Below are 57,671 nucleotides of genomic sequence, written 5' to 3' on the forward strand. Positions count from 1 at the left end.
CACCCGGCCGACATCTCGCTGTACGAATTGCACATCCGCGACTTCAGCATCAGCGACAGCAGCGTGCCGGCCGCGCATCGCGGCAAATACCTGGCCTTCACCGACGCCCACTCGAACGGCATGCGCCACCTCGGCGACATGCAGAAGGCCGGCCTGAGCCACATCCACCTGCTGCCGGCCTTTGACATCGCCAGCGTCAACGAAACCGGCTGCGGCACGCCGTCAATTCCGAACGCGGCCGCCAACAGCACTGACCAGCAGGCGGCGGTGGAAGCCGCGCGCGGCAGCGACTGCTTCAACTGGGGCTACGACCCGGTCCACTACACGGCGCCGGAAGGCAGCTATTCGTCCAACGCCAACGACGGCGCGGCGCGCGTGCGCGAGTTCCGCGCGATGGTGCAGGGCTTGCACCAGCAAGGCTTGCGGGTGGTGATGGACGTGGTCTACAACCACACCAGCGCCTCGCAGCAAGGCGCGCTGTCGGTGCTCGATAAAATCGTGCCGACCTACTACTACCGCCTGAACGCGGGCGGCGGCATCACCAACGACAGCTGCTGCGCCGACACCGCCTCGGAAAACGCCATGATGGCCAAGCTGATGATCGACTCCACCAGCACCTGGGCGCGCGACTACAAGATCGACGGCTTCCGCTTCGACATCATGGGCTTCACGCCGCTGGCGGTGATGAAGCAGCTGCAGAGCGCCGTCAACCAGGCGGCCGGCCGCGACATCTACCTGTACGGCGAAGCCTGGAACTTCGGCACCGTCGCCAACGACAGCCGCTTCGTGCAGGCGCGCCAGGCCAACATGTACGGCAGCGGCATCGGCTCGTTCAACGACCGCATCCGCGACACCGTGCGCGGCGGCGGCTGCTGCGACGGCGGCGAAGCGCTGCTCAGCCAGCAAGGCCTGATCAACGGCGTCTGGTACGACAACAACGGCCATTCCTCGCAGACCAAGGACGACCTGCTGCGCCTGGGCGACCTGGCCAAGGTGGCGCTGTCCGGCACCCTGCGCGACTACCGCTTCACCGACCGCTCCGGCACCCTGCGCAAGAACTCGGAGATCGACTACTTCGGCCAGCAGGCCGGCTTCGCGGCGCAGCCGTCGGAAACCATCAACTACGTGGAAGCGCACGACAACCAGACCCTGTTCGACCTCAACGCCTACAAGCTGCCGCAGAACACGCCGCTGGCCGAACGGGTGCGGGTGCAGAACCTGGGCGCGGCCTTCACCGTGCTGTCGCAGGGCGTGCCCTTCCTGCACGCGGGCCAGGAAATCCTGCGCTCGAAATCGATGGACCGCGACAGCTACGACGCCGGCGACTGGTTCAACCTGCTCGACTACAGCTACCAGTCGAACAACTTCGGCGTCGGCCTGCCGCTGGCGGCGGTCAACTCCGGCAACTGGCCGCTGATGTCGCCGATCCTGGCCAATCCGCTGATCAAGCCCGACACCGCCGCCATCGTCGCCGCGCGCAACGTGATGAACGACTATCTGGCGATCCGCGCCGACAGCACCCTGTTCCGCCTGCGCACGGCGGCCGACGTGGCGGCGCGCCTGCGCTTCCACAACACCGGCCCGTCGCAAGTGGCGGGCGTGATCGTGATGAGCATCGACGGCCAGCGCTATGAAGGCGCGAAATACAAATCGGTGGTCACGCTGTTCAACGTCACCAGGACCGCGCAGAGCGTGAGCGCGGCCGAACTGGCGGGCCGCCACCTGAAGGTGCACAAGGTGCAGCGCCATTCCAGCAGCGACACGCTGGCCCGCACTGCCACCTACAACAGCGCCGACGGCAGCTTCACCATCCCGCCGCGCACCACCGTGGTGTTTGTGGAAGGCGGCGACTGACACAGGAGAACTAGGCGTGGCGGGACAACTCCGTTATAGTCAGACTGCGGCAAGCATCCCGCCACGCCCACCACCGTGTTTAATCCTGCGAGGAAGTCACATGAAAAAACTGTTCGTAGCCAGCCTGATCCTGTCCCTGAGCGGCGCCGTGTTCGCGGCCGAGCCGACCGCACAGCAGAACAAGATGAAAACTTGTAATGCCGATGCCGCCGGTAAAAAAGGCGATGAGCGCAAGGCCTTCATGAAGGAATGCCTGAGCGCCAAGCCGGCCGCCGAAGCGCCGAAAATGACCCAGCAGGACAAGATGAAGAAATGTAATGCCGACGCCACCGGCAAAAAAGGCGATGAACGCAAGACCTTCATGAAGGAATGCCTGAGCAATAAATAAGCCGTATCCGGCAACACCACCAGCCGCCCCCACGGGCGGCTTTTTTATGGAATAAAGTATTTCCATAGGCACATTAATTGCTTTAAAACTATTCCTTCGTGACTAGCGCAATGTAATGACCATTTACTCCCAAGCTAATGCGGACATATTCCTACCCCATATGCCCGACGTCGCCCGCTGCGAACTCTCCCTGCGGGAACTCAACCAAATGTGGCGTCTCATCGAGTCGTCCGCCAAGATGAATTGCCCGGCCGAGGCGCGCCTGCTGCTGCCGGCGATGGTGGCCACGCGCACCGGTTTCGCGCACCTGGAACAGGCACTGGTGGCCAATCTGGTGCAGGAAAAGGTGCGCCACGTGCTGGCCGAGCTCGGCACCCAGGCGCGCTACGCCATCGACATCCTGGTGCGCAACCTGTACGAGCGCACCGCCGATGTCGGCTTCCTGGCCACCGATGCCGACCTGTGCCGCTTCGTCGCCGGCCTCGACGACGACCGCGAGCAGGCCCGCCAGCGCCTGGCCGACTACCGCGACAAATACACCGTCTACGATGAAATCCTGCTGCTCGACACCGAGGGCCGGGTGCTGGTGCAGGCCGACCCGGCCACGCCGGTGACGTATAGCCGCGACCCGCTGCTGCAGCCCACGCTGGACCAGCACGGCTACCGCGAAACCTTCCGCGCCACCGACCTGCGGCCAGGCAAGGCGCGCGCGCTGGTGTACTCGCACCGCATGCTGCATCCCGACACCGGCGCCCCGGTCGGCGTGCTGTGCCTGTGCTTCAACTTCGAACAGGAGATGGACGCCATCTTCGCCGCCTACCGCGACCCGTCGCAGCGCGCCAACATGCTGCTGCTCGACGCCCACGACCATGTGATCAGCAGCGCCGACCCGCTGTGGATCCCGGCCGGCGTGCGCGTGCCGACCAATGCCGGCGGCCAGCCGCAGCTGCTGATGTTCGGCGGCCGCGAATACCTGGTGCGCACCTACAGCTCGGCCGGCTACCAGGGCTATCCCGGCCCGGCCGGCTGGAAGGCGCAGCTGATGATCCCGGTCGACCTGGCCTTCCGCAGCCACGACGGGCAAGCGCTGGCCGGGGTCGAGCCGGCGCTGATGCACGGCCTGCTGTCGCACGCGGAAGCGTTCAGCCCGTCGCTGCATGAGCTGATGAGTTCGGTCACCCGCACCACCCGCACCATCGAGCGCATCGTCTGGAACGGCAAGATCACCAGCGCCGCCAACGACAGCCCGGCCGGCAACGGCGGCGGCGGTGTCAACAAGCTGAACACCGTGCTCGACCAGATCACCGAAACCGGCGAGCGCAGCGACGCGCTGTTCTCGCATTCGATCCAGGACTTGTACCAGACCGTGCTGGCCTCCAGCCTCAGCGAGGCCGGGCTGACCTCGCAGCTGCTGGTCGACATGCTGGACCGCAACCTGTACGAGCGCGCCAACGATTGCCGCTGGTGGGCGCAGTCGGCCCAGCTGCGGCGCGGGCTGGCGCAGCCGTCGGCCGACCAGGCGGCCGCAATGACCGAGGTGCTGCGCCACATCAACCGCCTGTACACCGTGTACGCGCGCCTGTTCGTGTATGACCGCAGCGGCCGCATCCTGGCCAGCACCGGCGACCAGCAGGCGGTCGGCCAGTGCATCGACGGCGACACGCTGGGCCGGGTGTGCGCGCTGCGCAGCGCGCTCGATCACTACGCCGAACCGTTCGCGCCGTCGCCGCTGTACGGCGGCGCGGCCACCTACACCTACCACGCGGCAATCCGCCATCCCGCGCAAAGCGCCAGCGTGATCGGCGGCATCGGCATCGTGTTCGACGCCCAACCGGAACTGCTCAACATGCTGGTCAGCGGCGTGGCCGGGCGCGAAAATATGCGCGCCTGCTTCGTCACGCCGGACGGCCGCGTGCTGTCCAGCACCGACGCCGCCTGCGCGCCGGGCGACCTGCTGCCACTGGACCCCGGCCTGCTGCAGCAAGCCTGCAGCAACCCGCACGGCGCCAGCGTGGCGCGCATCGTGCAGCACGACGGCCAGTACGTGATCGCCGCCTGTACCCGCGCCGGCGGCTACCGCGAATTCCGCGCCGCCGACGGCGTCGAGCAGCCGGTGCTGGCGGTGCTGCTGCAAGCGTTCGGCGCGGTGCGCCACGAACTGCCGGCGCGCGCCAGCGTGCATATCGACCGGATAGATCGCCTGCACGACAGCGGCTCCGACTTCGCCATCTTCTACGCCGGCCGCACCCTGATGGCGCTGCGCGCGGCGCAGATCCAGGAGGCGGTGCCGTTCGCCAAGGTGCAGCGCACCGCCAGCGCCGGCGCCGGCGCCGGAACGGCCAGCGCGGCCCGCATCGGCATGCTGGACGTGCCGCTGGCCGGCGGCCAGCAGCACGTCGTCTGGGTGTTCGACCTGGCGCTGCTGGCCACCGGCCGGCCGGGCGTGGTCAGCGACAACAGCCAGGTGATGCTGGTGCGCCACGGCGGCAGCATCATCGGCCTGCTGGTCGACGACCTGCACTCGGTGCAGCAGTTCGACGGCGCCGACATGACCGAGTCGCCGCTGGGCGGCGGCGACGCCGCGCTGGCGCCGCGCCTGATCAAGGCCAACCAGGGCAATCTGCTGATCCAGGAAATCGACCTCGACCGGCTGTTCGCGCGGCTGCGGGCGTAGTCTCGGCGCAACACAAGCCCGGATTTTTGCAGTTCGTCGCAAACCTCACGGCGCAGGGTAAAAATTCAGTAAAATTAACATGTTGAATTTGTTAACTTTACCGAGGAATTATCATGCGCCGTACCGCTGTCGCCGTCCTGATCCCCGCCTTGTTGGCCCTGGGCGCCACCGCCCAGGCCGCCGAGTCCACGCGCTCGCTGCCGGGCTTTATCGCCATCAATGCCAAGGGCGCCTTCTCGATGAAGGTGGAAGTGGGCAAGACGCAGTCGGTAGTGGTCAGCGGCGAAGAGAAATTCGTCAACCTGCTGAAAACCGAGGTGGTCGACAATGAACTGCAGGTGTTCCTGCCGGAAAAGCAGTTCAGCTCGGCAAAGGGCGCGCCCACCGTCACCATCACCCTGCCCTCGCTGAGCCGCGTCAAGCTGGAAGGCGCTGGCGAGACCCTGCTGCACAACATCAACACCGACCGCATCGACATCAGCTACCTCGGCGCCGGCCAGTTGCTGGCCGACGGCAAGGTCAAGTACCTGCGCCTGAGCGCCAAGGGCGTGGGCCAGGTCGACACCCGCAAGCTGCAGGCCGAACGCGTCGACGTGCAGTTCGAGGGCGTCGGCAATATCAGCGTCTACGCCTCCGACCTGCTGAACGCGGTGGCCAAGGGCATCGGCGGCCTGACCTATTACGGCCATCCGAAGAAGGTCAACAAGGACGTGTCCGGCATCGGCAGCGTCAAGGCGGGCGACTAAGGCTTAAAAATTGCCCCGGTGACACGAGATGCGAATGCGGGTACTATCAGATTCATAACTACCGTAACGCATCCTGGAGGTTTCCCCCGTGGCAGTGGCCAATGACATAGCGCACTGGCGCGCGCAGATCTTTGCCCGGCTGCTGCTGGTGGTGTTCCTGCTTGGCCTGTTCACGGCCGTGCCCAGCGTGCTGCTGGCCATCAGCGAGGGCATGTGGTCGATCGCCGTCGTCGACAGCGTGGCGCTGGTCTGGATCGGCGTCATCTGGCGCTGGCGCGGCCTGGCCTATACCGCGCGCGTGATCAACTTCCTGGCCGTGGCCTTCGTGGTCGGCCTCGCCCTGCTGCTCAAGGTGGGACCGGTCAGCCAGATTTACCTGATGGCGGTGCCGGTGCTGGCGGCGCTGCTGCTGGGCCTGCGGCCGGCGATGATCACCCTGGCGCTGGCCGGGCTGGCGGTGATGGTGCTCGGCTTCGAAGACAACGCCAACCTGCACCTGCAAGGCCTGCCCGACTACGGCTTCCTCAAGGCCGCCATCATTTCCATCAACTTCATGTTCATGACGGCGGTGCTGACGCTGTCGTGCGCGGTGCTGCTGCAGCACCTCGAGCGCTCGTTTGAAACGATGTCGCTGCTGAACGCCGAACTGCGCCTGACCTCGGCCGCCGTGGCGCGCCTGAACGACATGGTGCTGATCGCCGAAGTCGACAAGAACGCCGCCTCGCCGGACACCGCGCAGCACATCATCTTCGTCAACGAGGCGTTCGAGCGCCGCACCGGCTACCGGCGCGACGAAGTGATCGGCCAGAACCTGCGCATGCTGCGCGGCCCCGCCACCGAGCAGTCGGTGGTGGACGAAATCGAACGCCACATGGCGCGCAGCCAGCCGGTGCGCGCCGAACTGCTCAACTACACCAAGACCGGCGAACCCTACTGGGTCGAAACCGAGCTGGTGCCGTTTGCCGACGAAGGCGGCGTCAACACGCACTGGGTGGCGGTCGAGCGCGACATCACCGAACGCAAGAAATCGCAGGACGACATCCATCGCCTGGCTTTCTTTGACGTGCTGACCGGCCTGCCCAACCGGCGCCTGCTGATGGACCGCATCGACAAGCTGCTGGCCAGCTCCGAGCGCGGCGCCACCTACAGCGCCGTCATGTTCATCGACCTCGACCGCTTCAAGACCATCAACGACGCGCGCGGCCACGCCATCGGCGACGCCCTGCTGTGCAACGCCGCCGACCGCTTGAGCAAGCTGATGCGCAAGGCCGACACCGTGGCGCGCATCGGCGGCGACGAATTCGTGGTGCTGCTGGGCCACCTGTCGCACGAGCTGCCCGGCGCCACCCACGCCGCGCTGACGGTGGCGGAAAAAATCCGCGCCGCCATCGGCCGCGATTTCGAGATCGAGGGCCAGAGCTACAACTCCACCGCCAGCATCGGCGTGACCATGCTGCCCAAGACCGGACAGACCGCGCAGGACTTGCTGCGCGAAGCCGACACCGCCATGTACCGCGCCAAGTCCGAGGGCCGCAACGGCATCGCCTTCTTCGAATCGGCCATGCAGGCCGAGGTCGAGCAGCGCCTGACGCTGGAACGCGACCTGGCCGCCGCGCTGGCCGCCGGCGAATTGCAGATGCACGTGCAAGCCCAGGTCGACCGCAACGGCCGCGCCATCGGCGGCGAACTGCTGATGCGCTGGCCGCAGGCCGACGGCGGCATGATCCCGCCCAACGTCTTCATCCCGGTGGCGGAAGAGTGCGGCCTGATCGTCGAGCTGGGCAACTGGGCGCTGCGCCAGGCCTGCGCGGCGGTGCTGCAATTGCAGGCCGCCGGCCTGGCCATGCCGCTGTCGGTCAACGTCAGCCCGACCCAGTTCCGCCAGGCCGACTTTGTCGAACAGGTGCAGCAGGCGCTGGCCGAGAGCGGCGCGCCGGCGCGGCTGCTGGTGCTGGAAGTGACCGAAGGCCTGCTGATCGACAAAATGGACGACACCATCGCCCGCATGCACCAGCTGACCGCGCTGGGCCTGCGCTTCTCGATCGACGACTTCGGCACCGGCTATTCCAGCATGGCCTACCTGAAGAAGATGCCGCTGTACGAGCTGAAGATCGACCGCAGCTTCATCATGGATACGCCGGAAGACGCCAGCAGCAAGGCGCTGGTGCAATCGATCCTGGCGATGGCCGGCCACCTCGGCCTGCGGGTGGTGGCCGAGGGCGTGGAGACCCAGGCCCAGGCCGACTTCCTGATCGCCAACGACTGCGACAGCATGCAAGGTTATTTGTACGCGCGGCCGATGCCGTTGGCGGCGCTGATCGACAGATTAAGGAGCAGTACGGCAGTGGCTGCCGCATAAGCCATCTACAAAATGGAGGAGACTGCAATGAAACTCAGCGTTGCGCAAAAACTGTCGCTGCTGGCCGGCGCCGCCCTGACCGGCATCGCGCTGCTGGCGGGACTGGGCCAGTACCAGATGGACGAGGTCTACGATGCCGCCAACTTCTCCACCGTCAACACGGTGCCCAGCCTGGTGACGCTGGACCGCCTGCGCGACAGCTACCTGCGCATGCGCCTGCGCCTCGCCACCCACGTGCTGAACAAAGATGAAAAGCGCTTCCCCGAGCTCGACAAGCAAGTCGAGGACATGCGCAAGCTGGTCGATGAAAGCCTGAAGAAGTACGAGGCCTTGCTGGCCGACGACAAGGACAAGGGCCTGTACAACCGCGAGAAAGAGGCCTGGGCCAAGGCGCAGCCGCTGGTCGAGTCCGTCCTGCAGGAATCGCGCCTCAACCACAACGACAAGGCGGCGGCCATGCTGGACCAGATACGCCCGTCCATGCAAACCATGCAGACCGCCATCGAGGAACACTTCGACTACAACGTCGTACTGGGCCAGCAAGGCGCCGAGCGCGCGGTGGCGGCCAAGAAAGCGGCGATGCGCAGCGCCATCATCATTGCCGTGGTCACGCTGGCGGTGGTGGCCCTGATCAGCGTGTTCATCGCGCGCGCCCTGCTCAAGCAGCTCGGCGGCGAACCGGACTACGCGGCCGACATCGTCAACCGGGTGGCCAACGGCGACCTGACCGTCCAGGTGCGGCTCAAGCCGGGCGACACCACCAGCCTGCTGGCGGCCATGAACGGCATGGTCGGCAACCTGTCGCGCGTAGTGACCGAGGTCAACGACGGCGCCGAGGCGCTGGCCTCGGCCTCGGAGGAAGTCAGCGCCACCGCGCAATCGCTGTCGCAGGGCGCCAGCGAACAGGCGGCGGCAGCCGAGGAGTCGAGCGCGGCGATCGAACAGATGTCGGCTTCGATCGCGCAAAATACGGAAAACGCCAAGGTTACCGACGGCATGGCCGGCAAGGCCGCGCAGGAAGCCGGCGAAGGCGGCGAGGCGGTGCGCTCGACCGTGTCGGCGATGCGCGAGATCGCCAAGAAGATCGGCATCATCGACGACATCGCCTACCAGACCAACCTGCTGGCGTTGAACGCGGCGATCGAAGCGGCGCGCGCCGGCGAGCATGGCAAGGGCTTTGCGGTGGTGGCGGCCGAGGTGCGCAAGCTGGCCGAACGCAGCCAGGTGGCGGCGCAGGAAATTGAACAGGTGGCCTCGGGCAGCGTGTCGCTGGCTGAGAAAGCCGGCTCGCTGCTCGACACCATGCTGCCCAACATCAAGCGCACCTCGGACCTGGTACAGGAGATTACGGCAGCGTCGGAAGAACAATCGGCCGGCGCCGGCCAGATCAATTCGGCCATGAGCCAGCTGAGCCAGACCACCCAGATGAACGCCTCCAGCTCGGAACAACTGGCCGCCACCGCCGAAGAGATGAGCGGCCAGGCCGAACAGTTGCAAACCTCGATGGCGTTCTTCCGCGTCCGCTAGTTTTTACTGCACGAAGCTCACGCGCTTGCCGCTGACGTTGCGCTGCGACGGATTGCCGTACACCGTCACGCTGCCGGAACCGTTGGCGGCCGCCACCACCGACTGCGTGACGGCGGCAGAAATGCTGCCCGAACCGTTGGTGTTCAGTTCCGCAGTCTGGCTGGTGAGGCTGGCCAGGTCGGCACTGCCGGAGCCGTTGGTGCGCACGGTCATATTGCGCACACTGCCACTGGCGTTGGCGCCGCCCGAACCGTTCAGTTCGAGGTTCAGCTGATCGCCGTTGACGCGCCCCAGCGTCAGCCGGCCCGAACCGCTCACGCGCGCCGCGATGGCGCTGCTATCGAGGCCGGACGCATTCAGGCCGCCGGAGCCATTCATGCGCACATCGAGATTCGACACGTAGCCGTTGACACGCACCGCGCGCGAACCGTTCAGCGCCAGGCTGAGCGGACCGCCGCTCAAGCCGCTGATATTCATCGCCCCCGAACCGTTGGCATCCACCTGGTGCAAGGTCGGCGTGGTGTACGTGACGCGCAGCGGATGGCTGGTGCGGACATTGCCATCCACCCAAACACGCAAGGTGCCGGTGCTGGCGTCGGTGCGCAGCAGCGGCAGGATATTGCTGTCGCCCTCCACCTGCAGCGAGGTGCCCTGGCCGACGCGGATCTCGACCTGCATCGGGCCGTTGACGTCGATGGCGTCCAGCGTGGCGACCTGACGGGTTTCGGTGGCGTTCTGGCCGTTGCCCTGCACCGCATCGCTGCTGAAGGCCGACTTGTAATGCACGCCGCCGTCGCCATCGGGCACCACGATAACGGCGCAGCCGGCGAGGATGGACAGGGTGGCGAGGGCGATGAGGGTGCGGCGCATGATGGCGATTCCTTGAAGTTATAATGCCGCCACTATAGCCAGCGCCCCGGCGCCGCGTCCGCGCCGTGCGACAAACGGTAGAAAACAAGGAATGAAACGCGCAATGACGACCTCCGACCAGCCAAACCAGTCAGACCTGATAGACCTGCGTGACCGCACCCGCCAATTCGCGCTCGCCCGCAACTGGGCGCAATACCATACGCCCAAGAACCTGGCGATGGCCATGTCGGTGGAAGTGGCCGAAGTGGCCGAGCATTTCCAGTGGATGCAAACCGGCGCCCTGCCCGAGCTGGACGACGCCACCCGCGCCGCCGTGCGCCACGAACTGGCCGACGTGCTGCTCTACCTGGTGCAGCTGGCCGACAAGCTCGACGTCGACCTGCACGCCGCCGCCGTCGAGAAGATGGCGCTGAACGCCATCAAATACCCGGAAGGACTTACTTCACTGCGCACATGATGGCGTCGACAATATCCTGACGGGTAAAGCGGTTGGTGCGGCGGTCGAAGATGCCCATGATGTCGTTGGAGGTGGCCGACCAGTTCAGGTTGCCGTTGTCCCACCAGATCGTCGGTATGCCGGCCAGGCGCGCACCCCGCGCAAAGTATTGCGCATGCTTGACCCGCTCGGCTGGGTTGTTCTTGTCGGTGGAGGCCCATTCGCCCATGATCACCGGCGTGCCCTTCTGGACGTAGCGCGTACTCAAGCGGTTGAACAAAGCGTCCAGCTCCGCCTGGCCGTTGAACACCGGGGAACCCTTCTGGTTGAGCGCAAAGTCATACGGCGAGTAGGCGTGCGTCGACAGCGCAATCATCTTATCGTTTGGCAGCACGAAATCGTTAAGCTGCTGTTCGCCCGGCGCCGCCGCGTAGGTCGGCAGCATCACCAGGCGGCGCGCGTTGTTGCCGCCGCTGGCGCGGATGGTGGCCAGTGCGGTGGCGTTGAGCCGATTGAGGACGGCGTAATATTCCGCCTTGCCGCCCCAGTCGTCGACGCCGCCTATCGTCACGCGCGGCTCATTCATGACCTCAAAAATCACGCGGTACTCATAAGGCTTGAAGCGCGCGGCGATCTGCGTCCACAGCTTGACGAGCACGTCTTTCGCCACCGCCTCATTGGCCAGCGTCGGCATTTCCCAGCCGTTGTTGTGGTGGATGTTGACGATGACCAGCATGTCATTCGCCAGCGCATAATTGGCGATTTCCTCGACCCGGTTCAGCCAGACAGGATCGATGACCTTGCCCTCACCGGACACGTGGTCATCCCAGCTGACCGGCAGCCGCAAGCTGCTGAAGCCCGCCTTTTTCAGCGCATCGATATTGGCCTTGGTGGTGACGGGATTGCCCCAGAAGGTTTCGTCGGCCAGCGAGCTCGAGGTGTTGCCGCTCGCGTCCATCGTATTGCCGAGATTCCAGCCAGCGCCCATCTCCGCGACGATATCGAAGCTACTGCGCTGCCGGCACGCATCGCCGGTTGCGGCGGTGGAGAGGCTGGCACAGAACGGCAGGTTGGTCGCGGCAGAGGCGGGAGCACCAAAACCGCCGAAGGCACTCAACAACACAATCAGCGCACCAGCCGTCATGGCAGGGCGCAGGGATGGATAGTTCATCTTGTCTCTCTCGTTATTGTTGGAGCAAGAATAGTCGCATGAAAACGATTGCAAGCCTGCACATAAATTGAGACTCAGCCCGAAATTCGCGTATGACTATTCAGTCGCGTGGCGCCGCCGCCCGGCACTGCCAATTTCAAAAAACTTCATGTAATCAATGACTTGCTTCTATGGCCTGGCTTGCCATTCCTGTGGCACGGATAGTGCTGATTCCTTTTTACTATCAATAAAAAAGGAGACAAAGAAAGATGAACCAAGTTAAAGCCTCGCTGGCAGCAGGTCTCTTGCTCACCGCCGCAGCCGGCGCCGCCTCGGCGCAATCCGGCATCACCGTCTACGGCATCCTGGACGCGGGCATCACCCGCGAAACCGGTGGCGCCGACGGCGCGGTCACCAAGCTGGCCTCCGGCGTGCAGTCCGGCAGCCGGCTGGGCTTCAAGGGGCAGGAAGATCTGGGCAACGGCATAAGCGCCCACTTCGTGCTGGTGAACGGGCTGGACCTCGACACCGGCAAGGCGCGCCAGAACGGCGCTTTGTTCGGCCGCGATGCCTATGTCGGCCTCACTTCCGGCGCCGGTACCGTCAACCTGGGCCGTCAGTGCAACCCGATCTTCATCGCGCTGGACGGCATCGATCCATTCGAAACCGGTTTTACCGGCGCCGCCACCAATCTGATGAGCATTGGCACGGCACGTACCGATAACACCGTCAGCTATGCAACGCCCAAGTTGAATGGTCTGTCGGCCACCGTGATGGTTGGTCTGGGCGAAAAGGCCGGCGATAGCAGCTTGGGCCGCACCTTGGCTTTTTCAATCGACTACGCCGCCGGCCCGTGGGTAGCGGCCTTGGCATATGACAGCCTGAAGACCACTGCTTTCAATACGATGAAAGAAGTCCTGCTGGGCGCCAGCTACAACTTCGGCCCCGTGACGGTACACGCCGCGTTTGAAACCGAAAAGGACGATGTCGGCAGCGATTTCCGCGACTTCCTGCTGGGCGCCTCCGTGCCGCTCGGACAGGGCAAGCTGCTGGCCTCGTATGTGAAAAAGCAGGATCGTGCCTCGACCCAGCGCGGCGGACGACAGTTTGCGGTGGGCTATACCTACGCGCTGTCCAAACGCACCAACCTCTACAGCTCACTCGGCGCCATCAGCAACGAGCTGGCCGCCACCAATATGGTGGGCGATGCCTCCAGCGGCGGCAGCGCGCCGGCCGCGGGCAATGACTCGCGCGCTCTGGCGCTCGGCGTCCGCCATAAGTTCTGATCCTATTCCCTTATATTTTTGGAGACTCTATGTACCTTTCTATTTCCTCGCGTCTGATGTACGCGCTGTGCACCGTCACTCTGCTGGCCGGCACCGTTTCAGCGGTCCACGCAGCTGACGCCACGCCCTCGGCTCATGTGACCATCCTGGCTACCGGCGGCACCATCGCCGGCAGCGGCGCCACCAGCACCACCACGGTCGGCTACACCGCCGCCACTGTGGGCGTCGACCGCCTGATCGCGGCCGTGCCGGAACTGGCCAAGGTGGCGCAAGTCAAAGGCGAGCAAGTATTCCAGATCGCCAGCGAGAACATGACCAACGAACACTGGCTCAAGCTGGCCAAGCGCGTCAACGCGCTGCTGGCGCAGCCGGACGTAGATGGCATCGTCATCACCCACGGCACCGACACGCTGGAAGAAACCGCCTACTTCCTCGACCTGACCGTAAAGAGCAAGAAACCGGTGGTGCTGGTGGGCGCCATGCGTCCGGGCACCGCGCTGTCGGCCGACGGCCCGATCAACCTGTACAACGCCGTGCTGCTGGCGGCCAGCCAGGAAGCCGTCGGCAAGGGCGTGCTGGTGGCCATGAACGATCAGATCCACGCCGCCCGCGATGTCACCAAGACCAACACCTCGACCCCGGACAGCTTCAAGACCCCGGAGCTGGGCATGCTGGGCTACATCCAGGGCAACAAGCCGTACTTCTATCATGTGTCGAACCGCAAGCACACCGCCGATACCGAGTTCGACATCAGCAAGCTGGACGCGCTGCCGCAAGTGGACATCGTCTACGGCTACGCCAACGTGGGGCCGGTGGCGCTGAACGCGCTGGTGGGCGCTGGCGCCAAGGGCATCATCCACGCCGGCGTGGGCGACGGCAGCCTGGCGTCCAAGGTGGCGCCTGCGCTGACCGCAGCCCGTAAGCAAGGCGTGCTGATCGTGCGCTCGGCCCGCGTCGGCCAAGGCATCGTGGCGCGCAACGGCGAGGCTAACGACGACGCGCTGGACTTCGTGGTATCCGATACGCTCAACCCGCAAAAAGCGCGCATCCTGCTGATGCTGGCCCTGACCAAGACCAGCGACAGCAAGGAAATCCAGCGTATGTTCTACACGTATTGAAGTCAGCGCTTCCCAATAAAAAAAGCCGAGTGGCCCGTCGGCCGCCTCGGCTTAACCACGTGGAGGGTGCACCCTGCACGGCAGACTGTTACCGACACCAATTTGCGCCACTGGACAGAACACAAATGTTATCGATAACTGATCACATATTAGCACAACGATATTCCATAGCAAAGCAAAAAACTTGCAAGCCTATTCGCTAGCAGAAGTGGACTCGCGGATTTCCAGCCGGTACGGCATCAACTGGTGCTTGGGGGGCACGTCGTGACCGGCGCGGCGCTCTTTGACATGATCAATCACCAGTTTTACCGCCTCCCTGCCCATTTCGGCAATCGGCTGGTGGATGGTGGTCAGTTCCGGCCAGACCGTGACCGCCACCGGCGTATCATCGAAGCCGGCGATTGCCACATCGTCCGGCACCTGCAAATGCAGGCCATGAGCGACGGCGATAGCGGCGGCCGCCATGTCGTCGTTGCTGGCGAAGATGGCGGTCGGCCGCGTCTTCTGGGACAGCAGCTCGCGCGACGCCTGCAAACCGGAGCGATAGGTGAACATGCCCTGCGCAATGCGCTCGGCCGGGACTTGCAAGCCCGCTTCGTGCATGGTGTCGATAAAGGCCTGGTAACGCAGCTGCGCCGGCGTGTGCTCCGGGTCGCCCTTGATGAAGGCGATGTCGGTATGCCCTTCCGACAGCAGGTATTTGGTCATGGCGCGCGCGCCGTCATAGTCGTCAATGCGCACGGCCGAGGCTTGTGGCGACGGCTTGGCGGTCGCCACCGCCACCGTCGGCATACCGATTTCCTTGAGGTGCTTGAGCGCGGAGCGCGAGTCGCACAGCGGCGGCGGCACCAGTATGCCGTCCGCGCCCACGCTGATCAGGCGCTCGATGGCCTTGCGCTGCGATTTCAGGTCGGCGCAATGCTCAAGAATGAGTTCCGCGCCGCTGCGGTTGCACTGGCCCATCGCGCCAACCAGAAAAGCGCTCAGGAAGGCGGCGCTCGGATTGCTGTACAACAGGCCGACCCGCAGCGTGCCGACGCGGGCCGCGCGGGCGGCCACATTGACCGTGTAGCCAAGTTCGTCGATGGCACGCATGACTTTCTCGCGCGTCTTGTCGCTGACGTGGGCATTGCCGTTGATGACGCGCGACACCGTCATGCCGGACACTTTGGCGCGCTCTGCTACATCGTAAAGGGTGATACTGGATGCGGGACGCTGTGGCTCGTCCGGCACGGCCGGCTGTTTCGGGGCACGTGGCATTATTGGGCTCTCCGCCATGTTATCGATTAAATTTTTCGCCATCCTACCCTAGATAGCGCCACGCAGCAAAAAAACCTGGAGTTTTCCTACCTCTTTACCTAAAGGCCACGCAACAGAATAGGGCTTTGCGTTTCGCGAATAAGTTCTGCTAGAATGTGATCGATAACAAATCACGGAGACGCAGCCATGTTCAGCAAGACTTACTACGCCACCCATCCCGATATGATGGCGCAGGCCAGCAATGACGACTTGCGTGAGCGCTATCTGGTCACCGGCCTGTTCCATCCGGAGCGCATCTCCCTCAACTACAGCCACGACGAACGCTTCATCATCGGCGGCGCCCTGCCCCTGCGCCAGACGCTGGCCCTGCCGCCGCAGCCGGCCACGCCGGGCGATGGCGCCGTGCCTTTCCTCGCGCGCCGTGAGCTGGGCATCATCAACGTCGGCGCCGGCGCCGGCCGCGTGACGGTTGATGGCGTCGTTACGGAACTGGCGCCGCGCGACGGCCTGTACGTCCCCTCGGGCACAGCCAGCGTGGAATTCAGCTCGGACGATGCCGGCAATCCAGCGCGGTTCTACCTGGCCTCGACGCCCGCCCACGCCCGCTATGAGCTCAAGAAAATCACCTATGCCGCCGCCATTCCTCTGGAGCGCGGCAGCCCGGAAACCTCCAACGCCCGCACCATTTATCAGTACGTGATCCCTGGCGTTTGCCAGTCGGCCCAGCTGCTGCTCGGCCTGACCGAACTGAAGACCGGCAGCGTCTGGAACACCATGCCGCCGCACGTGCACGAGCGCCGCTCCGAAGTCTATTTTTACTTCAATCTGGCCAAGGACCAGCGTATCTTCCATTTCATGGGGCAGCCCGATTCTTCGCGCCATTTAGTTATCGATAACGAAGAGGCCGTGCTGTCACCGCCGTGGTCGATCCACATGGGTTCCGGTACCGCCAACTACGCCTTCATCTGGGCAATGGGCGGCGAAAACCTCGACTACACCGACATGCAGGTGCTGGACATCTGCCAGCTCAAATAAGAGAACGCCATGCACAAACTGTTTGACCTCAGCGGGCGCAGCGCGCTCGTCACCGGCGCCAATACGGGCCTGGGCCAGGCTATCGCTATCGCGCTGGCGGAAGCCGGTGCCGATATCGTGGCGGCCGGCCGCAGCGATTCCTCGGAGACCGCCGCCCGCGTGCACGCCGCCGGCCGCCGCTTCCATGCCGTGCAGGCCGACCTGTCGCAACAGGCGCAGTTGGCAGGCGTGGTGGATCAGGCGCTAACCGCCTTCGGCCGGCTCGATATTCTGGTGAACAACGCCGGCATCATCCGCCGCGCCGACGCCATCGACGTGACCGAAGAAGACTGGGACGCGGTGGTCGGCACCAATCTGAAGTCGCTGTTCTTCCTGTCGCAGGCAACTGCGTGCCACATGCTGGCCAACGGCGGCGGCAAGATCATCAACGTGGCGTCGCTGCTATCCTTCCAGGGCGGCATCCGCGTGCCAGCCTATGCCGCCAGCAAAAGCGGCGTGGCCGGCCTGACGCACGCGCTGGCCAATGAATGGGCCGCACGCGGCATCAACGTCAATGCCATCGCGCCCGGCTATTTCGCCACCAACAACACGGCAGCCCTGCGCGCCGATACTGAACGCGCGCCGCAAATACTGGCGCGCATCCCGGCCGGACGCTGGGGCCAGGCGGACGATCTGGCCGGTGCGGCGGTGTTCCTGGCCAGCGCCGCCAGCGACTACGTGCACGGCGCGGTGCTGCCGGTCGACGGCGGGTGGCTGGCGCGATGAGCATGCCCGACGCGCTGACACCGCAAATGTGGCGGCTGGAATGGCAGTTCGGCAGCGCCGAAGTCCAGGCGCTGGGCGCCATGCTGGGGCCCCTGCACTTCCGCCTCGACGCCGAACGCGACCTGCAAGTGATGCACGTCGCGTCATGGGCCGGCACCATCAATTCGCTCGGCCTGCCCGGCGTGCTGCGCCGCATGCGCGGCGAATGGCCGTGCGTGCCCTTTGGCCGCGCCGACCTGCCTGCCGACCTGCCGTCCGAGTGGACGGCCCGCAGCCCGGAAGACGGCTGGCCGCACGGCTACGGCGCGAACCACCGCTGGCATTGCGAGCATGCCAGCAGCGATCGGATCTGCCTGTCCATCGATTATCCGGACGACTCGCCGATCGCCCGCATCGAGCGCCACCTGCAAGTGATCCCGGACGCGCCCGCGCTGGACCTGGAGCTGGTGATCTGGCCGCGCCGCAGCCTGCGCCTGCCGGCCGGCCTGCACCCGACTTTCCGCCTGCCGTATCCAAGTGGCCGGGTCAAGGTGGAGTTGGGCCGGCACGACGGCATCTTCAGCTACCCGAGCGGCAGCGCCGGCGCCATCAGCCGCCTGCTGCCTGACACACGCTCCGAACGCCTTGACGCTCTGGCCGGAATCCAGGGCCCGCTGGACCTCAGCCACCTGCCCCTGCGCGAAGATGGCGAGGAGCTGCTGCAAGTAAGGGCTATGCAGGCCGGCCCCGACGCCGCCCCCTTCAGCCTGCATTACCTCGACTACGACGCCCGCGTCGGCATGTGGTGGGACACGCGCCAGTTCCCCGATCTGATGCTATGGCTCAGCAATCGCGGGCGGCCGGAATTCCCTTGGCAGGGCCGCCACGTCGCGCTGGGCGCGGAGCCTGTCAACAGCGTGTTCGATCTAAGCCGCGTGGCCCATCCGCCGGCGGCCCATCCGCTGGCAGACCGGCAGGGCATCACACTGCAAGCCGGCCAACCCTGGCGTACCCGATACCGCATTGCCGCCTGGAGCGGCGCCTTGCCAGCCCGCCTGGCGCCCCTTTTGACAGACTGGAGTCCGACATGACGCCGCAATTCCGTTCCCCCGAAGCGCTGCAACAGCACATCAAGGAAACCCTGGGTTTCTACCACCCGCGCTGCATCGACAACAGCGGCGGCTTCTATCATTTCTTCAAGGACGACGGCACGGTCTATGACCGCGCAACGCGCCACCTGGTCAGCAGCGCGCGCTTCGTCTTCAACTACGCGATGGCACACCGCCACTTCCCCAGCGAAGAGTATCTGAACGCGGTACGACACGGCGTCGCCTTCCTGCGCGAAGTGCACCGCAATCCAGCCACCGGCGGCTACGCCTGGCAATTGCGCTGGGACGGCAAGCAGAAAACCGTGGAGGATGGCGAGAACCACTGCTACGGCCTGGCTTTCGTGCTGCTGGCCTACTCCCAGGCGCTGTCGGCCGGCATCGAAGAAGCGCGCCAGTGGATGGCCGAAGTTTACGGCCTGATGGAACAGCACTTCTGGGAAGAACAACACGGCCTGTACGCCGACCAGGCACTGGCCGACTGGAGCATGGTCCTGCCCTATCGCGGCCAGAACGCCAATATGCACGCCTGCGAGGCGCTGATCACCGCCTACGAAGCCAGCGGCGAACGCCGTTACCTGCTGCGTGCGGAAACAGTGGCGCGCAATATCACTCAGCGTCAGGCCGCGCTGGCCGATGGCCGCATCTGGGAGCACTACGACGCCAACTGGCAAATCGACTGGGACTACAACCGCGACGACAAGACCAATATCTTCCGTCCGTGGGGTTACCAGCCGGGCCACTTCACCGAGTGGGCCAAGCTGCTCCTGCTGCTGGAGCGCCACCTGCCGGCCGACTGGCTGCTGCCGCGCGCCATCGCATTGTTTGACGACGCGCTCGATCACGCGTGGGACCAACAGCACGGCGGCATGGTCTACGGCTTCGGCCCGGACAACAGCATCTGCGACGGCGACAAATACTTCTGGGTGCAGGCCGAATCGCTGGCCGCCGCCGCCGTGCTGGCGGTACGCACCGGCGAGGAACGCTTCTGGAACGAATACGACCGCCTGTGGCGCTACAGCTGGACACACATGATCGACCACCGCCACGGCGCCTGGTATCGCATCCTGAGCCGCAACAACCGTAAACTCAGCGACGAGAAAAGCCCGGCCGGCAAAACTGATTACCACACAATGGGTGCCTGCTACGAAGTGCTGCGCGCCCTGGGGAGCGAAGCATGAATACCTTGCCCCTGTTTGTCTCGGCCGGCGAAGCCCTCACCGACATGGTCCGCACCGGCCCCGATCTATGGACCAGCAAGACCGGCGGCGCCGGCCTGAACGTGGCGCGCGCAATGGCGCGGCTGGCGGTGCCGAGCGCCTTTGCCGGCGCCATTTCCAACGACGTATTCGGCCTGGCGCTGCAAACCAGCGCGCAGGAAGCCGGCCTCGATCCGCGCTTCCTGCAATTGAACGACCGCCCGCCACTACTGGCCGTAGTGCCCGAAACTGCGCCGCCCGACTACTTCTTCATCGGCGAAAACAGCGCCGACCAGCAGTTCGCCCCCTGGAACCTGCCTGCGGGATGGGAGCGCGAAGCGCGCTGGGTGCATTTTGGCGGCATCAGCCTGGCGCGTCCGCCGCTGGCCGACCGTTTGCTGTGCATGGCCAGCAGCTTGAAGTCCGTTGGCGTCAAGATCAGCTATGATCCCAATTTCCGCAAGCTGATGGATGAGCGTTACGATCCCATGCTGCACAAGATGGCGGCGCTGGCCGATGTGATCAAAGTGTCGGACGAAGACCTGATCGGCTTGTTCCGCACCGACGACGTGCGCCAGGCCCTCACCCGCCTGCGCGCCCTCAACCCGGAGGCCAGTATTTTGCTGACACGCGGCGCCGACGGCGCGGAATTTCACACCGGCCAGCAAGCCTGGCGCGCCCGGCCGCCGGCCATCACCGTGGCCGACACCATCGGCGCCGGCGACGCCAGCATCTGCGCGCTGTTATATAGCCTGATGCAGCAGCCGCAAGCCGGCGGCATGGATCATTTGCGCATGGCAGTCGCCGCCGGCGCGGCGGCCTGCACGCAGGCCGGCGCCGTCCCCCCCACCTTGAACCAGATCGAGGCGCTGGCGCCGTCGGTCGACATTACGCCGGAAGGAAGCATCTCATGCGCCGCCTGATCGCAGCATTTATCCTGTTGGCCTGCGGACTGGCGCAAGCCGCCGGGCTGGAAGAGCGCCTGACCTCCCCGGACGGAAAAATCGTCCTGACGGTGCAGCAAAAAACCGACGCCGCCGGCAAGCGCGCCCTGTACTACAACGTGCGTTACGATGACCAGACCGTCATCCGCGAATCGCTGCTGGAACTGCGGCTCGATAATCATCTGTCCGAAAGCGCGATGGCGCTGCCGGCGGACCGCCGCGCGCGCTGGTTCGAGAACCTGGCCGTCACCGGCGTGCGCCGCGCCAGCCATGACAGCAGCTGGACGCCGGTCACCGGCGAAACCGCCCGCATCCACGATCAGTACCAGGCCATGTCCATCGATCTGGTTAAAGATGACAATCCGGTGTACCAGCTGTCGCTGGAAGCGCGCGCCTATAACGAGGGCGTGGCGCTGCGCTTCGCCTTCCCCGAGAATGAAAAAGGTTCTTACTACCGCGTGATCGGCGAAGACACCGAGTTCGCCCTGCCTGCCGGCACCAAGGCCTGGTATCACGGCTGGGCGCAGGCGCCCTACAAGCTGCTGCCGCTGCGCGACTGGCCCGACCAGTCCGAGCGTCCGCTGACGCTGGAACTGCCCAATGGCCTGCACGTCGCCTTGCTGGAGGCGCAGATGGTCGACTACGCGCGCACCAAGTTCAAACTCAGCGCCGACAAGCCCGACACGCTGGTCACCGCCATGCACGACGCGGCCGATCTGATTTCGCCCTTCGCCACGCCCTGGCGCGGCATCATGATCGCGCGCAGTCCCGGCCAACTGGCGGAAAACAACCACTTCATCCTCAACCTGAACCAGCCCGCCGCGCTGGCCGACACCGCATGGATCAAACCCGGCAAGATCATGCGTGTGATGACCCAGACCACCGCCGCCGCCAAAGCCAATATCGATTTCGCCGCGCGCCACAAACTGGAATACATCCTGTTCGACTGGAAGTGGTACGGCCCGGCGTTCTCCTTCGAGTCGGACGCCACCAAGGTCGCCATTCCCGACTTCGACCTGCCCGCCATCATCGCCTACGCCAAGGAGCGTGGCATCGGCGTGTGGCTGTACGTGAATCAACAAGCGCTGTTGACGCAGTCCGACACCCTGTTCCAGACCTACCGCGACTGGGGCGTCAAGGGCGTGAAGTTCGGCTTCGTGCAAGTCGGCTCGCACCGCTGGACCACCTGGGTGGAGAAAGCCATCCGCCAGGCCGCCGCCGCCGGCATCATGGTCAACATCCACGACGACTGGCGCCCGACCGGCGAACAGCGCACCTGGCCCAATCTGCTGACCTCCGAAGGCATCCGCGGCAACGAGGAAATGCCCGACGCCACCCACAATACCGTGCTGCCGTTTACGCGTTATCTGGCCGGTGCGGCCGACTACACCATCTGCTACTACGACCCGCGCATCAAGACCACCCACGCCCACCAGCTGGCGCTGGCCGTGGTGTATTACAGCCCGCTGCAAACCCTGTACTGGTACGACAAGCCGGAGATGTCCCAGGACGAGCCGGAGCTGGCGTTCTGGGACCGCATTCCCACTGTGTGGGACGAGACCCGCGTGCTGGACGGCGCGCCGGGCCGCAACGTCACCATCGCGCGTCGCAGCGGCAAGGAATGGTATGTCGGCGCTATCACCAACAACGATGCCCGCACGGTGCAGCTGAAACTGGACTTCCTGCCAGCCGGCCAGCGCTACGAAGCCACCATCTACGCCGACGACGCCAGCGCGCCGACCCGCACCAGGGTCGGCATCCGCCGCCAGACGGTGGACGCCAACTCGGTGCTGACGTTGGCCATGCCGGCCTCCGGCGGCCAAGCCCTGTGGTTGCGGCCACTTGACAGCCCGGCCCAAGCGCGATAGGTTATCGATAACAAATATAAAGACAATCCGGAGACCACTCTGTCATGACCAGCAAGCAGTCGCATTTCCGCTTCCTGTGCACCTTTGTGTACGTTTATTTCTTCGCCCAGGCCATGAGCATGTCGCTGCTGGCCCTGTGGCTGCGCTCCACGCTGCAGTTGTCCGGCACGGAGACCGGCATCGTATTTTCCGCCAACTTCATCGCCGCCATGTGCTCGCAGCCGGTGTACGGCTACCTGTCGGACAAGGTCGGCATGCGCAAGCATGTGCTGTGGGCGGTCGGCGTCATGTGCATGCTGTCCGGGCTGTTCCTGGTCTACGTGTACGGTCCCCTGCTCAAGTCGCACATCCTGGCCGGCGCGGCGCTGGGCGGCATCTACCTCGGCATCACCTTCATCGCCGGCAGCTATGCGATTGAATCCTATGTCGACCGCATCGGCCGCGCCTACGGTTTCGAATACAGCCGCGTAAGGCTGTGGGGATCGCTGGGCTTCGCCAGCGCCGCCTTCATGACCGGGCGCCTGTACAACGTCGACCCGCACATCAACTTCATGCTAGCTTCGATGGCTGGCCTGCTGCTGGTGCTGATGCTGGCCTTCTGGCGCCTGCCGGAGCACGACAACCTGGCCACCGCCGGCGAAAAACTGCGACTGGCCGACGCGCTGGCCCTGCTGCGCGACAAGGCGTTCTGGCGCTTCATGGTATTCATCCTGAGCGTGACCAATCTGTACCTCGTCTACGATCAGCAGTTCCCCAGCTACTTCGCCTCGCAATTCCCGGACAAGGCCACCGGCGCCGCCATGTTCGGCTACCTGAACTCCCTGCAGATTTTCGTCGAGGCGGCCGGCCTGTTCGTGTCGCCGCTGCTGGTGCGCCGCATCGGCGCCAAGTATGGCCTGCTGCTGGCCGGCTCCATCATGATCGTGCGGATTGCCGGCTCCGGGCTGGCGGTCGGCCCGGTCTCCATCTCCGCCATGAAGATGCTGCACTCGATCGAGCTGCCGATTCTGGTGGTGTCGGTGTTCCGCTACATCGCCTGCCACTTCGACAACCGCCTGGCTTCCACCGTGTACATGGTCGGCGTCAGCTTCGGCCACTCGCTGGGACTGGCCCTGCTGTCGCCTGTCGTCGGCAAGGCGTATGACCTGATCGGTTTCAACCACACCTATCTGCTGCTGGCTGCGGTCGGCGCGGTGTTCCTGGCGCTGTCGGCGTTCGCGCTGTCGCCAACGCCCCCCGAAATCGCCCCCCGCAAAGACGCAGCCCTCGCCACCAATTAAGGATCATCCATGCAAGCAGCATTACACCCGGCGCATCCGGAACCTTTGCAAACGGCACGACTGCCGCAAGCGTGGCGCGAATTGCCGTCGCGCGCGCGTCTCGACCGGGCCATTACCAACGCGCTGGCCGCAGTGGAGCGCAACGCCCGCCATTTCGGCGACCAATTCCCAAAACCGTCCAGCACTGGCGGTATCTATCCGGCGATGGACAACACCGAATGGACCAACGGCTTCTGGACCGGCATGCTGTGGCTGGCCTATGAGTTGAGCGGCAAGCAGGAATTCCGCAGCGTGGCCGAAACCCACGTCGCCAGCTTCGACCTGCGCCAGCGCGAGCGCATCGCCACCAATCACCACGACCTGGGCTTCCTGTACAGCCTTTCCTGCGTGGCCGGCTACCAGCTGACCGGCAGCGAGCAAGCGCGCAACGCGGCGCTGGGCGCGGCCGAACTGCTGCTGGAGCGCTACTATCCGGGCGCCGGTATCATCCAGGCCTGGGGCGATTTGAACGACCCGGCCCAGCGCGGCCGCATGATCATCGACTGCAATCTGAATCTGCCGCTGCTGTACTGGGCCAGCGCAACCAGCGGCGACCTGCGCTTCCGCGACGCCGCCAACCGCCACATCGAGCAGGCCGCGCGCCATATCGTGCGCGCCGACGGTTCCACCTACCACACCTTTTTCTTCGACGCCGACAACGGCCAGCCGCGCGAGGGCAAGACCCATCAGGGCTATAGCGACGACTCCTGCTGGGCGCGCGGCCAGGCCTGGGGCATCGCCGGCTTCCCGCTGGTGGCACGCCACAACGGCGACACCCGCCTGCTGGAGCTGGGCAAGGTGGTGGCCAACTACTACCTGAACCGCCTGCCACCGGACGGCATCTGTTACTGGGACTTGATTTTTACCGACGGCCCGGAAGAGCGCGACAGCTCGGCGGCGGCAGTCGCGGCCTGCGGCCTGCTGGAACTGGCCAGCCGCCTGCCGCTACTCGATCCGCTGCGCGCAGAATACGAGTACGCCGCCGCCGGCATGGTGATCACCCTGTCCGAAAATTACTTCAACCACGATGGCGTGCCGGGTTCCGGCCTGCTGCGCCACGCCGTCTACCACAAGCCGAACCGCATCGGCATCGATGAATCCTGCCTCTGGGGCGACTACTTCTATCTGGAAGCGTTGACGCGCCTGAGCCGCATCTGGGAGCCCTACTGGTGAAATACCTGCCACTGACCGCCGCGCTGGCTGCGGCCCTGCTGTGCCACACCGCACTCGCCCAAAGTCCGCCTCCCGCCAACGCACCGTGGATCGCCGACCTTGGCGATGGCCGCTACCGCAACCCGGTGCTGCACGCCGACTACGCCGATCCCGACGCCATCCGCGTCGGTGACCGTTTTTACATGACCGCGTCGAGCTTCGTCAACACGCCCGGCCTGCCGCTGCTGGAATCGCAGGATCTGGTCAACTGGACGCTGGTCGGCCACGCCCTGCCCGCGCTGACGCCGGCTGCCGTCTTCGCCAAGCCGCAATACGGCAAAGGCGTGTGGGCGCCGGCGCTGCGCCATCACAACGGCCGCTTCTACATCTTCTACCCCGATCCGGATTTCGGCATCTACGTGATCGAGGCCGAAAACTTCCGTGGTCCGTGGAGCGCGCCGCGCCTGCTGCTGGCCGGGCGTGGCCTGATCGATCCGGCGCCGCTGTGGGATGACGACGGCCAGGCCTACCTGCTGCACGCCTGGGCCTTCAGCCGCGCCGGCAAGAACAACATCGTCACGCTGCGCCGCATGGACGCCGGCGCCACCCGCATGCTGGACGAGCAAGGCCGCGACATCATCAACGGCGCCAACTATCCGGGCTACCACACGGTCGAAGGCCCGAAAATCTACAAAGCGAATGGCTATTACTACGTGTTCGCACCGGCCGGCGGCGTAGAGCAAGGCTGGCAAGCCGTGTTCCGTTCGCGCTCGCTGACCGGACCTTACGAAGTACGCAATGTGATGGAGCAGGGCGACACACCGGTCAATGGCCCACATCAGGGCGCGTGGGTGGACACGCCGGACGGCGGCAACTGGTTCCTGCACTTTCAGGACAAAGGCGCCTACGGCCGCGTCACCCATTTGCAGCCGATGCAGTGGAAGGATGGCTGGCCGCTGATCGGCCAGCCCGGCCGCAAGCCTGGCACCGGCCAGCCGGTGATCACGCACGTCAAACCGGTGCAGGGCAAGCCGCTGGCCGCACCGCCGACCAGCGACGATTTCAATGCGCCGCAACTGGGCCTGCAATGGCAATGGGGCGCCAACTCGCGGCCGGAATGGTATTCGCTGTCGGCCAAGCCGGGCGCGCTGCGGCTCTATACCCAGGCGGTGGACGACGCCGGCGATTACGTGCGCGCCTCGTCCGCCATCCTGACGCAGAAAGCGCCCGCCTCGCGCTTCCTCGTCACCACGCGCGTGAAGCTGGAGCAAGCGCACGATGGCGACCGCGCCGGCTTGATCGTCAACGGCATGCAGTACGCATGGCTCGGTTTGCGCCGCAAGGACAAGCTCAATGAACTGGTGATGACGGTATGCGGCCCGTTCGGCCCGCGCTGCAAGGAGCAATCGACCGTGGTGCTGGCCGATGCGCCGGCCGAGCTGACGCTGCGCGCCCATATGAACGAAGGCGCTTTCGTCAACTTCTCCTACAGCGTGGACGGCGTCGCATTCAAGCCGGCCAGTGGCCCCTTCCCGGTGACGCGCGGGACGTGGGTTGGCGCGCAGGTCGGCTTGTTCAGTGTCGGCACACAAGCCGGTTCCTGGCTCGATGTGGAGCACTTCGATCTGAGTGCTCCCGGCGCCGGCCCGTATTAAACCAGCAGCAGGCCTTGCAGCGACGAGATGCGCTGCGGGGCCGACCAGCTGTCCACCAGCTGGTCTTGCGTATCGAATTGCAGCAGTTGCGCGCCTTTGTGGCCGTTGTCCGGACCATGTCCCTGCCAGTTCGCCACCAGCAGTTGACCATCCGGCAGGAAGCTGAAAGTCGCGTAGAAAAATGGCGCCACAGCTTGCGGTACTTCCCCGGCCGCACCAAAGCGCCGCACCAACTTTGCTTCCTGATTGAACACCGCCATGAAGGCGCCATAGCCCGCCGACACGATGGTCGAGCCATCGGCCAGGCGTTCGGCCTTCCACGCGTGCTCGAAGCCGGGTGCGCTGAAACGGCGCAGCTCCACCAGCTCCGGCGTGGTTTCCTTGATGTGGTCATTGGTGCACAGCAGATAAGTGCCTTGCGGCGTCACGCGCATCAGGCGCACGTAGTCACCGTCGCGGTAGGCGGTGTTTAGCAGCGTGCCCTGCGCGTCGAGCGTCAGCACGTTGACGCCATTGCGGCCGTCGAGATTCATGCCGGTGACCAGCGTGCAGCCGTCGGCGCGGCGGTGCACGGCCGTCACCTCGCGCCACAGCCGGCAATCCGCCAGCACGCGGCCGCTGCGCCATTCCAGTTCGAAGTAGCCGTGGTCGTAGCCAACCAGCACGCGCTCCTCGTCCAGCCGCTGCATGTCGCGCGCCAGCGGGTAATCCTTCAGGTCCAGCGTCCAGATAACATCCTGGGTGGCGGTGTCGATCAGGTGCAGCTGCTGCAGGCCTTCGTCGATGCCAAGAAAGCGTAATTTCATTTTCTCTTTCACTCATAAAAAAACCGCAATCCCGGCGGCTTGCCGGAATTGCGGCTGTGGCGGCAAGCCTTACTTGCCGAATTTGTAGCGCAGGCCCACGCTGACGGTGCGGCCGTTCAGGTAGTGCTGGCGCTCGATATCGGTGCCATAGCCGCCCGGTTCGCCGACATAGCGGTCCAGGCCCTTGTTGGTCAGGTTGGACAGGTTCACGCTCAGCGTCAGGTTGCTCATGATGTCGTAGTTGAACGAGGCATCCACAATGCCGTAGGAACGGATGTAACGGCCATCGATCGGGTTGGACGACACGCCGAACAGCACCTGATCCGAACGCCAGGTGTAGACCAGGCGCGCCGAGATGCCCTTCGATTCATACATGCCGGCCACGGTGTAGCTGTTCTTCGAGACCATCGGCTGCTGGCTGTCGATGATGCGCGGCGTGGCCAGGCTGCCGATGTTGATCGGGTTCGAGGTATCGACATAGGTGTACGAAGCGGAGCCGCCGAAGTTCTGCAGCCAGCCGGCATCCTTGTCGAAGAAGTACTGGCCTGCGACTTCCACGCCGCGCGCGTAGCCGTCCTGCGAGTTGACCGACTTGGTAATCTGGTACTGGCCAACCGGGCAGCTGTTGGCGATGCTGCCGTTATAGGCGGGCGCCTGCGCCACCGTCTGGCATTCGACGATGCCGCTCAGGAAGCCCTTGATCTGCTTGTCGAACACACCGGCCGAGACATAGTTGGTGGCGTTGAAGTAGCGTTCCAGCGACAAGTCGAAGCTGTTGGCCAGTTGTGGACGCAGGTCCGGATTGCCCACCGAGCCAGTGCCGTTGACCGTGTTGACCACGACCGAAGGATTCAGCGCGCTGATGTCCGGACGGGTCATGCCACGGCCGTAGCCGAAGCGCGCCAGGAAGTCCTTCTGAATGTTGTAGGTCAGGTTGAAGGTCGGCAGCGCGTTGGTGTACGAGGTCGACTTCAGGTTATCCGCGATGACAGTCGTGCCGCCGGTGACATTGGCCACGCGCGCCGTCAGGTCGGTATTGGTGCGCACCAGGCGCACGCCGACGTTGCCGCGCAGGCGTTCGTCTTCAGTTGCGAACTCGCCGACCAGATAGCCCGCGTAGGTATGTTCGTTGAACACGCGGCGCGCCAGCGCATTTTCAGGATAGCTGCCCTCGGCCGGGATACCCGCGTTGGGGAAGGCGCTCATGATCTGGTTGCCGGTCAGCGCGGTGGGCGCCGCCACCAGGAAGCCGCCCGAGTAGCCGGCGTCGCCGTTCATGAAGTTGGTTGGCGCGGTTTCCAGCAGGCCGCTCTTGGTGCCGGCGCTGATGCCGTTGGCGCGGTTGGCCGTCAGCGCCAGACCATTGCTGGTCAGCGGCTTGCCGCTGAAGCTGTAGTTGGTGTAGAGGCTCTTCTGGTGCGCAGCGCGCGCGCCGAACTTGATCTTGGTGAGGAAGCCGCCATCCGGCGAATACGCCGCATCCAGCTTGGCCGCATAGCCGTTGTCGTCCCACTTCTGGTAGGTGCCGTTGCTGTAATCGCGGAACACGAAGTTGTTCGGGTCGGACAGGCCCGGGCCGCTGAAGGTCAGCTGGTGCGGCGCGCCATCGGCCACGCGGGTGGTGCTCCAGTAAAGGCCATTGGCCGAATCCAGATTGATCGAACGGTTGTCCTGCGTTTGGTCGGCCTTGATGTAATTCAGGTCGGCCTTCAGCGACCACGCCGCCGTCGGGCTCCATTCGACGCCGCCGGCCGCGATCCAGGTGGTGTATGGACGATGCTCTTCGCCGCCCAGCGTGTTGATGGTCGAATTCAGGAAGGTGCCGCCACGCAGGCGCTGGTTGACCAGCACATCGTCGCTGCCGCCGTTGACATTGCGGTTGGCCAGGCCTTCGGTGAAGGCGAACGGCGAGGTTTGCAGGTTCTGCACGTTGCCGCCATCGATGGAATTCAGGCCGCGATAGTTCTGGTAGTACTGGTAGTAGGTGTACTCGCCTTCGGTGTAGAAGCGCAGCGTGTTGCTGTGGCGGTAGTCGGCCGCCAGGCTCAGGCCCTTGCGGGTTCGGTAGATGGTTTCCTGGAATACGTTGCTGGTCAGGCCGGGCGCCACCATTACATTGGCGGCCTGCTCGGCGGTGAGGCCGCTCAGGTTGGGCGTGTTGGCGCCGGCGGTGGCCAGGGTCGGCACGCCGGCCAGATATGAGACATCGTTGCGGCCGACATAGCTTGCCATCGGCTGGTTCGGGGCGTTGGCGGTGTTGGCCGCCGCCAGCGTTGCGTATTCGGCGCTGTCGGCACGGATGGCGCGCTTGAAGTTGGCGCCGCCGTTGGCCGGGTTATTGTCGGAACGGCCGGTGCTCTTCTGGTACACGCCGGCCGCCATCACACCAATGCGAGAACCGCCGCCCAGATCGAATTTGTTCGCCACGAGGCCAAACAGCTCGGGGTCGGTCTTCTTGGCCATGTCGTTCTGGCGCGCATTGACGCTCAGGGTGGCGGTCAGTTCCTTGAAGTCGCTCGGCTTGCGGGTGCGGATATTGACCAGGCCACCGATCGCCCCTTCAATGTGCTCGGCGGATGGATTCTTGTAGACGTCGATGCCGGCCACCATGCCAGGAATCGCGCCCTCGATGTTGTACTCACGCGCGCCAGCGGTGAAATAGGCGCGGCCATTCACCTGCGACGCGGTCTGGCCAGACAGGCCGCGGATGGTCAGGCCCGAACCCTGACCGACCGGCGAGGCGCCTTCGCCGCCATAGCGGTAGCCTTGCACGCCCGGCACGCGGGTCAGGGTTTCCGCGACGTTCATGTCGGGCAGCTTGCCGATGTCTTCGGCGGAAATCGAATCCACCACCTCCATCGTGTCGCGCTTGACGGCCACCGCCGAACTGGCGCTGGCGCGGATGCCGCTTACCACCACGGTGGTGCCGGCGTCTTGCGCGTTCGGGGTTTGGGCAAAAGCCTGGCCGACGGCCAGCGCCATGACGCTGAGTTGGACAGTGTTGAACAGGGTCTTACGCATGACTTCATCTCCTCTTTTATTCTAATAATGACTTCTTTGGTTTTACTGGTTATCGATAACAAATTCAGTTGGACAGAAACAAGTTATCGATAACTTTACTAAACATCTTAGTCAAGCCCCTGACCGGGGTCAATCAATATTTATGGCGAAATACGGAAACTGTAGCTTGCAGGCCGCAAGGGGATCCGGTATTTGACGTGTGGGCGGCCGTCCAGGCTCCACCCGGTATCCCCGCCGACGCCCGCCTGCGCCATGTCGATCAGCAGGCTGCCGTCGCCATGCGCGCGGATCTCCGAGCTTTTCCATTCACCGCGCGGACGCAAGTACAAATCCTCGTAAGGGAACGGCAGCGCATTGAAAGAGAATGGCTGGTCGGCGCTGATCTTCAGTGCGCCGGACAAGGCGAGCCAGCGCACGTCCGTCTTGTTGCCGCTTTCCTGCGGGCGGATGTAGCTGTGGTACTGGTCGGCCAGCGCGCCCGCGTACAGGCCAAGCGCAGCGCCGGTTTTGCGGTCGACGTAAGATTCATGCGGGCCACGGCCGTACCACTGCAGTTGATTCAGGCTTGCGGGCATATCGAAGCGCAAGCCGAGACGCAGCGGGTCGGGCAAGTCGTCGCGCAGCGGCATGAAGCGGGCCTGCACGTCCAAAGCGCCGTCGGGATGCATGCGGAAGACGTTCTCCCAGTGCGCCGCGCCGGCGCCAAAGCTGAACACCACCTTGATGCCATCGCCCTCCACCGCGACCGAGCGCACCTTGCGCTGAGTGGTGAAGGTTTGCCAGACTTTGTGGCTCTTGTCGACGCCGGAGCCTTCGTCGTTGTCGGTGAGGCCGCGCCAGAAGTTCGGGCTGCCGCCTTTGAGCAGGACTTTGCCGTCCACGCTGTAATTCACCTGGCCGGTGGCCGGGTCCAGCGACAGCACAGCTTTGCCGGCGTGCAGCGCATATTCTTGCGGCGCCACCCAAGGCCCGGCCTTCGCTGCAGCGACCGGCGACGCCAACACGAATTGTGACCAGCCGGCCTGCCCTTCTGCGCCCGCCGCGCTGATGGTCAGCACCAGCTCGCCTGCACCGGCCTTGGCATCGGCGCCACTCTTGGCGACGGCATCCGCCACGGCTGGCGGCAAGGCCAACTGCTGGCGTCCGCCGGCGGGGGCACTTGCCGGTGGCAGCGTGCCGGCGGCCACCGGCACCCCATCGCGCTCCAGCTTCCACGCCAGCGACAGCTGCGACAGGTCGCGGAAATCATAGCGGTTCACTACCTCGATCTTGCCGCTGCGCGCATCACCTTCAAACACCACCGGCGAATACACTTTCTGCAGTTCGTAATACTCCGGGTCCGGCGTGCGGTCGGAGCGCAGCACGCCATCGCCCACCACGCTGTTGTCGCCACGCTCGGGATTGATGTCGAAGCCTGAAGCCCAGTAGGTGCGGCCCTTGTCATCCTTGGCGATCACGCTCTGGTCCACCCAGTCCCACACAAAGCCGCCTTGCAGCTTGCGGTGGGCACGGATCACCTGCCAGTAGTCTTCCAGATTGCCTAGCGAATTGCCCATCGCGTGGGCGTACTCGCACTGGATCATGGGCTGCTGGTAAGCCGGATCTTGTGCATAGTCAGCCATCTTTTCGATATCGTCGTACATCGGCGCGTAGATATCGACGTAAGGGTTGGGCAAGTGCTCCTCGCCGATGGTGCCGTGGCCCAGATAGCTGATCAGGCGCGTCGAATCGGCCTTGCGTATCCACGCGGCGGCGTGCTCGAAGTTGGGGCCTGTGCCGGCCTCGTTCCCGAGCGACCAGAAAATAATGGACGGCGAATTCTTGTCCCGCTCCACCATGCGCGACACGCGGTCGAAGTGGGCGGCCCGCCAATGCGGCTTGTAGCCCAGCTGGATCGCCGCGCGTTTCTCCGGCGTCGGCGCCTGGTCGCCCAGCTGCATGTAGCCGTGCGATTCGATATTGGCTTCGTCCATCACGTACAGGCCGTATTCATCGGCCAGGTCGTACCAGCGCGGATCGTTCGGATAGTGCGAGGTGCGCACAGCGTTGACGTGGGCACGCTTCATCAACTCGATATCCTTGCGCATGGATTCCATCGACATCACGCGATAAGTGTGCGGATCATGCTCATGGCGGTTGACGCCCTTGATCATAATCCGCTTGCCGTTGACGCGCACCTCGCCATCGGCGATTTCCACGGTGCGGAAGCCGATCTTGCGCGCGGTGGCGGAGATCAGCTGGCCGCGCGCATCCTTCACTTCGATCAGCAGCGTGTAGAGATTGGGCGTCTCGGCCGACCAGGGCTTGACGTTGGCGACGGCGCCACGCAGCACGGCCTTGCGGTCCGCGCCCGGCACGGCGGTCGCTTGCAGCAGCTCCTTGTCGCCATCCAGCACGCGCGCCGCGACGGTCACCTGGGCGGGCTGTCCAGCCATTTCAGCGGCCAGCTCGAAGCGGCCGTCGTGCGTGGCGGTCACCTTGTAGTCGCGCAGGCGCGTCTTCGGCTCGGCGTACACAAACACGCTGCGCTCGATGCCGTTCACGCGCCAGAAGTCCTGGTCTTCCAGATACGAACCGTCGGCCCAGCGGTAGACCTCAATCGCAATCGTATTGCGGCCCACATGCACATACTGCGTGAGATTGAATTCGGACGGCAGCTTGGAGTCTTCCGAATAGCCCACCTTGCGGCCGTTCACCCACACATAGTAGGCGGCGCCGGCCGCGCCGATCTGCAGAAATACATCGCGCTCCTTCCACCCGGCCGGCAGGTTGAAATCGCGGCGATACGAACCCACTTCATTGAGCGCGTGCGGAATCAAGGGCTCGTTGGCCGGGAAAGGATAGACGATGTTGGTGAAGACAGGCTTCCCGTAGCCTTGCGTTTGCAGCATCCCGGGCACCTGGATGCTGCCCCATTTACTGACATCGTAGCCGGGCTGGTAGAAGTTCTTCGGCCGCGCCTCCGGCGTCGGCGAATAAGCGAACGACCAGGTGCCATCCAGCGAGACAAAATTGGCGGAGGCGATGCGCTCGCCGGCCAACGCCTTGTCGCGCGATTCGAAATTGAAGAAGGTGGCCCGCATCGGCTCGCGGTTCACCGCCACCACTTCGGGTTGTTCCCATTCAGCGCGCACAGCTTGCGCCGCCCAGGCCGGAGCGGCCAGCGCCGCCGCCAATACCATCATCGAGATATTCTGCATGCTCACATCTATCCTTTGCTAGCGGAACTGGATGCCTTCGACAAATTCGTTCACCTCCAGCACGCCGGGTTCCGGCTTGCTGATTTTTTTGCCGCCGATGGTAACGTTGTCCAGTATGACATTCTTTACCTTACGCACCGCGTCATGTCCGGTGATCATGGCGGCGCTCGGCGAACCACGGCCGCTATATTTGATGTTACGCAGCGTGACGTTCTCGATGCCGAGACCGGGGCTGGTGTTGTACTTGGCGGTGTAAGCGATTTTCAGGTTGAACAGCTTGCCCTCCTCGATGCGCTCGACGCGGATATCCTCGAATACTACGTCGCGCACCAGATTGTCGTCGCCCGCCATGATACCCAGCGCGCCCTCGTAATCCGGTTCGTCCTCGTCGTGATCGAGGATATCGATGTCGCTGAAGCGCAGGCGCTCCAGCACTTCGGCCTGCGGATGTTCGGCGGTCGGCGTGTTGCCGTGGATGCCGATCATCACCGCGTGCGCCACGTCCGCCCACAACGTGGACTTGCTGACCTTGACGTCGCGCGTATTGCCCCATATGTCCCAGCGATGGTTATAGAAGGTCAGGCAATCGTCGGAGGTGCGGATAAAGCTGTCGCTGACGGTCACGCGCTCGCAAGCGAAGTGCCCCAGGCCGTCCGACCACTGCCCTGCCCCGATGCTGCGGATATTCCGCTCCACCAGATCCTGCGAGGTGATGCAGCGCATGGTGCCGTGAGGCTGGTTGATGAAGATGGGGCCATCGATTTCAACGTTGCGCGAATTCCGTATCGTCATCATCTCCACACCGTCGAACAAACCGTCGCTGATCACCTTGACGTCTTCCACACCGTCCAGCAGCAAAGGATTCTTCAGGATGGCCGAGCCGTGGATATACACCGTGCTGTGCGACCGCAGACGGAACTCGCCGCTATGCACGCCGGGGCCGAAGAACACCACTTTCTGCGTCAGGTCCGGCGTCTGGCCCTTCTCGATATCGTTCGAGGACAGCCTGGCCGGCGTGGCCGGCATGTCCTTGCGGATGGCATGGGTGAATACGTGCAGATTGCGCAGGCGGTCATCGTCAAATTCGATGCTCAGGTTTTCCGGACGATGCAGCGTGATGTAGGCGATGCCGTCCTTGATTACCGGCTTCAGGCCCTTGGCGTCGGGCCGCACGGCGACCTTGGAAAACACGCCGTTATTCTTCTGCACCGCCAGTTCCACCGTGCCGTCGAAATTGAAGTAGACCATCGAAGCTTCCTGCGGCTTGTCGAGATCGACCTTGACCTTGTACTCGTACAGGTCTTGCCACACGCCGCCCGGCGTCCGGACGCGTACGGTAAAGTCGTCGTTGTGGTGGGTGTAGCGCACAGGATTGGGGAAAGGATGGACCTGAATCTGTGCCGCCGCCAGCGACAGCTGCAGGCAGGCCAGCACGCCCACGAGTATGCGGATAAGGTACAAAGTGTCTCCTGGATTTTTATTTAGTGATATCGATAACAGGTTATATCAGCCCGACGGGGCTGTCAAACAAATTCATGGGGCCGGAGACGGGCTCCGGCCCCGTGGACATCAGCCGGCGCGGCGGCGGCGCAACATCGCCATGCACAGCAGGCCAGCCAGCAGCAACGCATAGCTGGCCGGTTCGGGTACGGCCGTCACGCTGCTGACGGCGCTGAAGGTGCTGACCGCATATGGCGTGGCGCCCGGTTGCAGCGCGATCGCGCCCAGATCACCGTCGGCGCCCAGATAGCTGCTGTCGTTGAACAGCGCCCATCCGAAGTTCAAGCCGGCATCACCGCTGCCCAGCGTGAAGTGCAGGTTGAACTTCAGCGTGCCGCCCAGCGTGACCGCCTGTACCAGTTCGCCACCATTGCCGAACACCAGAGGCCCCGGCAGCGCACCGCTTATCGCGCCGCTGAACTGCGCCGGGCCGGCAAAGTCGCCCAGCAACTGGCTGACCGTGGCGCTGGCCGGCGCCGCATCGGCCAGCCCGAGGAAGTACAGGCCGAGGTAGGCCGTGCCGCCACCCAGCGTGGCGGTATCGATGGTGATGCTGTAGTTCTGCGCCGACGCCTGCCCTGCCCCGCCCAACAAGGCAGTGGTCAGCATCAGCTTTATCAACAGGTCTTTTACGAAAGTCATCTTGATCTCCTTAGTATTTTGCGCTGAGCAGCTTGCGGCCGTAGCTGATCGCCAGTTTGGATGGATTGCTGAAGGTGGTGGTCAGCGTGACGCTCTGACCCGGCGCCAGATCGGCGGCCGGCAACGTGATGTAAGGCACGCCGTCCTTGACGCCGCTGGCGTTGTCCAGCGTGACGCCGGCCGTCAGATACTCCAGCGTGAATTGCAGCGGCCCCTTGATGGCTTGCTGCGTGGTGTTGGTGATGGTGACGGTGCCGCTGTATTTTTGCGTGAAGCGGTTCACGCTCAGGCCCGATTGCAGCATCTTCACGCTGGCGCTGACGTCGACCGGAGCCAGCAAGTCATAACGGCTGCCGTAGAAATGCAGCTCGCTGTAGGAGGAAATGCCTGGATAGGCTGGATCGGTCGGCGGTCCCGGATGATCGACGCGTATCATGAAGTAGCGGTACTTCTGGTCTTCCTGGCCCGGCACCACCGGGATCGTCTCCATGATGAAGTTCTGGCCGCTGGTGTCGGTGGTTTCGCGGCTGGTCAACACAGTCCAACTGGCGCTGTCGTTGGAGCCGTAGACGTTGATACCCTGCGTGCGATTGCCAAACATGAAGCGCGGACGGATGCCGAAGGCGCTGGCGGCGACACGGTAGTTCTCGCCGAAGTCCAGCGTGACCACGTCGCGCAGGTCACCCGAGGTGGTGTTGTAGTCGTCATCGAGCAGGCCCGGAATGTTCGCCGCATTGAGCACGGTGGCGGCGACCATGTTCTTGCTCCAATCCAGGCTGCCGTCCGAGGCAAGGCGTGGGTTGAGCAGTTCCAGCTTTTGCACTACCGCCTGTACTTTCTTCAGCAGCGCCGGGAAGTCGGCGTCCGCAGTACTGGCCACGGCCTGCTGCAGCGGCGCGATTTCCGCCTTGAACGCGGCCAGCGACGGCGTGGTGTAGGCCGAGGCGCCATCGTAGCCGCCCTGCGCCGCCAGGAAGGCCGCCTGGCGGTCCGGCTGCACGTTCAGGCGCGCGGTCATGGTGCTGATCGCCACGCCATCGGTGGCACTGATGATCAGGTCATGCTCGCCCACCTGGTCCGGCGTCGGCGTCCAGCTCAGCGTACCGGTGGCGCTATCCACGCTGGCGCCGGCCGGCACGTTGATGGCCTTGTAGCTGACCGTGTCGGCGGCATTGGCATCGATGGCCGTGTAGCTTGCGCGATAGGCCATGCCCTGCACCACGAACTCCGTCACCGGGAAGACCGGCATCGCGAAGCGCGGCGGCGTCAATTGCGTGGGCGCGTTAAGGTTGACGAAATCGACGTCCACGTTGGCGCCTTCCGCTCCGCTGAATTTGAAGTAGATGATGTTGTCGCCCAGCTTGCGCGCACCGGTGGCGGCGGTCGAGGCGTCCGGCACGATGTAGCGCCACTGCCCTTCCGTGTTCGGCACCGTCATCTCGCACCAGGGCTTGCCGTCCTCGGTGCCGCTGGCGGCCAGCTTGGTGACGGCGTTGGTGCGGATCATCAGGCCCACCGGCGCGTACTTGCTGCGGTCGGCGTAGACGATGTCGTGGAACACCACAGTGGCGCCGGATGGCGTGACCGCGCCACGGCCGAAGGTGCGATCGCCTTCGGTGAGCGTGCTCCAGTCGCCGTTCAGGTAAATGGTCTTGCGCTCGGTCTCCAGCATGCCGGTATTGGGCGGCAGCGGCTTGCCGGTCAGCGCTTTCGGCAGCGTGATGAAGGCTTCCGCGCCGAAGTCCTTGTTGTCCGGCGTGCCGCGTCCCCACGGCGTGACGTAGCCGTTCTGGTGCGAGGCCGCAGTCGCCAGGTAAGGCGCGACAGTATCGACGTCCACGCCCTGCTCGTATTTGTAGACATTGTAGATTTCCGCGATGCCTTCGGCGGCGTACAGCCGGCCGCGATAGGCCTCGGACATGCCGGAGCTGCCGCCGGTGGTATCGGCCCACGGCGTTTTATAACCCAGCATAAACTGCGCGTAGGAGTTGGCGCCCATCAGCAGGCGGTTGTCGCCGAAGTGATAGACGCTGACCGCATCGCCCGCCATTGAAGGCTTGCCGGTGTAGGGATCGACTTTGGTACCCTGCGAATTCACCAGCCGCAGAAGACCGATCAGATTATCGACATTGTCGCCGCCGTGCGCCTGGTCGCGCATCATTTCCTGGATCTGGTAGAAGGGGTAGCCCGCTGTATTGAGCGGGTTGTCGGCGCCGATCAGCGGAATCAGGGGCAGGATGCCGCCGTTGATGTCCTGCCGGGTGGAGCTGGCGTTCACCGTTAGCCACTCAACGGTTTCATCGTAGCGCGCGCGGTTGTCGGTGAAGATGGCGCCGGCGAGCCGTCCGGCGATCGAGTAGACATGCTGGTTCATGAAGCGCTCGTTACTGGCGAAGAAAGTGCGCTCCATTGGGTCGATCAGATTGTCCTTGAGCTTTTGCGTATCGGTGGCGGTCCAGGCCAACGGATAGGCGGCGTAGGTGGTGTCGGCCGGCGTGTAGCGCATGATTTCCGCTGCCATCAGCATGCGGAACAGCGGTACGCCGTTGTGGATGTGGGCGTCCGGGAAGTAGGCATAGCCGTTCGGATTCATATTGCTCCACGTCCGCAGGATGCGCATGGCGTTGCGGCGGTGCTCGTTCTTGCCGGTCATGTAGTACAGGATGGCCTGCGTCAGTGCGCCCTGCGAGTCGTTGATCATGCGGGTCTGGCCGGTGCCGTTGTTGTAGTTCGGCGTATTGGGCGTGTCGACCTTGCTGGCATCGCGGTTGGTCGGTTGCAGATCGAGGCTGGCGTAGTTGCAGCACACTGTGGCCAGCGTGTTGTAGTAGGTCTTGTACGGTTCGACGTCCGCCCTGACCTGCTGGCGCGCGTATTCCAGCTGTTCCAGCGTGAAGCCCAGTGCGGGATGCTTGAAGCCGGCCGCGCTGACACTGGGCTGCGCCTGCGGCGTGGCCACGAAAGCGATGGCGCCTGCTGGGGTTGCGGCCAGCCATAGCAGCGCCGCTGCCACGGCGGCGCTGACGCCCCGAAGTGAGAGGGTATTCATAAGTCTCCTTTTTTTAATTGATGAATGCCGCCGTTTGTTATCGATCACAATTTTTAATAAGTTATCGATAACAATTTGATGCGTCTGAAAGGCGGCTGCAAAATGTACCACGCCTCAGCCACAGATTTGTCGCGAGAGTGATACATTTCGAATAATTTTTGCCAAGCAGCCCTACCAACGGGGAAACACCCTGGCAAAGCGCATGATTTTTGGTGCGGCTGACTGGGATCGAACCAGTGACCCTTGGCTTCGGAGGCCAATACTCTATCCACTGAGCTACAGCCGCATGAGGTGTACTAGACGAGAAGCACGGAGGATACCGGTTTTCTCGCCAGCCTACAAGCCCAGCGCCTTGCGAATTTGTCCCAACACGATGGGCCACGACGGTGAAATGGCCGCCACCTCGTCATAATGACTGCCGCCGGGCAGCACCAGCACCTCGGCGGCGTCACCTGCCGCCTGGGCGCGGCGGGCGTAGTCCTGCCCCACCCGTAGTGGTGAAATAGTGTCAAATTCACCATGAATCAGCACCGTGCGCATGCCGGACGGCAGCAGCTCGGCCGGCGAGGTGTCGCTGAAGATGTCAGGACGTTCAGCGCTGGCCACCCCGGCCAGCTGGGCCATATCGCGGTCGCAGCTGGTCTTGATCAGGGACTGCTCGTTGCGCAGGTCGGCCAGGCCGCCCAGGCTGATCACCACCGGCACTGGCAGCGGATCGGCCACGTACAGCGGGCTGCTGCGCGGCAGCTTGGCGCGCGAACCGGCCCACTGGGCCAGATGGCCGCCGGCCGAGTGGCCGACCAGCACGATGCGCGACAAGTCCAGCTTGTGCTCGGACGCCAGCGTGCGCAGGCGGTCCATCGCCGTGGCCACGTCGTGGTACATGCCCGGATAGCCGCCGCCCTCCTCGTCGTAGCGGCGGTACTCCACATTCCATACCGCGATGCCGCGCGCGGCGAGGTCGCCGGCCATATTGCGCATTTGCGTAATGCCGCCGAAATGCTTGGTCCAGCAGCCGCCGTGGACGATCACCGCCACCGGGAACGGCCCGTTCCCGGCCGGCTGGAACAGTTCCGCGAACTGCGACGGCGCCGCACCATAGGCCACGTGGCGCGTCGGCGCGGGGCCGTTGAGGGCGAGATAGTCGTCGAGGATCATGGGCGCGGCAGGCGCGCCGCCGGCGCTGCCCGCCACTGCGGCCGCCAGCAAAGTTGTGCGTAGTTTTTTGAGCATGCGCTTATGCTACACGAAAAAAAAGCCGCCCCGAAGGGCGGCTGCAAAGTCACTAAGCCCCTGCTTAGAACTTGTAGTTGGCGCGTGCGTAGTAGTAGCCGCCGTTGATGCCGAACGGCGAGAACGATGGCAGCACGTTGACCGCCGCGTTGTCGCCCGCCGCGCGCTGGTCGGCCAGCAGGTTCGGGTTCACGCCGTTAGGATAGATGTTGAACAGGTTGTTCGCACCCACCGCCACCGACCATGCATTGCTGATCTTGTAGCCCACTTCCAGGTCGGTGATCAGCTTCGGCTTGACTTCGGTCAGGTGGTACACCGCACCATCTTCGCTGCCATACTCCGACGCCTTGCCGTAGATCGCTTCGCGCAGGTTGACGGTCCAGTTGCCTACCTTCCACAGTGCGCCCAGGTTGACGCGCAGTTTCGGCGAGGCGGTTTCCAGGTCCGAGATCGCGGTCTTGTCCAGCAGCGTCTGCGGCAGCAGCTGGGTCGGCGCCTGGTTGATCTTGGTGACTTCAACCTTGTTGTAGTTGGCTGCAATCGACCAGTCCACCTTGCCGCTGGTGCCGTAGTTGGAGTTGATCGTGGTGACGAACTCCAGGCCACGGCTGCGGGTATCGACCGCGTTCGAGAAGATGTTGATACCGGTCTGGCTCACGGTGCTGTCCAGCACGTTACCGTTGGCCTTGATCGCCGCCGTCACCGCCGGCGAGTTGACCGCGCCGCCCGAACCATACAGCGAGCCCGAACCGACAATGCGGTCGCGGATCTTGATCTGGTACACGTCCAGCGTGATCGCCACATCCTTGACCGGATTCAGCACCAGGCCCAGCGACAGGTTGGTGGATTTCTCAGGCTTCAGGCCGTCCACGCCCACCAGCTTGGCGCCGGCCGAATTCGGCGCCAGCTGCACGAAGGCGGTGGTCGGGCCGACGTTGGTGGCCGAGTAGTATTCCTCGGCCAGGGTCGGCGCGCGGAAGCCGTTCGAGAAGGTGCCGCGCAGGCCCACGGCCGGCGAGAAGTCGTAGCGGCTGGTCAACTTGCCGACCTTGGCGTTGCCGAAGTCGCTGAAGTGCTCGTAGCGCGCCGCCACGTCCACCGTCAGGTCGGCCACCGGGTTGCCGGCGACGTCGATATAGGCCGCCTTGTTAGTGCGGCGGTGGCTGCCCGCATCGGTCAGCGAGAAGCCCGGATACGACTGCGAGCCTTCCTTGTAGCGCGATGCGGCGTCGCCCGCTTCGATCTCGTACTTGTCGATGCGGTGCTCCAGACCTGCCGCCACGTTCAGCGGCTTGGCCCAGCCGATCTCGAATTCCTTGCTGGTTTCCAGCGTGGTAGTCAGCTGGCTGGCGATGAAGGCGCCGGCCTTGAACACGGTCGGGGTGGCGCCGGTGTCGTTGAACAGCGAGACGTTGCCCGAATCGGCCACGCCGATTTGCGCCTTGTCGCGGCCATAGGTGGTGCTGAGGTCGGTGTTCCAGCCGGCCAGCTTGCCCTTGATGCCCACGGTCAGGCCGAAGTCGTCCTGCTTCATGGTTTCCTTCGGCGAGAAGCCGGTCGGATAGATCTTCGGCAGGCGGCTCGGCAGACGGTAGTTCTCGAACGCGCGCGCTTCCTTGCGGCCGGCCGTGAAGATGGTGTAGAACTGGCTGTCCGGCGCGAAGTCGTAGCCGAAGTTGGCGGTCATCACGTTCAGGTGGTACTGCGCGTCGCCGGCGATGTGGTTGACATGCGGGTAGCCCGGATGCTGGAACATGCCCGGATAGGCCGCCATATTGGCCGGGTTGACCACGCGCGGATCGAGGCCGCCACGGTCGCTGTAGCCGTGGTATTTCGATTCGGCGGTCAGGCTCAGGTAGGCATCCGCGAACGGCTCGAGGCCAATGTTGGCCGAGGCATCGGCAGTGCGGCCGCCGCCGTCCACATAGCCGCCGCCGGTGGCGGTGGCGGTGCCGCCGTGGTTGTTCGATTTGAGGATGATGTTGACCACGCCGGCGATCGCGTCCGAGCCGTACTGCGCGGCCGCGCCGTCCTGCAGCACTTCGATGTGGTCGATGGCCGAAACCGGGATGTAGTTGAGGTCAGCTGCCGCGCCGCCCTGGTATGGTCCGCCCAAGACCGCCAGGTTGGAGGTGCCGTGGCGGCGTTTGCCGTTGATCAGCACCAGCGTGTTGTTCGGGCTCAGGCCGCGCAGACGGGCCGACAGCGTCAGGTTGGCGGTGTCGCCGCCGAAGGCCTGCGCGGTGAACGACGGCAGATTCTGCGCCAGCGCCTGGATCAGGTCCGGCTGGCCGGTGCGCTGCAACGAGGCTGCATCCAGTACCTGGATCGGCGATGCGCTGTTTTCCACCTTGATGCCGCTCGAACGCGTGCCCGTCACGATCACCGCTCCCGCGTTGGGCGTGACGCCTGCATCGGCCGCTGCTGCGACGTCTTCTTCTGCCGCGTAAACACCAAACGCCAGCGTGGACAATACGGCTGCGACGCCGATTTTGAGTGTGGCCTTATGCATATTTAAATCCCCATTTTTGAATGAAAAAAAGTAAGACCTCAAACACAAACTACAAAATTATTTTTTGGCGGCCACCACTTCGATTTCCACCAGCCAGCCCGGATTGCTCAAGCCCGCCACCTGCACCACGGCGCGCGCCGGCAGGTTAGGCTGTGGGGGCTGAGCACCAGCGCCGAAGTACTGGGTGTAGGCTTCCATGAAGCCCTTGGTGTCGGCCTTGCCGCCCTTGGCCGGATCGCCGACCAGGAACACCTGCATCTTCACCACGTCCGACATTTCCAGCTTCATGCCCTGCAGGATTTCCTTGATCTTCTTGAGCACCGTTTCGGACTGGGTCTTGGTGTCGCCGAAAGCTTCGAGCGAATCGCCCGGTGCATCCTTGTTCACCACCGCCGGCACCTGGCCGCTGATGAAGTGGATGGTGGCGGTCGGCGGAATCGTTACCGCGAGCGCGATCGGAAAGTCCGAGTTTGGAATCTTGTGGCGCACGATGTCCGCTTTCGGTGCAGCGAACGCGCTGCCGCAGGCGGCAGCGATCAACAAGGTAGCGAGTGCTTTTTTCATCGTCATGTTCTCTCTCAGTGTTTGTTGGACATTACGGAGTTACCGAATGGGTCGACGCCCAGCGTGGTGCGCAGCGAGCCGATATCGGCCTCGCTCAGGCCATCGGCCTTGTTGCCCCAGTTGGAGCGCACAAAGGTCAGCACGGTGGCGATATCGCGGTCGCTCAGTGAATCGCTGAAGTCCGGCATGCCGCCACGGCCCTTCAGCAGCACGCCGGCCACCTCGGCGCCCTTGCCCTGCACGAACTTGCTGCCGGCCAGCGCCGGGAAGGCGCCGGGGATGCCCTTGCCGGTAGGCTGATGGCAGGCCGCGCAGTTCTTCAGGAACAGCGCCTTGCCGTCCATCTCCTGTGCCCGCACCGGCGACGATGCGGCCGCCGCAAAGGCCGCCACCAGCACCATCGCGGCCTTGATCAATACTTCCTTCATGCGCTTGCCCTTTCATGGATCTTGGCGATCTGCTGCCAGGCCGATTCGATGGCGCCGGCTTGCCAGCCGGTCAGATAGCTCAGGTGCTCGCCCGCCAGCAGGATGCGGCCCTCGCCTTCCAGCAGCGTCGGATACGCGGCGGCGCGGGTCTTCTCGGTCCACTCGGCCCAGCCGCCCAGGTTGTACTGCACGCGGTGCCACGCCACCGAGAACGAGGACTCGAAGTTCTCCGTGTATTGCGGGAAGATCTTCTGGCCGGCCGCCAGTGCAAACTCGGCGCGCTCCTTTGGCGACAGCGCGCTGATTTCAATGGCCTGCGTCTGGTACTGGTAGTAACCGAGCAGCACGCCCTTCTTCTTCTGGAAGCCGTAGGACGGCACCGAAATGGTGTTGATCGCTTTCAGGTCGGTCATGATGTGACCGCCGTAGATATGGTCGTCCTCTTCCCAGAAGCGGCGCTTCATCTGCAGGCCGATCTTGCCCACCGGTGCATACGCCACGGCGGCGACCGCCTTCTTGAATTTGTCCGAGAAATCGGTATCGATCTGGCGCAGCACCGACAGCGGAATCGCGCACAGGCAGTAGTCGGCGCTGATGACGCTGACCTTGTTGGTGCCGGTGTCCTTGTAGGTCACGCTCACACCCTTGTCGTTCTGGCGGATGGTTTGTACTTCGGCCTTGTAGCGGATGTTTTTGCCGACGCGTTTTTCAAACGCCTTGGCGATGGCGTCCATGCCGCCCACCGGCTGGAACATGGTGGCCTGCATCGGGAAGTCATGCACTGCCGTGTAGACGTTCCCCAGCTTCGACGCCAGCAAGTCCTTGAAGCCCAGCGGATCGGACGGCGTGCCCGGTCCCGGCGACAGGCCGGCGCCGGGATTGACGGCGTAGCCACGGCCGCTGCGGCCCTTGTATTGCAGATCGCCCGGCGTCAGCGCACCTTCGCGCGCCAGATAGTCCAGCAGCAGGCGCTGGTCGTCGGCGGTGAGTTCCTGATCCAGCGCGTGGCTCTTGACCGACTTGGCCAGCAGTTCCGACACGTGGCCGCGCATGTCGGCCTTGATTTCCTTGATGCGCATGCGCTTGCCCGCGAACGGGCCGGCGTTTTCGGAATAGACATAGGCGTGGTCGTTATCGTTGATCATTACCTCCAGCGGCACCTCGAACAGCTTGGTGTAGTGCAGCGTGGACTGGTGGTGCAGCGGAATGCGCCACGGGCCGTGGTTGATGTAGTGGCCTTCATCGAAGGCGCAGGTCTGCTTCTCGCCACCGAGCTCGGTCAGGCTGAAGCCTTTGCGCGCGGTCTGGCAGCGGCCGCCGGCGAAGGCGCGCGCTTCCAGGATCTGCACCTTGTAGCCGAGCTTCTCCAGCTCGAAGGCGGCGGTCATGCCAGCCAGGCCGGCGCCGAGGATCAGCACCTTCTTGCCCTTGCCGCTGCCGCTCAGGGCCGGCGGCGCCGAGGCGGTGGAGGCGATGCCCATGCCCCACGCATCCATCGTATTCAACAGCAAACCGGTACCGCCGACTGCAGCGACCCGATACAGGAAATCCCTCCTCGTAAATGAGCTAAACGATTTATATGGTTTTACTGTTTTCCCATCCATCTGCTTCCTCGCCGGTTGCTAAAAGATAGTTCCTGTTTAGCAAATGGCGTGCCACAGCATGGAAAATAAATAAACCTGTTTCATGTGTTTTTATCTCAGTGCTTACATGCACGTGCAAACACCTGCGGCAAAGCCGCAGGCGTACAGACTTTATTCACGCGGGAGTTAGTTGACGAGGCTACGGAAGCCCTGCGTACTGCTACGTAGGGATGCGCCGGGAAGCGCCATTTGAGTGCGTGGCAGGCGTGCGATTTCTGCTGCGGACAGGTGCATGTGCGCCGCGCTGGCATCAGTCAGGTGGCAGGCGTGGAATTGCAGCGGCGCTGCGGCGTCCAGCAGGTAGACCGTGTCCAGGTCGGCCGGGTCGTAGGCCAGCTTGACACTCCATGCACCGCGCTGGCGCGCGCGTTCGAACCAGCGCTCGCTCATGGCGCGGGCGCAGGTGTACAGGCTGTCGAACAGCATGATGCCGTCGCTGGTGACCTGGGCCTGCGCTACCGGCATCAAGCTGCAGCGCACCAGATGCTCAGGATAGGTCTTTAATCCGCCGCCGAGATGTTCGCCGCCCCAGTCCCATAACTGGCGCGGCGTGGCGCCGGCATGCGCCAGCTGGTGGCGGCTGTTGAAATACAGGATGCAGTCGATCACGATGCGGGTGAACTGCTGCAGGTCGAGTACCCCGTCCAGCCGGCACGATCCGCCCTCCTGCTGCGGCGTCAGCAGGCGGAAACGCTTTTCCAGCACTGCGCGCCAGTCGCCGGGGCCATCGTCTACCGCCGCGCTGCGCAAGTTGAAGTTGTTGAGCAGCGTGTCGCCGTTCCAACCGCGCATCAAGGCGGCATTGGCAAACAGCGTTTCCGGCAAATGGCGGCACGGCCACTGTCCGGCATCGATGCGGCGCCCATACTGCTGGGCGTAGCGCTGCTTGTCGGCGCCGCAGTTGGCCAGGGCCAGCATGGCCTGCGGCCACTGCACCTCGCCGATGCCGACGTAAACGCCGCACACCATGCGACTGAAGCAATCGGTAGCCACATACACCACCGGCCGGCCGATGGCCTGGTTGCGGTCGGCGCGCGACACCAGCTGCACCTCGGCGCGCACCGCATCCAGATAGAAGCCCTCGCCCGGACGGCCGGGCGGCAACGGCGCCGGGGCCGGAGCGGGCAGCGGCGGCAGCACCACCGCCTGCGGACGGCGCGCCACTTCCGGCGGCCGGTCGTCGTCATGATCGAGCCAGTAATTGAACTGGCCAAAGGTCGGCACGTCCTTCACCGAGCCGTGCGGCATGCTCAGCACGCGGCCGGAATCAGCGTCGATACGGCGCTCGACGAAGAAGTCGCGCAGCATCTGCTGGTAGGCGCCCAGCCGCGAGAACTTGGGGTTGGCCAGCGCATAGCGCGCGGTGGCCACGCGGAAGGTGCGGCGGATCTCCTCATCGGCGTTCAGGCCGGGGCCGGTGTCGGCGCCATTCTTGCGCGGCCGGCCGCGCTTCACGCCGGCCGACGACTGGCGCACCTTGCCGCGCGCGCCCGAGTTGCAATAGTCCGGCAGCAGCGCGTTGGGGGTCTGGCCGCGCTGCCAGTAGCGCCGCAGGTAGCGGTACACCGTGGGGTGCGACACGCCGTGCTGCAGCGTGGCCTGGGCGATCATCTGGCCGCGCAGGCGCGCTTCGTAAATCTCCGGCTCCTGCGCCACCAGGCCCTGGATGATGTCCCAGGCCCGCGCGCGCAGCTGCAGGTGTTTGGCCGGCAGCAGCTCCTGGCTGACCACCATCACGTAAGGATCGGCCGGCAGCACGCAGGCATGGCCGGCGCGCAGGTCGGCCTGCAGCGTCGCCAGCGGCACCAGCTCGACCTCCGCCGAGCGCGCCGCCACGTCAAACACATAGGCGTGGCTTTGCTCGGGAGCGATCCATAAAATGCGGATGGTGCGCGGCGACGGCTGGCTGTACTGCAACAGATCGTTGCGCAGTAGCATTAACGCTCCCGGAAGGAAGAAGTCGAGGTGTTAAACGGCCGCGTGTCGATATAAATCGCATGCAGGCCCACGGTATCGCGCGCGCGCACCGCTTGCGGCTTCAACGAATCGACTAAAGTAGTCCACAGTTTCCTGAACGAAGTCATTGCCATACTCCTGTGCGTAACGTCTCCAGGCCCAGGCGGCTCCAGCGCCGCCATTTATCACATTTGTGCTATCACTTATGCAATAAGCGGGCCAGCCGTCTTCTACTATGACAACAATGACCGGGCATCACTGTTTCAAGCAGGTCAAGCTTTATTTTGGTGCAATGCAGCAGACCTGCGCACCGGGTGCGTGCACGACGGCAGAAATGAAAACGGGGCCTTGCGGCCCCGTCGATGTTGCAGATGTTTAGTACTTTTTCGCCTTCGGCTTGGCGCCCGGCGCCGGCTTCTTCGGCGGCGTGTGCTTGCCCGATTCCGGCGGCATGCGGTCAACCTGGCTGATCTTCAGCTGGCCGCCGCCGACCCAGACCTTGCCCAGGCTGCGGAACATATCGTCCGGCATGCCGTCCGGCAGTTCCAGCATGGAGTGGTCGTCGAAGATCTCGATGCGGCCGATGTACTTGGCCTCCAGCCCGGTCTCGTTGGCGATGGCGCCGACGATGTTGGCCGGGGTGATCTCGTTCTTGCGGCCCACTTCGACGCGGAACGCCGACATCGGCACCGATACCTTGCCCGGTTTTTCCTTTTTCTTCTTGGCCGGCGCTTCTTCCGCAGCCTCGGCGGATGCGGCGCGCGCCACCTGCTCCAGCGGCGAAGCAGCCGGCTTGGCGGCTTTCGGCGCCCTGGCAGGAGCCGGGGCCGAAGCCGGCGCTGGTGATGGCGACGGTGCGCCCTCGCCGTCGACGCTGATGCGGATCGCCTGGCCCGCCACGCGGATGCCGGCCATCATGTCCAGCGCTTCGCGGCTCAGGGTGTCCGGCATGTCCAGCACCGCGTAATCGTCGTAGATCTCGATGCGGCCGATGTTCTTGGAGTCGATGCCGCCCTCGTTGGCGATGGCGCCGACGATGTTGCCCGGCTTGACGCCGTGCTGGTAGCCGACTTCAATGCGGTAGGTGCGCATGCCCGGCTCGGATTCGCGCACGATGCGTTCCTTCTTCGGGAAACGCTCGCTGCGGTCAGGACGCTCGCCGCGATCGGCGAAACGGTCGCCTCGCTGCTCGAAGCGGTCGCCGCGTTCAGGGCGGTCGAAGCTCTGGCGCGCTGGACGCTCTTCCCATTGGGTCTGCTGTTTTTTATCCAGCAGCAGCGGCACATCGCCACGGGCCAGCTTGGCCAGTGCGGCGGCGATTTCCACCGCCGGGATATTGTGCTCCTGCTCGAAGTCCTCGATCAGCGCCTGGAACTGTTCCAGGCCGCCTTCGGCCAGGGTGTCGGTGATCTGCTGCTTGAACTTGGCGATACGCACATCGTTGACCGCCTGGATGGTCGGCAGCTCCAGCTGGCCGATCGGCTGGCGGGTGGCGCGCTCGATCATCTTCAGCAGGCCTTTTTCGCGCGGCGTGATGAACAGGATCGCCTCGCCGCTGCGGCCGGCGCGGCCGGTGCGGCCGATGCGGTGGGTGTAGCTTTCCGGATCGTGCGGCACGTCGTAGTTGACCACGTGCGAGATGCGCTCCACGTCCAGGCCACGGGCGGCGACGTCGGTCGCCACCAGGATATCGATCTTGCCGTCCTTGAGCATCTGCACGGTGCGCTCGCGCTGCGCCTGCTGGATGTCGCCGTTGATGGCGGCGGCCGAGAAGCCGCGCGCTTGCAGCTTCTGCGCCAGTTCCTCGGTACCGAGCTTGGTGCGCGAGAAGATGATCATGCCGTCGAAGTTCTCGGCTTCCAGGATGCGGGTCAGCGCATCGAGCTTGTGCATGCCGGACACCAGCCAGTAGCGCTGGCGGATGTTTTCGTTGGTGCCGGTCTTGGCCGCAACCGTGACTTCCTTCGGATTGTGCAGGTAAGTATTGGCGATGCGGCGGATGGCCGACGGCATGGTGGCCGAGAACAGCGCGGTCTGGCGCGATTCCGGGGTCTCTTGCAGGATGCGCTCGACGTCATCGATAAAGCCCATGCGCAGCATTTCGTCGGCCTCGTCCAGCACCAGCGTTTTCAGCTTGGACAGGTCGAGCGAGCCTTTATCGAGGTGGTCGATCACGCGGCCGGGGGTGCCGACCACGATGTGCACGCCACGGCGCAGCGCCGACAGCTGCGGGCCGTAGCTCTGGCCGCCGTAGATCGGCAGCACGTGGAAGCCCGGAATGTGCTTGGCGTAGGTCTGGAACGCCTCGGCGACCTGGATCGCCAGCTCGCGGGTCGGGGCCAGCACCAGCGCTTGCGGCGTGGTCTGTTTGATATCGATGCGGGCCAGCACTGGCAGCGCGAAAGCGGCGGTCTTGCCGGTACCGGTCTGGGCCTGGCCCAGCACGTCGTGGTTATCCAGCAGCAGCGGGATGGTCGCGGCCTGGATCGGCGAAGGCGACTCGTAGCCGACTTCATTCAGCGCCTTGAGCAGCGGCTCGCCGAGATTCAGGTCAGAAAAAAGGGTAATAGGGGATACTGGGGATGCGGACATGGGCGTCACTCACAAAAATTGTTCGAATCGCCGAATTGCGAAAGAAATTTGTGCATAGTTTACTCTGTCTGGAGGGAACAGGCTGTTTTTTGCAAGAATTGCCCCCGAAATGCAGGATTTTCGCGCCCGGCCTATAGTAGCTGCTTTGTCGTTTTGGAGCCCACCACCATGCGTATCCTGCTCACCGCCGCCCTGCTCGCCGGCTCGGCCTCCGCCGCCACCTACGGCCCCCAGCTCGAAGGTTTCGCCTACCCTCATCCGGTCCAGCGCTACAGTTTCGCCTCGCAGGGAGTGGACCTGCAAATGGCGTACATGGACGTAGCGCCGGCCGGCGCCGCCAACGGCAAGACCGCCGTCCTCCTGCATGGCAAGAATTTTTGCGGTGCGACATGGGAGCAAACCATCACGGAGCTGAGCAAGGCAGGCTACCGGGTGGTGGCGCCGGACCAGGTCGGCTTCTGCGCCTCCAGCAAGCCAGCGCACTACCAATACAGCTTCCAGCAACTGGCGGCCAACACGGCCGGGCTGCTAAAGAACATCGGCGTGCAGCAGGCGATCTTCATCGGCCATTCGACCGGCGGCATGCTGGCCACGCGGTATGCGCTGATGTATCCCGAGGCGGTATCGCGGCTGGTGCTGGTCAATCCGATCGGGCTGGAAGACTGGAAGGCGCTGGGTGTGCCCGCCCCCAGCGTGGACCAATGGTACGCGCGCGAGCTGAAACTATCAGCCGACAGTGTGCGCGCCTATGAGCGCGCCACCTATTACGGCGGCACATGGAAGCCCGAGTACGAGAAGTGGGTCGACATGCTGGCCGGCTTGAACAACGGCCCGGGCAAGCAACTGGTGGCGTGGAACTCGGCGCTGATCTACGACATGATCTTCACCCAGCCCGTGGTGTACGAATTGCCGCTGCTGAAGGTGCCGACCACGCTGCTGATCGGCGATGCCGATACCACCGCCATCGGCAAGGACGTGGCGCCGCCGGAAGTGAAAGCCAGGATCGGTCGCTACGACGTGCTGGGAAAAGAAACGGTGAAGAAAATACCGCAGGCGCGGCTGGTGGAATTTAAAGGGATGGGACACGCACCACAGATGGAAGACCCGGTGGTCTTCCATCGCACGCTGTTACAGGAACTGCAGAGGAACTGAATCGATAAACACCAATGCAGAAAAGACGGAGTTGGAATCCGTCTTTTCTCTTGCGCCGCCCAGGCCCGGAGGGTCCGGGGCGGCACGTCAAGCGCTAGCGCGAATTACTTGCTGGCAGCTGGAGCCGAAGCAGCTGGCGCCGGGGTCGAAGCGGCCGCCGATGCCGAAGCCGATGCGCTGGCTTTGTGCTCTTTCTTGTGGGTCGCCTTCTTGACCACCGGCGCCGAAGCGGCCGGGGTCGAAGCGGCGGCCGAAGCCGAGGCGGATGCCGAAGCGGCTGGAGCTTGAGCGAAAGCAGCGGAAGCGAACAGGCCGGCGATCAGGGTAGCGATTACTTTTTTCATGATTCAGTCCTCTTGAGTGTGTTGGGTAGTGTATTGGGTAGATACTGGATTACTTGCTGGCGGCTGGAGCCGAAGCAGCTGGCGCCGGGGTCGAAGCGGCGGCCGATGCCGAAGCCGATGCGCTGGCCTTGTGTGCTTTCTTGTGAGTGGCCTTCTTGACCTCTGGCGCCGAAGCGGCCGGAGTCGAAGCGGCGGCCGATGCCGAGGCGGATGCCGAAGCAGCTGGAGCTTGAGCGAAAGCAGCGGAAGCGAACAAGCCGGCGATCAGGGTGGCGATTACTTTTTTCATGATTCAGTCCTCTTTAATTTATACGGTTTATATCGTTAATTACTTGCTTACTGCGGCTGGTGCTGCTGGCGCGGCAGGAGCTGCCGGTGCTGCTGGTGCTACTTTGACTGCGGCGGCAGGGACTTCCGCAGTTTTGGATTCTTGTTTAGCGACGGGTTTCGCTTCGGTTTTTTCCGCCACAGCCGGTTTGGCTGCAGGGGCGGCTGGCGTGGTCACAGGCGTTTGAGCGAATGCTGCGGTTGCGAACAGGCCGGCGATCAGGGAAGCGATTACTTTGGTCATGATTGATTCCTTTTTCAGGGTTTCGGCATCGGGACAATTCCCGTGTCGCATGAGCAAAAAACGCGTCCCGTTACAGCCCAGTTGACGGGAATTACAAATGCTTACAATCAAGAGAATTTAAGGTTTCACGTCGTCCTTCAGCGCGGCCAGCGCCATCTTCTCCACCAGGCCGGGAGCGATCAGTTTCATCCAGCGTCCCAGCTTGCCTTTGGCGGACATCACCACCTCGCGCTGACGCGACTCCATGCCGGCCACGATCAGGCCAGCGCACTCTTCCACCGACATGGCCTTGTCTTCTTTCAAACTGCTGCTACCCAACGCTCCACCAGCGGCGTTGAAACCGCGATGGCGAATCTGCGTCGCCACCACGCCCGGATAGGCGGTCGTCACGCTCACGCCATGCGGCTTCATTTCGATGCGCAGCGCTTCGAAGAAGCCGCCCATCGCGAACTTGGTGGCGCTGTAGGCGGTACGCCCCGGCACGCCCACCAGCCCCGCCAGCGAGGACACCGCCACGATGCTGCCGCGCGACTGCTTCAGGTACGGCAGCGCGGCGTGCGTGCACCACACGCTGCCCCACAAATTAATCCGCATCAGTTCCTCGTACCACGCCAGATTCTCCACCTCCGAGAACAGCGCATGCGCCGAGCGGCCGGCGTTGTTCACCAGCGCGTCGATGCGGCCGAAGCGTGCCACGCATGCCTCGATCAAGGCGATGCATTGCGCCTGCACCGATACGTCGGTCGGCACCACCAGCGTCTGCGCGCCCAGCGCCGAACACTGCGCCGCCACCTGCGCCAACAACTCCGCATTGCGCGCCGCCAGCACCAGCGCCACACCGCTGCCATGCCTGCGCGCCAGCTGCCGCGCGATTTCCGCGCCGATGCCGTCCGATGCGCCGGTGATGATGATGGTTTTCATGGGTCTCCTTTGTTTGAACGAATTACAGTAAGATTACCGCCTTCCGCCTCACAATATGGAGTAATTATGCGTTTGCCAGTTATCGCTCTCGCCGCAGGTCTGACCCTGCATCTGCAAGCCCACGCCCAGCAACCTGTCGTCGCCGAAGCGCCGCTGCGCGCCCACCTGTCGTTATTGGCCGACGATCTGTTCGAAGGCCGCGGCACCGGCCAGCGCGGCGGCGACCTCGCGGTGCGCTATCTGGAAACGCAAGCCGCTGTCCTCGGCCTCAAGCCGCTGGCCGACGGCACCTATCGCCAGCTGGTGAAGGCGGAAGGCACCAAGCTGCTGCCCGGCAGCTTTGCGCGCTTCACCGCCGACAATGGCAAGATCCTGACCCCGGCCATCGGCCCGGAAATCCTGGTCGGCACCATGAGCGGCAAGGAAGACATCACCATCGATGCGCCACTGGTATTCGTCGGCTACGGCGCCGTGGCGCCCGAAGAAAAATGGGACGATTACAAGGGCCAGGACCTGAAGGGCAAGATCCTGGTCATGATGGTCAACGATCCGCAGCCGACCGCCGAGGAACCGAACCGCTTCGGCGGCAAGGCCTACACCTACTACGGCCGCTGGATGTACAAGTACGAAGAAGCGCTGCGCCAGGGCGCGGCCGGCGCGCTGCTGATCCACACCACGCCATCGGCCTCGTATGACTGGAGCGTGCCATCCACCAGCTTCGGCCACGAGCGCTTCCACCTGGCCGGCAGCGGCAATCCGCTCGAAGGCTGGGTGCAGGAAGAGACGGCGCGCGCGCTGTTCGCCGCCAGCGGCTTCGATCTCGACACACTGCGCGCCCAAGCCGAGCGCCGCGATTTCCGCCCGGTCGACCTCAAACTCAAGATGCACGTGCAGATCAAGAGCAAGGTGCGCCAGATCGAGCAGTACAACGTGGTCGGCATCGTGCCCGGCACCGACGCCAAGCTGAAGTCCGAAGCGGTGGTCTATTCGGCCCACTGGGACCACCTCGGCATCGACGAGAGCAAGCAAGGCGACAATATCTGGAACGGCGCGATCGACAACGGCTCCGGCGTGGCAGCACTGCTGGCGATGGCGCAGGCCGCCGTGCAGCATCCGGCCAAGCGCACGCAGGTGTTCCTGTGGCCGGCCGGCGAGGAGACCGGCTTCCTCGGCAGCAACGCCTACATCCGCAACCCGGCCTGGCCGCTGGACAAGACCTCGGCCGACCTCAATCTCGATTCCATGAACTTCGTCGGCAAGACGCGCGACATCGGCGTGCCTGGCGCCGAGCGCAGCAGCCTGTACGAGGCCGCCGCCGTGGTAGCCAAGCGCATGGGCCTGAAGCTGGCGCCGGCCATTCCGGACCTGTCGGGCTCCTACTTCCGCGCCGACCATTTCAGCTTTGCCAAGGCCGGCGTGCCGGCGTTTAACGTCGGCTCGGCGGTGTTCTCGGGCGACGGCTACTTCGACTTCGTCAAGGATCAGGACAAGAACCGCGCCCGTCTGGTGGCGTTCAAGCAGGACTACCACCAGCCAAGCGACCAGTACCACGCCGACTGGGATTTGTCGGGCATGGTACAGCAGGCCCAGTTCACCCTCAACCTCGGCTACGAAGTGGCCAACGCGCCGAAGATGCAGACCTGGAAAGCCGGCGACGCCTTCGGCAAGGTCAAGCGTTAAAAAACTGCCACACGGATACACAGCATGTCCGCCTATAATTCAGGCAGACATGCTCGGGTGATCTATGAAATGTAAATTCGTGTGGCTTATCGTTTTGTCCATGTTGATGGGGACCGCCTCGGCGGCCAGCATCAACTTCAACGGCGGCAGCGTCAGCAACTGCACGCTGAGTGGCAGCACCTACAACTGCACCAGCAGCTACACTATGGCTGCCACCGACTTTGTCGTCATTGCAGGCGGCTACACGGTGGTGATGACCGGCTTCTCGCCCAGCTATAACCAGGGCCTGACCATCAACAGCGGCGGCGCGCTGCAAAGCAGCGGCAACATCGACCTGTCCAACATCAACCCCAGCAACGTCAGCACAGGCGGCAGCACCCTCACGGCGGCCGGCAGCTTCAAGCTCGGCTCCAGCACCACCATTAACGGCTCGGTGGTGGCGGCCAGCATCAACACCAACTCAGGCGACACCATCACCGGCTCGGTCAGCGTGAGCGGCCTGGCCGACCTCGGTTCGGCCATCAAGATCAACGGCAACCTCAGCGCCGGCTCGGTCAAGACCGACTCGCCCGGCACCATCGGCGGCTCGATCACCGCCGCCACCACCGTCGCGATCGGCTCCGGACTGACGGTGGGCGGCGCCGTCAGCGGCACCACCATTACCACCACCTCGCCGGTCACGCTCAATGGCGGCGTCACGGCCAGCGTCTCGTTCACGCTGGCGTCCGGCAGCAAGGTGGTGGGCGACATTAACGCCCCTACCGTCACGTTGAAACCGTCCAGCTCCACGGTCACCGGCAACATCACCACCACCGGCGCGCTCGACATCGGCAGCGGCAACACCGTCAATGGCATCGTCAAGGGCGGCTCGCTGACCATGCGCGCCTCGGGCGCCACCATCAACGGCACCACCACCATCAGCGGTGACGTCGACATGGGATCGGGCACCGTCATCAATGGCGACCTGACGGCGCGCAATGTCACCACCAATTCCAGCAATGCCATCATCAACGGCAATGCGGCGGTGAATGCGATTTACATCGACTGGAATAACAGCGTCACCAAGACCATCACCTGCACCGGTCCCGGCGCCGTCGGCTGCAGTTGCGTGACCAAGGCTGATCCGAATTACGCGCCCACTTGCGGCGCAGCGGCGGGCGGCGTGCCGCATCACTTCCAGATCACCCATAGCGGCAGCGCGCTAACCTGCCAGCCGCAGACAGTCACTCTCACCGCCTGCGCCAATGCAGCCTGCACCACGCCGCATTACTCAGGCAACGTCACCGCCACGCTCATTCCGGGCAACCAGCCCACCACCATCACCAGTGGCAGCAATACCGCCGCCACCGTGCAAAGCGGGACGCCCGGCGTATTTGCGCTGTCGGCCACCAGCACCGGCGTGACCAACGCCACCACCTGCATTAATACCGGTACCGTCCTCAACGGCAATCCATGCAATATGGAGTTCAAGACGTCGGGCCTGACCGTGACCGCCACCAACCATGTCTCCATGACCACTGCCTTCGTACCCAGCGTGACCATCCTGGCGCAGCAGGCCAGCGCGCCCAACCAGAGCTGCGTGCCGCTGGTGGCTGACAAGACAGTCAACGTCAGCCTGACCTGCAGCTACAGCGATCCGGTGCCGGCCAAGGCGGCCAAGACCAAGGTCGTCGTCGGTGGCAGCGGCATGGTCTGCAACCAGGATACAGCCAGCGTCAACCTGACCTTCGACAGCAACGGCAAGGCCAGCACCACTTTGTCGTATGCCGAAATCGGCCTGGTGGGCCTGAACGCCAGCCTGGCGTCCAGTGGACTCACCGCCAGCGGCAGCGGCAACTTCTACGCGGCGCCGGCGTCGCTGCAACTGGCCGCCACCTCGCCGCGCGGCGCGGCCGCCATCAGTCCGGTGCCGCTCGACAGCAAGGCGCCCCAGCTGAACACGGCCTTCGCCAAGGCCGGGCAGAGTATCGGCGTAGCCGTCACCGCCTACAACGCCAAGGGTGACCAGACCAAGAACTTCGGCCAGGAGAGCGCGCCACATACGATCACCTACGAACTGGACGCAGTCAATCCCGAAGGTGGCGGTATCAACGGCAAGCTCACGCCGGGGAGCACTGTCAGCTACGCGGGCGGCGCCATCAACGACAGCCTGAGTTTCAGCGATGTGGGCGTAATCCGCGTCAAGCCGAAGCTGACCGGCGATTACTACATGAGCCAGCAGCAGGAAGCGACCTTCAAGCCGACCGGCTTGCAATACATTGGCCGCATCATTCCCGACCATTTCGACACCGCACTGATGACCAGCGCCGAGATCAGCGCGGTGGCCACCAGCACCCACGGGGTTTGCGCCTCCCAGGCGGACAGCGCCAACCCCTGCAAGTTCACCGGCGCCGGCGACACCTTCGTCAATTCCAAGCAGCCCTTCTTCATGAAAGTCCTGGCCTACAATAACGCCGGCGTGCTGACCACCAACTATGCCGGCGCGCTGTCCCGGGTCATCACTGTCAGCGCCAATACCAGCAACGGCGGAAACACGCCAGCCAATACCGATCCCAGTGCCGTTACGTGGAGTAATGACAGCATCGGTCGCTTTACCTTCTCCAGCGGCATCGGCTTGCTGACCAAGCCGGCGCCACCTGCCGGCCCCAACCTGCCGGCCTTCAAATTCGCCTCAGCCTACCCAAGCGATGTACCGCCGGCCACCATCTACCTGCGCGCGGTCGACGCCGACGGCGCCAGCTCCCAGCGCAGCACGGCGTCGGACTCGGTGGAAGCGCCGCTGACGGTGGTCAGTGGCCGCCTGCTGGTGGCCAAGGCCTATGGCTCGCCGACCTCGCCGCTGCCGGTGGGCGTCACGGCGCAATACTTCATGAAGGATGTGGGCTACGTGTACAACTCCTTCGTGAACGACACCAGCGCGGAGGAAGTCAGCAAGCACGTCGCTTTCAGCAATTGCCTGAAGGGGATGGCGACTCGCACCTGCACGCTCACTGCGGCCAATGCCAAGCTGACACTCACCAAGGGCGTCGGCAAGTTCACGCTGGCGGCGCCCACGCCCACGCTCACCAGCATCGGCATGATCGATGTCCAGCTGAAGGACAACACGGTCACACCAGCCCTTGAGCTGTTCCCCTATCTGCCCAGCACTACCGGCACTGCAATCTTCG

Annotated in this window: 42 protein-coding genes and 1 tRNA gene (2 of these 43 cut by a window edge); 21 read left to right on the forward strand and 22 right to left on the reverse strand. The window is 64.1% G+C overall.

Annotated elements, in window-relative coordinates; genetic code table 11:
- From pulA to BMZ70_RS22695, 6 genes are all read left to right on the forward strand, one after another.
- On the forward strand, positions 1 to 1,854 hold the 3' portion of the coding sequence (gene pulA / locus BMZ70_RS22670) for a pullulanase-type alpha-1,6-glucosidase (protein WP_229205556.1). Its footprint begins 1,242 nt before the window's first position; only the last 1,854 of its 3,096 coding nucleotides appear in the window; its start codon lies off the left edge, out of view; its stop codon occupies positions 1,852 to 1,854.
- 100 nt (positions 1,855 to 1,954) lie between these two features.
- Positions 1,955 to 2,242: a PsiF family protein gene (locus tag BMZ70_RS22675; protein ID WP_092279772.1), complete on the forward strand. Its 288-nt coding sequence runs from the start codon at positions 1,955 to 1,957 to the stop codon at positions 2,240 to 2,242.
- A 208-nt stretch (positions 2,243 to 2,450) separates the two neighbouring features.
- Complete coding sequence (locus BMZ70_RS22680) at positions 2,451 to 4,916, forward strand: chemotaxis protein CheW (RefSeq protein WP_229205557.1); 2,466 nt, start codon at positions 2,451 to 2,453, stop codon at positions 4,914 to 4,916.
- A 113-nt stretch (positions 4,917 to 5,029) separates the two neighbouring features.
- Positions 5,030 to 5,662, forward strand: coding sequence for a GIN domain-containing protein (locus tag BMZ70_RS22685; RefSeq protein ID WP_092279774.1), 633 nt, complete (start codon positions 5,030 to 5,032; stop codon positions 5,660 to 5,662).
- A gap of 88 nt (positions 5,663 to 5,750) precedes the next feature.
- A complete protein-coding gene (locus BMZ70_RS22690) occupies positions 5,751 to 8,021 on the forward strand; it encodes a putative bifunctional diguanylate cyclase/phosphodiesterase (protein WP_092279776.1) in 2,271 nt (756 codons plus the stop codon).
- Between the two features lie 27 nt (positions 8,022 to 8,048).
- The gene (locus tag BMZ70_RS22695; RefSeq protein WP_092279778.1) at positions 8,049 to 9,548 is read left to right on the forward strand and encodes a methyl-accepting chemotaxis protein; all 1,500 of its coding nucleotides are present in this window, start codon (positions 8,049 to 8,051) and stop codon (positions 9,546 to 9,548) included.
- 3 nt (positions 9,549 to 9,551) lie between these two features.
- Here BMZ70_RS22695 and BMZ70_RS22700 read toward each other — a convergent pair whose 3' ends face one another.
- Entirely contained in the window at positions 9,552 to 10,418 is an 867-nt protein-coding gene (locus BMZ70_RS22700; RefSeq protein WP_092279780.1) for a head GIN domain-containing protein, read from the reverse strand.
- 103 nt (positions 10,419 to 10,521) lie between these two features.
- On the opposite strand from BMZ70_RS22700, the gene BMZ70_RS22705 reads away from it, so the two are divergent.
- Complete coding sequence (locus tag BMZ70_RS22705) at positions 10,522 to 10,875, forward strand: nucleotide pyrophosphohydrolase (RefSeq protein WP_092279782.1); 354 nt, start codon at positions 10,522 to 10,524, stop codon at positions 10,873 to 10,875.
- On the opposite strand, the gene BMZ70_RS22710 is transcribed toward BMZ70_RS22705, so the two are convergent.
- Positions 10,856 to 12,025: a glycoside hydrolase family 5 protein gene (locus BMZ70_RS22710; RefSeq protein ID WP_092279784.1), complete on the reverse strand. Its 1,170-nt coding sequence runs from the start codon at positions 12,023 to 12,025 to the stop codon at positions 10,856 to 10,858. The genes BMZ70_RS22705 and BMZ70_RS22710 overlap by 20 nt on opposite strands.
- A 248-nt stretch (positions 12,026 to 12,273) precedes the next feature.
- Here BMZ70_RS22710 and BMZ70_RS22715 point away from each other — a divergent pair, with 248 nt between their 5' ends.
- Positions 12,274 to 13,290, forward strand: a complete 1,017-nt coding sequence (locus BMZ70_RS22715; protein WP_165403589.1) for a porin — start codon at positions 12,274 to 12,276, stop codon at positions 13,288 to 13,290.
- Between the two features lie 29 nt (positions 13,291 to 13,319).
- A complete protein-coding gene (locus tag BMZ70_RS22720; protein ID WP_092279786.1) occupies positions 13,320 to 14,408 on the forward strand; it encodes a type II asparaginase in 1,089 nt (362 codons plus the stop codon).
- A gap of 192 nt (positions 14,409 to 14,600) precedes the next feature.
- On the opposite strand, the gene BMZ70_RS22725 is transcribed toward BMZ70_RS22720, so the two are convergent.
- Complete coding sequence (locus tag BMZ70_RS22725; RefSeq protein ID WP_207231566.1) at positions 14,601 to 15,668, reverse strand: LacI family DNA-binding transcriptional regulator; 1,068 nt, start codon at positions 15,666 to 15,668, stop codon at positions 14,601 to 14,603.
- Positions 15,669 to 15,854: 186 nt separating this feature from the next.
- Here BMZ70_RS22725 and kduI point away from each other — a divergent pair, with 186 nt between their 5' ends.
- Genes kduI through BMZ70_RS22770 form a run of 9 tightly spaced genes read left to right on the forward strand, consistent with a single transcriptional unit; the run spans position 15,855 to position 26,690 of the window.
- Positions 15,855 to 16,703: a 5-dehydro-4-deoxy-D-glucuronate isomerase gene (gene kduI, locus BMZ70_RS22730; protein WP_092279788.1), complete on the forward strand. Its 849-nt coding sequence runs from the start codon at positions 15,855 to 15,857 to the stop codon at positions 16,701 to 16,703.
- Positions 16,704 to 16,712: 9 nt separating this feature from the next.
- Positions 16,713 to 17,468, forward strand: coding sequence for a 2-dehydro-3-deoxy-D-gluconate 5-dehydrogenase KduD (kduD, locus tag BMZ70_RS22735; protein WP_092279790.1), 756 nt, complete (start codon positions 16,713 to 16,715; stop codon positions 17,466 to 17,468).
- On the forward strand, positions 17,465 to 18,538 hold the full coding sequence (locus BMZ70_RS22740; protein ID WP_130301060.1) for an aldose epimerase family protein: 1,074 nt from the start codon (positions 17,465 to 17,467) through the stop codon (positions 18,536 to 18,538). Before kduD ends, BMZ70_RS22740 begins: the two co-directional genes overlap by 4 nt.
- Positions 18,535 to 19,734: an AGE family epimerase/isomerase gene (locus BMZ70_RS22745; RefSeq protein WP_092279793.1), complete on the forward strand. Its 1,200-nt coding sequence runs from the start codon at positions 18,535 to 18,537 to the stop codon at positions 19,732 to 19,734. The genes BMZ70_RS22740 and BMZ70_RS22745 overlap by 4 nt, the downstream gene beginning before the upstream one ends.
- Entirely contained in the window at positions 19,731 to 20,675 is a 945-nt protein-coding gene (locus BMZ70_RS22750; protein WP_092279795.1) for a carbohydrate kinase family protein, read from the forward strand. The genes BMZ70_RS22745 and BMZ70_RS22750 overlap by 4 nt, the downstream gene beginning before the upstream one ends.
- Entirely contained in the window at positions 20,663 to 22,564 is a 1,902-nt protein-coding gene (locus BMZ70_RS22755) for a glycoside hydrolase family 97 protein (RefSeq protein WP_092279797.1), read from the forward strand. Before BMZ70_RS22750 ends, BMZ70_RS22755 begins: the two co-directional genes overlap by 13 nt.
- A 44-nt stretch (positions 22,565 to 22,608) precedes the next feature.
- Entirely contained in the window at positions 22,609 to 23,844 is a 1,236-nt protein-coding gene (locus BMZ70_RS22760; RefSeq protein ID WP_092279799.1) for an oligosaccharide MFS transporter, read from the forward strand.
- Between the two features lie 9 nt (positions 23,845 to 23,853).
- A complete protein-coding gene (locus BMZ70_RS22765; RefSeq protein WP_092279801.1) occupies positions 23,854 to 25,056 on the forward strand; it encodes a glycoside hydrolase family 88 protein in 1,203 nt (400 codons plus the stop codon).
- On the forward strand, positions 25,053 to 26,690 hold the full coding sequence (locus BMZ70_RS22770) for a glycoside hydrolase family 43 protein (protein WP_229205558.1): 1,638 nt from the start codon (positions 25,053 to 25,055) through the stop codon (positions 26,688 to 26,690). The genes BMZ70_RS22765 and BMZ70_RS22770 overlap by 4 nt, the downstream gene beginning before the upstream one ends.
- Here BMZ70_RS22770 and BMZ70_RS22775 read toward each other — a convergent pair.
- From BMZ70_RS22775 to BMZ70_RS22840, 15 genes are all read right to left on the reverse strand, one after another.
- A complete protein-coding gene (locus tag BMZ70_RS22775; protein WP_092279803.1) occupies positions 26,687 to 27,496 on the reverse strand; it encodes a WD40 repeat domain-containing protein in 810 nt (269 codons plus the stop codon). The two genes, BMZ70_RS22770 and BMZ70_RS22775, sit on opposite strands and share 4 nt — an antisense overlap.
- 69 nt (positions 27,497 to 27,565) lie before the next feature.
- Positions 27,566 to 30,517: a TonB-dependent receptor gene (locus BMZ70_RS22780; RefSeq protein ID WP_092279805.1), complete on the reverse strand. Its 2,952-nt coding sequence runs from the start codon at positions 30,515 to 30,517 to the stop codon at positions 27,566 to 27,568.
- 140 nt (positions 30,518 to 30,657) lie between these two features.
- Positions 30,658 to 33,717, reverse strand: a complete 3,060-nt coding sequence (locus BMZ70_RS22785; protein WP_092279807.1) for a glycoside hydrolase family 2 TIM barrel-domain containing protein — start codon at positions 33,715 to 33,717, stop codon at positions 30,658 to 30,660.
- Between the two features lie 18 nt (positions 33,718 to 33,735).
- Positions 33,736 to 35,178: a glycoside hydrolase family protein gene (locus BMZ70_RS22790; protein WP_130301058.1), complete on the reverse strand. Its 1,443-nt coding sequence runs from the start codon at positions 35,176 to 35,178 to the stop codon at positions 33,736 to 33,738.
- Between the two features lie 108 nt (positions 35,179 to 35,286).
- Entirely contained in the window at positions 35,287 to 35,859 is a 573-nt protein-coding gene (locus tag BMZ70_RS22795) for an NF038129 family PEP-CTERM protein (RefSeq protein WP_092279811.1), read from the reverse strand.
- Positions 35,860 to 35,869: 10 nt separating this feature from the next.
- Positions 35,870 to 38,908, reverse strand: a complete 3,039-nt coding sequence (locus BMZ70_RS22800) for a putative Ig domain-containing protein (RefSeq protein ID WP_092279813.1) — start codon at positions 38,906 to 38,908, stop codon at positions 35,870 to 35,872.
- A gap of 210 nt (positions 38,909 to 39,118) precedes the next feature.
- Positions 39,119 to 39,194, reverse strand: a tRNA-Arg gene (locus BMZ70_RS22805).
- Between the two features lie 50 nt (positions 39,195 to 39,244).
- Entirely contained in the window at positions 39,245 to 40,141 is an 897-nt protein-coding gene (locus BMZ70_RS22810) for an alpha/beta hydrolase (RefSeq protein WP_092279815.1), read from the reverse strand.
- Positions 40,142 to 40,205: 64 nt separating this feature from the next.
- Complete coding sequence (locus BMZ70_RS22815; protein WP_092279817.1) at positions 40,206 to 42,653, reverse strand: TonB-dependent receptor plug domain-containing protein; 2,448 nt, start codon at positions 42,651 to 42,653, stop codon at positions 40,206 to 40,208.
- Between the two features lie 57 nt (positions 42,654 to 42,710).
- Entirely contained in the window at positions 42,711 to 43,217 is a 507-nt protein-coding gene (locus tag BMZ70_RS22820; RefSeq protein WP_092280363.1) for a RidA family protein, read from the reverse strand.
- A 14-nt stretch (positions 43,218 to 43,231) separates the two neighbouring features.
- On the reverse strand, positions 43,232 to 43,645 hold the full coding sequence (locus BMZ70_RS22825; protein ID WP_092279819.1) for a c-type cytochrome: 414 nt from the start codon (positions 43,643 to 43,645) through the stop codon (positions 43,232 to 43,234).
- Positions 43,642 to 45,156: a flavin monoamine oxidase family protein gene (locus BMZ70_RS22830; RefSeq protein ID WP_229205559.1), complete on the reverse strand. Its 1,515-nt coding sequence runs from the start codon at positions 45,154 to 45,156 to the stop codon at positions 43,642 to 43,644. The genes BMZ70_RS22825 and BMZ70_RS22830 overlap by 4 nt, the downstream gene beginning before the upstream one ends.
- 258 nt (positions 45,157 to 45,414) lie before the next feature.
- The gene (locus BMZ70_RS22835) at positions 45,415 to 47,226 is read right to left on the reverse strand and encodes a Mu transposase C-terminal domain-containing protein (protein ID WP_092279823.1); all 1,812 of its coding nucleotides are present in this window, start codon (positions 47,224 to 47,226) and stop codon (positions 45,415 to 45,417) included.
- Positions 47,226 to 47,372 carry a hypothetical protein gene (locus BMZ70_RS28425; protein WP_165403588.1) on the reverse strand — a complete coding sequence of 49 codons (147 nt, stop codon included), beginning with the start codon at positions 47,370 to 47,372 and terminating at the stop codon, positions 47,226 to 47,228. The genes BMZ70_RS22835 and BMZ70_RS28425 overlap by 1 nt, the downstream gene beginning before the upstream one ends.
- Positions 47,373 to 47,619: 247 nt before the next feature.
- Positions 47,620 to 49,836, reverse strand: coding sequence for a DEAD/DEAH box helicase (locus tag BMZ70_RS22840; protein WP_092279825.1), 2,217 nt, complete (start codon positions 49,834 to 49,836; stop codon positions 47,620 to 47,622).
- 168 nt (positions 49,837 to 50,004) lie between these two features.
- Between BMZ70_RS22840 and BMZ70_RS22845 the strand changes: the two genes are divergently transcribed.
- Positions 50,005 to 50,988: an alpha/beta fold hydrolase gene (locus BMZ70_RS22845; RefSeq protein WP_092279827.1), complete on the forward strand. Its 984-nt coding sequence runs from the start codon at positions 50,005 to 50,007 to the stop codon at positions 50,986 to 50,988.
- A gap of 104 nt (positions 50,989 to 51,092) precedes the next feature.
- Here the strand turns inward: BMZ70_RS22845 and BMZ70_RS22850 are convergent, their stop codons facing one another.
- From BMZ70_RS22850 to BMZ70_RS22865, 4 genes are all read right to left on the reverse strand, one after another.
- Positions 51,093 to 51,332, reverse strand: coding sequence for a hypothetical protein (locus BMZ70_RS22850; protein ID WP_092279829.1), 240 nt, complete (start codon positions 51,330 to 51,332; stop codon positions 51,093 to 51,095).
- A gap of 49 nt (positions 51,333 to 51,381) precedes the next feature.
- Positions 51,382 to 51,621 carry a hypothetical protein gene (locus tag BMZ70_RS22855; RefSeq protein WP_092279831.1) on the reverse strand — a complete coding sequence of 80 codons (240 nt, stop codon included), beginning with the start codon at positions 51,619 to 51,621 and terminating at the stop codon, positions 51,382 to 51,384.
- A 39-nt stretch (positions 51,622 to 51,660) separates the two neighbouring features.
- Entirely contained in the window at positions 51,661 to 51,903 is a 243-nt protein-coding gene (locus tag BMZ70_RS22860) for a hypothetical protein (RefSeq protein WP_092279833.1), read from the reverse strand.
- A gap of 117 nt (positions 51,904 to 52,020) precedes the next feature.
- Positions 52,021 to 52,824, reverse strand: coding sequence for an SDR family oxidoreductase (locus tag BMZ70_RS22865; RefSeq protein ID WP_092279835.1), 804 nt, complete (start codon positions 52,822 to 52,824; stop codon positions 52,021 to 52,023).
- Between the two features lie 66 nt (positions 52,825 to 52,890).
- Between BMZ70_RS22865 and BMZ70_RS22870 the strand changes: the two genes are divergently transcribed.
- Positions 52,891 to 54,504 carry a M28 family peptidase gene (locus BMZ70_RS22870; protein WP_092279837.1) on the forward strand — a complete coding sequence of 538 codons (1,614 nt, stop codon included), beginning with the start codon at positions 52,891 to 52,893 and terminating at the stop codon, positions 54,502 to 54,504.
- 64 nt (positions 54,505 to 54,568) lie between these two features.
- Positions 54,569 to 57,671: the 5' portion of a DUF6701 domain-containing protein gene (locus BMZ70_RS22875; RefSeq protein WP_130301056.1), read on the forward strand. 47 nt of this gene lie beyond the right edge of the window; the window shows 3,103 of its 3,150 coding nt (coding positions 1-3,103); its start codon is at positions 54,569 to 54,571; its stop codon lies off the right edge, out of view.

This window comes from Duganella sp. CF402, assembly GCF_900109645.1.
Lineage (GTDB): Bacteria > Pseudomonadota > Gammaproteobacteria > Burkholderiales > Burkholderiaceae_D > Rugamonas.

Excerpts from the sequence above, each read along its gene's own strand:
- BMZ70_RS22675 (WP_092279772.1), top strand. The coding sequence starts at position 1,955 with ATGAAAAAACTGTTCGTAGCCAGCCTGATCCTGTCCCTGAGCGGCGCC.
- BMZ70_RS22680 (WP_229205557.1), top strand. The coding sequence starts at position 2,451 with ATGTGGCGTCTCATCGAGTCGTCCGCCAAGATGAATTGCCCGGCCGAG.
- BMZ70_RS22685 (WP_092279774.1), top strand. The coding sequence starts at position 5,030 with ATGCGCCGTACCGCTGTCGCCGTCCTGATCCCCGCCTTGTTGGCCCTG.
- BMZ70_RS22695 (WP_092279778.1), top strand. The coding sequence starts at position 8,049 with ATGAAACTCAGCGTTGCGCAAAAACTGTCGCTGCTGGCCGGCGCCGCC.
- BMZ70_RS22700 (WP_092279780.1), bottom strand. The coding sequence starts at position 10,418 with ATGCGCCGCACCCTCATCGCCCTCGCCACCCTGTCCATCCTCGCCGGC.
- BMZ70_RS22705 (WP_092279782.1), top strand. The coding sequence starts at position 10,522 with ATGACGACCTCCGACCAGCCAAACCAGTCAGACCTGATAGACCTGCGT.
- BMZ70_RS22710 (WP_092279784.1), bottom strand. The coding sequence starts at position 12,025 with ATGAACTATCCATCCCTGCGCCCTGCCATGACGGCTGGTGCGCTGATT.
- BMZ70_RS22715 (WP_165403589.1), top strand. The coding sequence starts at position 12,274 with ATGAACCAAGTTAAAGCCTCGCTGGCAGCAGGTCTCTTGCTCACCGCC.
- BMZ70_RS22720 (WP_092279786.1), top strand. The coding sequence starts at position 13,320 with ATGTACCTTTCTATTTCCTCGCGTCTGATGTACGCGCTGTGCACCGTC.
- BMZ70_RS22725 (WP_207231566.1), bottom strand. The coding sequence starts at position 15,668 with ATGCCACGTGCCCCGAAACAGCCGGCCGTGCCGGACGAGCCACAGCGT.
- kduI (WP_092279788.1), top strand. The coding sequence starts at position 15,855 with ATGTTCAGCAAGACTTACTACGCCACCCATCCCGATATGATGGCGCAG.
- kduD (WP_092279790.1), top strand. The coding sequence starts at position 16,713 with ATGCACAAACTGTTTGACCTCAGCGGGCGCAGCGCGCTCGTCACCGGC.
- BMZ70_RS22740 (WP_130301060.1), top strand. The coding sequence starts at position 17,465 with ATGAGCATGCCCGACGCGCTGACACCGCAAATGTGGCGGCTGGAATGG.
- BMZ70_RS22745 (WP_092279793.1), top strand. The coding sequence starts at position 18,535 with ATGACGCCGCAATTCCGTTCCCCCGAAGCGCTGCAACAGCACATCAAG.
- BMZ70_RS22750 (WP_092279795.1), top strand. The coding sequence starts at position 19,731 with ATGAATACCTTGCCCCTGTTTGTCTCGGCCGGCGAAGCCCTCACCGAC.
- BMZ70_RS22755 (WP_092279797.1), top strand. The coding sequence starts at position 20,663 with ATGCGCCGCCTGATCGCAGCATTTATCCTGTTGGCCTGCGGACTGGCG.
- BMZ70_RS22760 (WP_092279799.1), top strand. The coding sequence starts at position 22,609 with ATGACCAGCAAGCAGTCGCATTTCCGCTTCCTGTGCACCTTTGTGTAC.
- BMZ70_RS22765 (WP_092279801.1), top strand. The coding sequence starts at position 23,854 with ATGCAAGCAGCATTACACCCGGCGCATCCGGAACCTTTGCAAACGGCA.
- BMZ70_RS22775 (WP_092279803.1), bottom strand. The coding sequence starts at position 27,496 with ATGAAATTACGCTTTCTTGGCATCGACGAAGGCCTGCAGCAGCTGCAC.
- BMZ70_RS22780 (WP_092279805.1), bottom strand. The coding sequence starts at position 30,517 with ATGCGTAAGACCCTGTTCAACACTGTCCAACTCAGCGTCATGGCGCTG.
- BMZ70_RS22785 (WP_092279807.1), bottom strand. The coding sequence starts at position 33,717 with ATGCAGAATATCTCGATGATGGTATTGGCGGCGGCGCTGGCCGCTCCG.
- BMZ70_RS22795 (WP_092279811.1), bottom strand. The coding sequence starts at position 35,859 with ATGACTTTCGTAAAAGACCTGTTGATAAAGCTGATGCTGACCACTGCC.
- BMZ70_RS22800 (WP_092279813.1), bottom strand. The coding sequence starts at position 38,908 with ATGAATACCCTCTCACTTCGGGGCGTCAGCGCCGCCGTGGCAGCGGCG.
- BMZ70_RS22810 (WP_092279815.1), bottom strand. The coding sequence starts at position 40,141 with ATGCTCAAAAAACTACGCACAACTTTGCTGGCGGCCGCAGTGGCGGGC.
- BMZ70_RS22815 (WP_092279817.1), bottom strand. The coding sequence starts at position 42,653 with ATGCATAAGGCCACACTCAAAATCGGCGTCGCAGCCGTATTGTCCACG.
- BMZ70_RS22820 (WP_092280363.1), bottom strand. The coding sequence starts at position 43,217 with ATGAAAAAAGCACTCGCTACCTTGTTGATCGCTGCCGCCTGCGGCAGC.
- BMZ70_RS22825 (WP_092279819.1), bottom strand. The coding sequence starts at position 43,645 with ATGAAGGAAGTATTGATCAAGGCCGCGATGGTGCTGGTGGCGGCCTTT.
- BMZ70_RS22835 (WP_092279823.1), bottom strand. The coding sequence starts at position 47,226 with ATGCTACTGCGCAACGATCTGTTGCAGTACAGCCAGCCGTCGCCGCGC.
- BMZ70_RS28425 (WP_165403588.1), bottom strand. The coding sequence starts at position 47,372 with ATGACTTCGTTCAGGAAACTGTGGACTACTTTAGTCGATTCGTTGAAG.
- BMZ70_RS22840 (WP_092279825.1), bottom strand. The coding sequence starts at position 49,836 with ATGTCCGCATCCCCAGTATCCCCTATTACCCTTTTTTCTGACCTGAAT.
- BMZ70_RS22845 (WP_092279827.1), top strand. The coding sequence starts at position 50,005 with ATGCGTATCCTGCTCACCGCCGCCCTGCTCGCCGGCTCGGCCTCCGCC.
- BMZ70_RS22850 (WP_092279829.1), bottom strand. The coding sequence starts at position 51,332 with ATGAAAAAAGTAATCGCTACCCTGATCGCCGGCCTGTTCGCTTCCGCT.
- BMZ70_RS22855 (WP_092279831.1), bottom strand. The coding sequence starts at position 51,621 with ATGAAAAAAGTAATCGCCACCCTGATCGCCGGCTTGTTCGCTTCCGCT.
- BMZ70_RS22860 (WP_092279833.1), bottom strand. The coding sequence starts at position 51,903 with ATGACCAAAGTAATCGCTTCCCTGATCGCCGGCCTGTTCGCAACCGCA.
- BMZ70_RS22865 (WP_092279835.1), bottom strand. The coding sequence starts at position 52,824 with ATGAAAACCATCATCATCACCGGCGCATCGGACGGCATCGGCGCGGAA.
- BMZ70_RS22870 (WP_092279837.1), top strand. The coding sequence starts at position 52,891 with ATGCGTTTGCCAGTTATCGCTCTCGCCGCAGGTCTGACCCTGCATCTG.